This window comes from Gemmatimonadota bacterium, assembly GCA_026705765.1.
Classification (GTDB): domain Bacteria; phylum Latescibacterota; class UBA2968; order UBA2968; family UBA2968; genus VXRD01.
In genome coordinates this window covers 1-57,671 of sequence record JAPPAB010000086.1, presented here as the reverse complement: position 1 = coordinate 57,671, position 57,671 = coordinate 1, and the positions used below count along the sequence as shown (strand labels likewise).

The window sequence follows — 57,671 nt, the reverse complement described above, 5'->3', positions numbered from 1 at the left end:
GTCGGGTTCGAGCAGGTCGCACGCGCCTTTTTCCATGAGTTCCCGAAATAGCTTTGCGCCATAAAATATCTCGCCTGTACAGATCGGTGTTTCTGTTTGCATGCAAATTTTTGCCAGAGCATCTACGTTACCCCATTCCCATCGGATCGGGTCTTCCAACCACAATAAGTCGAGGTGTTCCACATCTTTGCATATCCGCAAACCATCAATCGCGTTAAATGATCCGTGCAGGTCTATCGATAAATCGATATACGGTCCGATTGCATCGCGCAATGCTTCAATCGTGGTTACAATATGTTCGTGTTGCCGTCGTCCGACAGACCGGTCGTACACATCCATTTTCCAGGGGTTGGGGACGTCCAGATCGAATTTTAAGGCTGTAAATCCTTCGGCTACTCGTTCTTTTGCCCGCGCCACATAGCTCGATGTTTCATATACGGGGTCTAATTCACCCGATGCTCGCACTTCATCCCAGCGTCGATTATAGTCTTCTGGTGTCCAGTACGCGCCCGAATGGCAGTCGCAATACATCCGCACCTTGTCGCGCAGTTTTCCGCCGAGGAGGTCGCACATCGGTACGCCCAATGCTTTGCCTTTAATATCCCAGAGTGCGATTTCCACACCGGCACCAGCGCCCTGCATGCGCCACAGATGATCGTGATGCAATTGGTTTACATTGGTCGGGTCTTTTCCGATGAGCGTATTCTTCAGTTGATCAACCGATTGTCCTCCACGCCATTCACCCAATCCCTCAATGCCCTCATCGGTGATAATTTTCAATAACGACCAGTGGCGACATGCAGCCCCCAGAGAGAGTGTTTTTTGTATATCTACGATTTTCATGTTACCTCCTGTATCAGTATCCCCAAATCCGCTTTTTCGGTCGTTCCATCTCTATGAGCCGTTTGATCAATAGATGCCGATGTTCAATCAGCGCGTTTGTGTGGTTGGGATCTTGCGACACATCGCGGTATTCGCCCCATTCGGCGTTCAGGTCATAGAGAAATTCCCGTCCATCGTCATGTGCGATATAGCGATAGTTCTCAGACCGTATCATTTTCCAGCCCGTGGCTTCCATCAATGCGACGGGTTTGTCCGGATCTTTTCCCCCGCTGAATACGGGATATAGCGATTGACCCTGTAAATGGGGTGGGAGGGGTACACCGCAGGCTTCGAGCAGGGTGGGGAGTACATCGACACCTTCGACGATGCTCGATACGCGACGTCCGCTTTCTTTTCCTGGGATACGCATCAGCAGGGGGACGCGGCTGACACAATCGTGTCCCGGATAGTTTTTGCCATAGCGCAAATGTTCGCCCAGCCATTCGCCGTGGTCGGATGTGAAGACTACAATTGTTTCATTTGCAATGCCCAATTCATCCAGCGCGTCTAACAGGCGGCCCACATGGTGATCTACTTCGCTGACCATGCCGTAATATCCCTGTCGCGCGAGGCGAAGTTCGCGATCGCCGTAGTGGTTTTCATTGCGTTTTGCATCGATTTCTGGCGGGAAGGATGGCAGGGTCATTTGATCGGGGTCGTACAGGTCCAGAAAACGCTGCGGTGCAACCCAGGGTGAATGCGGGGAGTAAATTCCCGCGATGCACAAAAATGGACGGCTTTCACTTGCGCGTTCCGACATATATTGTATTGACTGGCTCGCCACCCAAGCCGTGTGTGTGTATTCATCTTTTCCGCGAAAGGGGATGGGGTGTTTGGGGAATCGCTCATCGGGGTGATGTACGTCGTCTTTTTCGCCCATTATCTGATACCAGCGCTCTGCCAATGGCGGCAATCCCAGGCTCAAATGGTCGAGTTGGTTCGGCGCTTCCATGCGTACCCAGGCGCGATAAGCGTCTTCGTAACAGCCAGGTTCATCGCTGATCTCCAGATGGTCAAATCCATAATTGGGATGTATTTCTCGGTGATCCCGGTTGGCGTGTGGCAAAAAGTGCAATTTGCCGATATTTGCCGAGTGATATCCCGAATTGTGCAGCAATTTGGGCAATGTTACAAAGTCTTCGGGTACGGGTACACCCATGTGTGTAATGCCGAGCGTGGAGGGATATTGTCCGGTCAAAAAGCTCACCCGACTGGGCATGCACACGGGGTTCTGGACAAAGTAGTGGTCGAAGTTTATACCCTCGTTTGCCAGGTGATCCAGATTCGGTGTCTGGATATCGGTGTTTCCATTCACGCCCATGGCATCCCACCGCTGCTGATCGGTGTAAATCAATAAGATATTCGGTCGCTTCATGCTGTTCCTTTCTTTTATGGGATAAGGTTGTCCATAATACCCAAATTTGCCGCCAAAATCCACTGCCTTTTCCCTTGACACATCGCCCTTTTGATGCGACTTTGACGGACCTCTGGCCCGTATATAAACTGTGGAGTTGAGCATGAAAAAAATGACGTATTTTATCATTGTGGTCACTTTTTTAACGGGATCTGTTTGGGCGTCAGATACGGTTGACCTGGTGGTGCTGCATATCAATGATACACACGGGAAATTGTCTCCCTACAATTTGGGAGGGCACAATATTGGGGGAATAGGCCGTTTGTCAACGCTGGTAAAGCAGGTTCGCGCAGAAAATCCCGAGCGCGTTTTGCTTTTGCACGCGGGTGATATTTTTTCGCGTGGAGAGCCTGTGGTGATTTATACGGGAGGGTATGTGAATCTGTTGGCTTTTGAAAAAATGGGCTTTGATGCTATTACACCGGGCAATGGAGAGTTTTATTTTGGGATTGAAAATCTGAAGCGACAGACCTCGCGCGTATCCACGCCTTTTGTTCACGCGAATGTGACGTATAAACATCACGATGGACCGATTTTTCCTCCGTATCTGATCAAAGAAGTTCAAGGTGTGAAAGTGGGCATTTTGGGGCTTGGCCTCATTCGCCCCTGGCATCAGTCGTCTCAAATGCTGAGGTTGCATGACGCAGTAGAGACGGCGAAGCAATACATGCCAGAATTGCGTCCAAAGGTCGATTTTTTGATTGCATTGACGCATATTGGCGTTAAAAACGACAGTTTGTTAGCGGCGGCTGTGCCGGAATTGGATTTAATTGTGGGTGGCGATACTCACACGCGGTTAAATACGCCTTCGCGTATCGCACGGGCAAATGGGAATGGGAGCGTAGCTATTGTGCAAGCGCGGCATTATTACCAGTTTTTAGGGCGGGTAGATGTGCAATTGCAAAAGGCGGCGCGTGGATATCGGGTGATGAGGTTGAATGGAAAATTGTTGCCTCTTAAGGAGGTAATTGCGCGCGATGCAGAGATTGAAGCACTCATTGATGAATACACGAAGCCCTTAGATGAAGTGATTTGTCGAACAGAACGCGACTTGCCCAATGCGCGAGATGAACGGTCGGCTCTGGGCGATCTGGTGGGACAGGCAGTGTTAGAACAAACCCGCGCCGATGTTGCGATTCTGGAACGCAATGGAGATACGCACGGTGTTGCCGCGGGCGATATTTCTCTGAATGATATTTATCGGTTGCGACAATACAGACCGCCCGTAATGCTCACACGTCTTTCGCGGGATCAGATTCTGGCGGTTCTCGAGGCGCGGATGTATCTGACAGCGGGCTGTTCGTTTGAGCGCGGGGATAAAACCATTTCAAATCTGAAGATAGGGGCAAAGCCCGATTCTGCGGGTACCTATCTCGTCGCGATGGAAAGACAGGTTGCATTTCGCCATTTTCTCCGCGATGCCGCATCCGACTCTGTTGTATTCGATTTTACAGGTCAGCGCGTGGATACGGCATTGGAGCGATATTTGCGCGATGTGAAGATAATTCGTTGAGACTTTTGTTGGCCTCCTATTCACTGATTTCAGGAGATTGCAATGCATTATAAAACACCGATTACCGATGTTCAGATTGAAGCCAATTTCGAGCATGCCGCCGAACAGTACGCCGCTTTTGGCGTGGATATTGAACGGGCTGTGGATAGGGCACTCGAAGTGCCGATCTCTCTCCATTGCTGGCAGGGTGACGATGTGGCGGGTTTTGAAGTCAAAGATGAAGCTGTTGAAGGCGGCGGCATTATGGCTACGGGCAATTATCCCGGTCGCGCGCGCAATGGGGATGAGCTTCGTCGAGACCTGAAAAAAGTGGTTGATCTGTTGCCCGGACCACACAGGGCGAATATCCACGCCTCTTATAGTGATACGGGTGGCAAAGTCGTTGATCGCGACGCTCTGGAGCCGGAGCACTTTGCGAGCTGGATCAATTGGGCAAAGGCATACGATATCGGTATTGATTTTAATCCCACCTATTTTGCACATCCCAAGGCGAATGATGGCTTTACCTTGAGCCATCCCGATAAAGGTATTCGCGATTTTTGGATTCAACACGCTATTGCGAGCCGTCGGATCTCTGAAGCTATTGGGAAAGCGCTGGGGGATGAGGTTGTCAACAATCACTGGATCCCCGATGGCGCCAAAGACCATCCCGCTGACCGGTGGACGCCCCGCGAGCGTCTGGTGGAAGCACTGGATACTGTCTTTGACGATGGTCTGGGTATAGGTCCCGAATGCGTTGATGCGGTTGAAGGCAAGCTCTTTGGCCTCGGAATGGAGGATTATACGGTTGGGTCCAATGATTTTTACGCCAATTACGCGTTGACCCGGGGCGTACTCCTCTGTCTCGATATGGGACATTTTCATCCGACTGAGTCGATTGCCGACAAGCTCTCGGCGCATTTTGCTTTCCACGACAAGTTGCTCATCCACACGAGCCGTCCCATTCGCTGGGACTCGGATCACGTCGTTCTCTTTAGCGATGATGTGCGCCATGTTTTTCTGGAACTCGCCCGCCACAATGCGATTGACCGCATGTATCTCGCGCTCGATTTTTTCGATGCGAGCATCAATCGCACAGCAGCTTATGTTATTGGTACGCGTGCCACGCGCAAAGCCCTCCTCTATGGTCTCGTTGATCCGACCGACTGCCTGCGCCAACTCGAAGCCGAAGGTAAGCTCGCGCAAAAACTCGCGCTGATGGAAGATATGAAGACGATGCCATTTTCCGCTGTGTGGGATATGTGCTGTCTCAAAGCCAATGTGCCTATCGGTGCTTCCTGGCTCGATGAGATAGAGGCTTATGAGCGCGATGTGTTGTCGCAACGCGACTGAGAGAGTCCAAATACAAAAACGCCCGTCAGAAGAATCTGGCGGGCGTTTTGTTATGTGCGGATGAATCCGTCGCTCAAACCGTCAATGTCACGAAATCCTTTTTTACGATCTCTTTTTCGTGTGTATAGGACTGTGTCTCGAGAAGTTCTCGCGTTTCGGGCGAGACCCGCGCCAGTACTGAATCGGGAAATTCGTGGATTTGTCGGTGATATTGCGGGCGGTATCTGAGAATGAAGAAACGGCGATCCCTATCTTTGGGTTGCCAGGCCATTGCCCCGTGTGTCATCAATTCTGTGGTTATGACAATATCGCCGGCTCGGGCTGTGATATTCGCCACGCCGAGAGGTACATCTTTTTCGATCCATCCGTCGTTGAACACATCGGGGGGGCGCTTAAAATCGCTTTTGTGCGATCCCGGCACGAGCAGCAATCCGCCATCTCCGGGCAAGACATCCGTCAGATAGATAAATACCACCAGGTCGTCGCAATAAATTTTCCCATCGTCACAGCTATATCGACAGCTATATCGTCCAAAACTCTCGCGCGAACAATGCAAGCGATGAACGGGATCTTTAGCCGTATTGATCCGCACTTCACCGCTGTTTAGCCGCGGACGTCGTCCAGATACTTCCAGCACAATGGGCCAGAACGAATGGTGAAAGACCAGCGCTTCCAGTACTTTGTCAAAAGCAAAGACGTATTTGAATTGTGTGCGATTTTTGTCAAATAATGAGGTTGAACGCCCAAATCCTTCGGGCAGTTCATCGTCTGAGGCATTTACGTACCGATTTATAGCTTGTTGTGCGGCCTTTAGTTCTGTTCGTGTAAGTGCTTGTTCCAGATGCAGATATCCCATCATATCGAATAAATAGCGCTGTGCATCTGTCATCATAATGACCTCCTGCCTTTTGTCATCCATAGGCTCCATGATCTAAAAATCCGACCAGGCGTTTGAGTCTGGGGTTTGCATTGCGATAGATATGCTCGGGCATGGTGTAGTTCATAAAGGGATAGTATTTGTGGCCGATGAGCCGCCTGCCATAGGTGATTTGCGTGATGTAGCGGCTGCGATTGCTCTGATTTGGTCCCCCTCTGTGCCAGACCTGATTATTGAACATGATGACGCTACCGGCTTTGCCGAGGTTGTAATGCACTTTGTCCTGCCATTTTTCCCATGCAACCTGGCGAGGGCTTTCTCCAATGAGATGTGATCCCGGGATGACTTCTGTGCCGCCATGTTCGATTTTTGTGACATCGGTGAGATAATAATTGCAGGTGAATACGAGTACGGGAAGGTGGATGTTTGTCGGGGGCTTGCCATCGGTGACAACATAATGCGGGGCGTCGTCCTGATGCCAGGTGGTGAGGCCGCCGCCGGGGGGCGTGATGAAGGAGTTGTTGTGTATAACGTGACAATTTGCTTCAACGAGGGCTTCGGCAAAGCTGACGATGGGTTCGAGGTCAAACAGGTTGAGATTGGCCGGGCTGTGCTCAAACATGCGATGGCACAGGCGGTGGCTGGATTTGCTGCTTTGTGGGTTGAGCTTGCCATTGGGGTCTTTGTCTCGGCTGGTAAAATGCGCGAGAGACCAGTCGAGATCCGCTTTGAGCTGTGCGATGTGTTCTTCTTTCAAGACATTTTCGAGAAATAGAAATCCGTCTCTGTTAAATTGTTCTACCCATTGGGAAATTTGATCTGCATCGAGTGGATAATTGGACTCAAAGCGCTGGTTTTGTGGTTTCATAATGGCCTCCTGCGGTCAAGTCTCCCAATCACCAGGATTGGCGACCCATCCCGTATTTTGATTTGGGCGTCGCGAGACACTGTTTCGACTTCCCCCGTGCATAGATGATAGATGCGAACAGGGCTGGTGTCGAGTGAAAATTCAAGGGTGTCGAGACCGACAATAGCTCGGGCAGGTAGTACGAGTGCGAGTCTGCGATGGGTGTTGTTGAGATACAGGATGCGGTTGTTGTCCTGTATTTTTTCGCGGGGATCTGTAAAGGTGGTGTCGTGAACGGGACTGTTGAGGAGCGTGTTGAGACAACGCAGGGCGTGAAAGGGCGTACGGGGATTGCAGAGGGTGTCGAGCAATCCATGAGTGACATCCATTGTGCGGTCGAAATCGGTTAGCGAATCGATGAATAGGCGCGCATCTGGTAGGCGGACAATGGCAAATGTGGCTTCGGCAATTCGGCGGGCATTGGTGCTGTCGTTCTGCGCGTCTAATTCGAGTGAGATGTCGATGTGATCGATATTCGAGTATTTGCATTCGCTAAGGGATTGGATATAGGTCCAGGGCGATTCGGTGGGTGGCACGCGACAGAGGACGCGCTGAAGGTGAATATTGGTGTTTTGGAGGCTTTCGAGTTCGTCGAGGTGATAACCCATTCGGGTTCGCAGGTGTTGTTTGCCGTGTACGCGCTCGTTGGGGATGATCGGGCAAATCGAGAGTTCTGCGAGTTCTGCACATCGGTTGAGTGTTTCGCAAACTTCATCGGGTAGTTGCGCGGGATTAGATATTTGAATTTCCCAATTCTGTATGAGATCGAGGTTGGCTTTGATGTGTTCGGGCAATGAGGCGATGCGCGGTTCGAGGAATGTAGCAATGGGCGTTATTCCTTCGGATCGGAGCATTTCGAGGCGCGTGCGCTGGAAGGGGTCGCGCAGGTCGCGCCAGGGAAAGCGCGCGAATTTAGCACCGAGTTCTATGCAGGCCAGAAGATGCTGGTCATTGCGCACTTTTTGACGTATGACAGAGGGATAGGCGATTGGGACTTCCGCAATGGGCGTGATGGGGTGGCGGAGAGTGAGTCCCACAGGAGAAGATAGATTGGCGGATGTGCAGGTGACGAGGTGGTCGAGAGCAGGGCGTTTTATTTCGCCGTTTGTGCGGATGAAGTGGATGTCGGTGTGATCGGCGCGTATGCGGAGGAGATAAAATCCCAGCTTGCCCGTGTCGTCTCGCCCCTGTTCGGGTGGGGGAGGGCTGGCGTAGAGATGGCCGAATCCCGGGCGCGTAAAAGACGTAGAAGGGGTGATGAGATAGCGCGATTTGCCGATTTTGTCGTAAAAGGGATAGTGTACGTGTGCTGCGAAGAGGCGTTCGATCCCGTATTTTTGAATCAATGCGAGGAGGCGGTCTCGATCTGGCGGGCTGATATTGTCGTAGTGTCCCAATCCCGGCTCATTTTTATCCCAAAGATAGAGGGGGAGGTGAAAAAAGAGGAAGAGCCGCTGATTTTTGTGTTTTTCAAGATCGGATTCAAACCATTCCCACTGGTCGTCTGCTTCAGAGAGTTTTGAGTTGAGGATCTGGGAGTTGATTACGATAAAATGACAATCGTCGCGGTCAAAACTGTACCAGGAGGGTCCAAAGAGATCGTGGAAGAACGCGAGCGATTCTGCGGTTGCCGCATGGGTGGGCATGGTGGGATCGGTTTTATCGCCGATGTCGTGATTGCCAGCGACATAGTGGGGAGAAGTATTGCAGGCGCGTATCTGATCGCGCGCTTCGAGCATCGCGCGTTTGAAGTCCGGCGTTTCGGGATATTCCTGGACGAGGTCGCCCATGTGGATGACAAAGTCAGCCCCAATATCTGATACCTGTTGCAGGGCTGTGCCAGCGCGCTGGGTTTGCACGCGGCGCGATTCAAATTCGAGAGGGCGGTCGCCAACGTCAATCATGTAATGCGTGTCGGCGATGACCACGCATTCAAATTGAGCGGGGGGGAGGTGGGTTTTGTCGAAGCTTATTCTTTTTCCGCTTTCCATTCGGCGATTTTTTCTTCGGCTTTGCGGCGCAGTTCGCGGCCCTTGTCTGGAGTGGGGTCTTTTATGAGGCCATAGACCTGGCGGCCTTCGTGATCTTCGGGTAAGTATTCGGTAATGGGCATGCCTTCGGGGGTGACAAAGAGCAGGCAGTGACAGTATTTGAAGATTTTCATTTCGTCACAGGCGCAGACCCATTCGCGGCTGCGTTCGAGTTCGGCCTTTTTGTCGGGATAAAAGTTGCAGGGGCAAAGCGGACGGCCCAGTTCATCGATGTTTTCTGCAAGACCGCAGATGACTGTGTCGGCGACTTCTCGGGTCGGATGCGGCGATGTCCCGGTTTTTTCCCAGTATTTTTCCGTGTATATCTGCATTCTTTTAAGGCTTTTTTCTGAGGGTTCAGACATGGCGTGTACCTCCAGTTTTGGGATCTTGTGTTTGGACTACAAGTGGCTGTTGAGATAATCCATAGATTTTCGAAGTTCTGCTCTCGCATCGCCCGGGGGGATGCTGCATTCAAAGCCGCAGTAGTGCTCGTAGCCGATGTCGGACAGTGCTTTGAGCGGGGGACCAAAATCCGTGTGACCATAGCCCGGCAAGATACGATTGCTATCGGCGAGATGCACATTGGCGATGTGTTTGCCCCCTGCGCGGATGGCTTCGGCGAGGTCGGCTTCTTCGATGCTCATGTGGAAGAGATCGGCCATGGTGGCAATAGCTGGGCTGCCCACAGCTTCGCAGATTTCAACGCCCTGGGCAACTGTGCAGGGCCACCACTGTTCGTAGCGGTTCAGGGGTTCTATGATCAGAAGACTGTCGCACGCTTCGGCATGTGGTGCGATGTCTTGTTTTAGAATTTCGATGAGGAGATCTTTTTCAAGTGCAGATGTGCTGTACAGGGGAGAAAGATCGGGAATGCGTTCGCCACCGCCCATTTTGATGCCGATAAGCGGTGGAAAAATCACGCCTACGCCGCCGACTTCAGCACACAGGGTGAGGGCGTCGTTAATGGATTTTACGGCTGTGCGGCGTTCCTGGGAACGCGCGTCGAGCAGGCGATTGCCGCCTCGGGCAGAACAAATATTGGGCACGATGCCCGTTGCGTCTGTGGCTGCTTTGATCTCATCTGCAAAATCTGCGGTGCTGCTATCGGTGATTTCAATGCCGGAAAAGCCGAGTTCTTTGAGGGCCTGGAATTTCTCCATCAGGGTGTTGCCAGGCGCGATGGGCTCGCGAAGAGAATATTTGATGGTCATAATCAGTTCCGTGGAAATTTATGGTAACACATATAGACAATATACCGCCTTGTGAACAAAAGGCAAGTTCAGGACGGCTACGCTCTCGCGGTTTCCCAACCTTTTTTTAGTACTTTCTCGAGTTCGCTCACTGTTTCGGCATAGCGAATGTCTTCCGCGGCATTGACGTTTTCTGCAGCATCTTCTCGATGATCGTAAAGCTCGCGTGCCTTTACCTCTCCTGTATCCCTCGATTGCCACTCTGTGTAGCGGAAGTCGTTGGTCTTGATGGTGTAGCCCATCACGCCCGTGCGTGGATACTGGCTGAAGGCCGCCTGTTTCCAGGTCCTGTCGGGATCTTCCATCAAGGGGACAAAGCTCTGACCCTCGAGATGATCGGGTAGCGGCAGGTCGCACAGGTCGCACAGCGACGGGTACATATCGACAAATTCCGTAAGACCAGATGCCTTTGCACCCGACTTGCCGCGTTCTGGGGAGCGGACGATCATTGGGGCATGGGTATCGATGTCGAAGTTCGTGTGTTTGCACCAACTGCCGTGTTCGCCGAGTTTCCAGCCGTGGTCTCCCCACAGGATGACAACTGTGTTGTCTTTGAGGCCCAGGCGTTCGACTTCGTCGAGCACGCGACCGACCTGCGCGTCCATATACGAGACACATGCGCAGTAGCCGTGGACCAGTGTGCGCGCCAGGTCCTCGGGTATCGGTCCCTCCTTGGGCATTCCGAAGTAGCCGCGAAGTTCTCCGAATTCGGTCAGAGAGTACTCGGTGACGTTTTCCGGTGCGCTGGTATTCAGGGCGAGTGGCAATGCTTCCCGATCGTAAACGTCCCAGTGATGCTTGGGAGCGTTGAAGGGCAGATGGGGTTTGTGAAAGCCCACGGCGAGGAAGAAGGGTTGATCGCGCAATTCGTTGAGTGTTTTGATGGCGTGATCGGCATCCTTGCCGTCGTGATAGGCGTTGTCTGGAACATCTGCGGCTTCGAAAGCGGGTCCCATACCCCGTCGCGTGGATCCCGTAGCAGCTATCTGTGCATCTGTTCGCTCGATTACTTCCATCGCTTCATCTGTCAGGTAGCCCCGTCCCTTCCAATCTCCCGTTGAGACGTGTGGTTCTGCTGACCATCCTTGCAGATCGTCGCTTCGATGGTGATAAATTTTCCCGATGGATCGCGTCTCGTAGCCGTACTGCTTGAAGTGCTGTGGTAGCGAGAGGACATCGGGCATCACGGACCGCAAAGGGGTTTGTAGATCGTAAATTGTCGTCGTGTCCGGGCGGCAGCCACTCAGAACACTCGCCCGAGAAGGCGCGCACACGGCTTGCTGGCAGTAAGCCCGCTCAAAGAGGACGCCCTCTGCGGCCAATTGATCGATGTTCGGCGACTGTACGAAATCCTGACCATAACAACCGAGTTGAGGACGGAGATCATCTACGGCGATGAATAATACGTTCATTTTGGTCACAGTTCCTCCCACAGGCATTGGGTTTTTCGTTTTGATTGAGGAGACGCAGAGCAATATAAGGGGCTGAATATAAAAATCAAGCCACACAACAGATCAAATGTTGACAAGACGAGTCTTGTGGTGTCATATTACGGGCAGGTGGTTAGGCCAAACAAGGAGGGTATTATGGCGCAGGATACTGTACGAGAGGTCGCGACGAGCACGATTCCCCATAGGGTCCTGGGCAAGACCGGAGAGCGGGTGCCCATTCTGGGGTATGGATCTGCCCCCGGTGGGATGGGGCTTTCAGACGAGGACGCCATTGCGCTTTGCCATAAGGCGATTGACCTGGGGGTGACGTATATTGATACGGCGCCTGGATATGGTCGGGCGCATGTTCAACTGGGGCAGGTGATGGCGGAGCGACGAGATGAGGTGTTTTTGGTGACCAAGACAGCGGCAGATGAAGCGGAACAAGCTCTGAAGATATTGGAGAATGGGCTGAAAGATTTGCAGACGGATCACGTGGATCTGGTTTATGTGCATTCGATGGGCAATAGAGATGTAGATCGGGTGCTGGCTCCCGATGGTGTGCTGGCAGGGCTGCGGGAAGTCCAGCGGCGGGGTTGGACGCGATTTGTAGGGATTACTGCGCACAATGCACCCTGGAGGACTGCCAGGGTGTTGCGGGAGGCGGATATAGATGTGGTGATGCTCGCCGTAAATCTCGCGGATCGCTATACTTATAATTTTGAGAATGAGGTGTTACCTCTGGCGTATGAGCGGGATGTGGGCGTGGCGGCGATGAAGGTTTACGGCGGGGCGCAGGGTATGACGTATCAAACGCCCAGGACTTCGGCTCTGGCCGCGCATGGGCCACACGATCACGAGGCAGCATTGCGTTACGCGCTGGGATTGCCCGGCGTTTGCACTGCTGTGATCGGCATGTTTTCGGAGGCTGAGCTCGTGCAGAATCTGGCGTGGGCGCGGCGATTTACGCCGCTGAATGCTGCGGATGGTATTGCTCTTGAAGCCCTTGGTCGAGAGATTGCGGCGGAATGGGGACCGCATTACGGTGCAGTGGAGTAGTGTGTAAAATGGCTGAAATCAAAAGGAAACTTTTCCCATCATCTGAGTTGGCCGAGGATAGCCTGCGCTGGACTGTCGTGGCGCTTTTCTCGGCCACATTGGTTTTTGCCTGTGTTGCCGCAACGTTTTTGGAGTTCAAATCTCGTTCTGCACATATGGCGATGGCGAACCTGCCTCTGGCGGTGTTGTTGCCCTTTGTGGCCTGGCTTCTGGTGAATGCTTTTTTGAAGCGGTTCGTGCCTCGTCTGTCTATGACTTCTGCAGAGTTGAGGCTGGCGTTGAGCATGCTCTGGGTGGGCGGGTCGTTTGCGGGGTATAACTGGATTACGCAGTGGGTAGGCGCGATGGCGGCACCGAGATATTATGCGTCGCCCGAGAATCGGTGGCAGGAGTTGATTTTTGACTATTTACCCTGGTGGATGTTTCCCTCGAATTTCCCAGGGGTGACAGAGGGTTTTTTTCTGGGGCTGGAGGAAGGTGCGACAGTGCCCTGGGGTGCGTGGATAGCGCCGATTTTTTGGGCGATGTCCGCCGGGGTGGCGATGACGGCTATTGGGCTGGGTTTGACGGCGGTGTTTCAGAAGCAGTGGGTTCGGCACGAACGGCTGACGTATCCCCTGGCGCAGGTTCCGCTCAATTTGACGGAAGGGTTCGACGGCAAGCGCGGCTGGCCTCCGTTTATGCGGAACTGGCTGTTCTGGGTGGGGTTTGTCGTGGCGGCTCTCCCATTGTTGTGGAATCTGATCGAATACTGGACGCCGGGTTTTCCCAGACTGGCGATTTTTGACCCTTATTACGGTCCAAGGGGTCCAAGGGGCGCTGCCTTGTCGCGTTATTTGCAGCCGTTCTCTTATCGGCTTTTGCCCCCTGTGCTGGGGTTCACATTTTTGTGCGATCTGAATATCCTGTTTAGCATCTGGTCTTTGTGGCTGACCGGGCAGGCGGGACTTTACGGGATGTCCAGGGTTGGGTTTTCCGTGGGTTTAGCCGGGCAAGAGGCTAAACCCACTGCAATTTTGGGCCTGTTTACTCATGGTGTGAGCATGGGGCTGGCGATCTGGGCAATTTGGGTTGCTCGCGGTCATCTGCGAAAGGTTTTCAGACAGGTGTTACGCCCGCCTGCAGGTGGGGAGGCAGAAACGACTATTTTGTCTCCCCGCTTAGCTGTGTGTGGGATTTTGGGGGGCGGTATTTATATGGTTTTCTGGCTGTACAGCGCAGGTTATAGCGCGGGGATTGGCCTGGCCTGGCTGTTGTTGTTCTGGGCGAGTATTTTGGTGGTGATGAAGTTTTTGGCGGCGAGTGGGTTTGCCTATCTGTTTCCGAGTTTCGGGACATCGATTCTGGATATGACAGTGGGAGCCAGCCAGATGCAGGAATCTACGCTGGTAGGACTTCGGCTGGTGAATTGGCGTTTGCTGGCAGGTTGGCGTTTGCCGGCAGCATTGCCCCATGTGGAACGCCTGGTGAGGCCTGCAAAGCGGGTTGGGTGGGTGGTGATTGGGAGCTTGATGCTGGGGATGCTATCGGCAATTATTTACACAGTTGCCATCTGCTATGAATCGGGGGGGAGCACTTTCCGCACATGGTCTCTGGTGGGCGCGCCAGTGGGGATGTACGAGGGGATTGCCAAGGCGGTGGCAGAAACGAATCCGACTGTGACCGATCCGGGAAAAATTGGCGTGTGGGTTCTGGGTGGCGTGGCTGCGGGGGTTATTCAGGTGATGCAGAGTCGGTTTTCCTGGTGGCCGTTTCACCCGCTGGGTGTGATGCTGATGTCGAGCGGTTATGTTCGGCTCTATGTGCTGGATATTTTTCTGGTGTGGCTGAGCAAATTGCTGGTTCTCAGTTTCGGGGGTATTTCACTTTACCGAAGGGTTAAGCCGTGTTGTTATGGGTTGATTGTGGGGTATGTGTTCGCTGTGGGATGTTCTTTTTTGATTGATTTGATCTGGTTTCCCGAAGGCGGGCATTATATACACGGGTATTAGGGTGTCACTCCCGAGAGAGGTGTGGCAAATAGCCTTGTTGCTGGAGGATTTGAATCAGGGATTCGGGGTTTGTCGCATTGTTGAGGGTTGCAATAGTCGGAGAAATGCGGTCGTCCAATGCCTGGGCAATGCGGGGCTGAGCGTAGAGTTCGTCGAGCAATTCTCGCGTGGCGGTTTTGACTCGTCCGATGGCGGGGAGGATTTCGATTTCACCGTATTTGTCGTCACATTCGGCAATTAAAGTATCGACCATGTCGGGCAGGCCGCTCTTGCTGTGCTGTGTCAAAAATGAGCGTATCTCGTCTCCTGACAAACCGCGTGCGAATGCGCGGCGAATCGAGTCACTGGAGAGATGGAAACACGCCATTACATCCTGTGTTTTGAGGTCTCCGAGGACGCACAGTCTGAGATAGTGCGCGCAGGGAAGATCCGGCGGGGATAGAACTTCAAAATTGGGCTGTACAACAAATTTTGCCTCTGGATTTTGCAGGGGTATGTGTTCGGTCAGTGCATCGTCATGCGTGTCGTGCAACAGGGCATAGCCCGCAGGGGTGATCTGAAAGACCGCCTCTTTGCTTTGCTGCAATGGTGTGGAAAAATCGGGGAAGTTGCCCACGCGGACGACGCCCATATAGGTGAGCGCACCCGTGATGGTGCGGCGCAGCAATTCATCGGCGGTGGTTCCGGTATGGGATGGGTCTTTGGCAAAATGTCGAAAAGGCTCTGAAAGGCGCGTCAGAAATTGATAATACGATGGATACTTCATCCATGTGGCGGCGGGGCAATGCCGAAGGCTTCGCACGATTTCACTGCGGATATTCCTGAGTACTTGCATTCGGGCACTGGTGGCTTTGGTGCGATCGGAAGACCACTCATTCCACCGCTCGCTGCGAAACCAGAATTCAAAGCACGCCTTGCGGATGTCGATGATTTGCCCTACCCGGGTGCCGGCATCTGAGGCGGTATGCCAGGCTGTATTATGGGGTTTTACCAGTCCCGTTGTTTCGGCAAAGAGCGTGAGAAATTCAATATAGCCCGGATCGTCCTGGATATGGCAGTATTTGCTCGCGTCGCGCAAATCAGTTTTAGATATGCCGCCGTGTTTGAGTCTGCGGGGCAAGCGTTGTGCAACAATACCGAGCAATGTGGTCAGATCCCGGATGAGAAAGGCGGTATTCTCGCGTATCGCAGCGGGAGCGGTGTCGGAGGTTTCAAGGAGAGCTTCGAGGTTGCTTTCGAGTTGCCCACCCTGGGATCGGGCGATTTTGGACAGGGTAGCGCAAAGGTCTGAAGCGAGACATATCGCGGCATTTAGGGCGTGAAGATCGCGGTTTGGCGCGTAAAAGATCGGCATTTTCCAGAGCATGTCCTCCAATTCACGGACTGCGGATTCTCCCAATTTATCGGCGACTTCGCTGCGCGTAATCGCGTTGGCGGGGAGAAATAAATCGAGAATAGCGCGGCGGTCTTCGCTGAGTGTGTTGAGGTAGGCATGCAGTGTTTTTATATCGATCAGGGCATCTCTTATGGCGTTGGACACGATGGGTTTGCGCGTGTCTGAAAGGCTCAGACCAATCTGATCTGCAAAGGCTCGGAGCAAACCCACAGAGACGGGTTTCATAATGGCGAGCAACCTGCCCTGATCTGCGTCGGGAATGGGGATGGATTTGAGTAGCGATTCGGGAATGCCGATTAGAACACACGAATCGTCCAGGGTGTGCGCGTCTCGGAATACGAGACCGATCAGGTCACTGAGTTGTGCATGGAGGCGGGGAAGAAATCCGTTGGCAAATTTTTCAACGGCTTCGGCTTCTAAAAGCTCGCCCCCTTCGGCGGCGAGGGTCTGTACCATCGCGCGCTGTTCAGGCGATAGGGAACTGAGGCGTTTTGCTACGTTCTCAGGGTCGGGAAGTATGCGGCAGAGGGCGTCGGCGAGGATGGTTTTGTTGCTGCCACCGGGATCAATACCCACGTCGCGGGCAATTTGACACAGCGTTTCGAACGGATATTGCGTGAGCGCGGTGCGTAGTTTCATGGTGGGTACAGTAAAAATAAGACACTTGCAAACACAAGTGCCTAAAAAAAAGTGGAGCCGAGCGGGATCGAACCGCCGACCTTTTGACTGCCAGTCAAACGCTCTCCCAGTTGAGCTACGGCCCCACATCTATACGCGATTAAGGGTAACAAAATGGGGTGGGTCTGTCAAGCAAAAAGCCGATTCAGACTATGCGTTTTCTTCGCCGATGTATTTGCTAAAAAATTCCTCTTCGTTGAGGATTGCGATATTTAGCTGCTCGGCTTTTGCGAGTTTGGAGCCTGCCTTTTCCCCTGCGATGACGAGGGTGGTTTTGCCGCTGACGCTGGAGGTGGGTTTGCCGCCGAGGGCGCGGATGAGGTCCTGGGCTTGTTGGCGGCCCCAGCGGGTGAAGGTGCCGGTAACGACTACTGTTTTGCCGTCGAGGGGTTTGGGACCTGTGTCGGCAGGGGCTTCGGATTCGAGATTGATGCCTGCTGCGCGGAGTTTTTCGACGATGGCCCAGTTGCTGTCGATGTTGAGGTATGCGTGGATGCTTTCTGCTATGGCAGTACCTATTTCGTGTACGGCTTCGATTTCTTCGGGCGGTGTGTCGCGCAGGCGGTCAATGCTGTGGAAGTTGTCGGATAGTGCGCGCGCAACTGTGGCACCGATGTGGCGAATGCCCAGGGCGAAGAGTACGCGGTGAAAGGGTTGTTGTTTGCTCGCTTCGAGCGCGTTGAGGACGTTTTGAGCCGATTTTTCTGCCATGCGTTCGAGGTCGGCGAGTTCGTCTAATTTGAGGTTATAGAGATCGCCGACATCGCGGATGAGTTTGTTATCTACGAGTTGTTCGACGAGGGCAGTCCCCAGTCCCTCAATGTCCATTGCCGTGCGCGAGGCAAAGTGGCGGATATTGCCTTTGAGTTGCGCGGGACACTGAGGATTTTCACAGCGGGTGGCGACTTCGGTTTCGTCTTCAGTGAGAGGAGCCTTGCAGACAGGGCAGTTTTTTGGGAATTTGAACGCGACGGTGTCTTTTGCGCGTTTGGCAGTGACCACACGCACGACTTTGGGGATGACGTCGCCGCCTTTTTCGAGGATGACCGTATCGCCTTCCCGGATGTCTTTGCGTTCGAGTTCTTCGGCGTTGTGCAACGTGGCGCGGCTGACTGTGGTGCCCGCCAATTGCACGGGTTCGAGGTTTGCCACCGGGGTGATGACGCCTGTGCGCCCGACTTGAAGGGTAATGCGTTTGAGCACGGTTTCGGCCTGCTCGGCTGAATATTTGTAGGAGATTGCCCAGCGGGGGCTTTTGGATGTGGCACCGAGTTTGTTTTGCTGTGCAATGCTGTTGACTTTGATGACTATGCCGTCGATGTCATAGGGTAAATCCGGGCGTTTTTCCTGCCATTCTCGAGCCTGGGCGATGATGTCGTCAATATTGTCGCATAGGGCGCGGTTGGTGTTGACGGGCAGGCCCAGGCGTTCGAGGTAGGAGAGGTTTTCGCCATGGGTTGGTAGCTGTATGGCGGGCGAGCGAAAGGAGTACGCGAAAAAGCTCAGGCTGCGCTCGGCGACCTGTTGTGCGTCTTGTAATTTGAGGGAGCCAGATGTTGCGTTGCGTGGATTGGCGAAGGGGTTTTCCTCGTTTTTTTCGCGCTGGACGTTGATCGCGTCAAATGTGTTGTGATCGAGATAGACTTCGCCGCGGATTTCGCAGTAGGGTACGGGGTTACTGAATAACCCCTCCCCGATAGAATCATTCGAGGACATGCTTTCGGCACAGGTTTTGAGGCGGATGGGTATGGATTTAATGGTTTTTACATTGGGTGTTATGTCTTCGCCCTGTGTGCCATTGCCGCGGGTGACGCCGCGGATGAGCAGGCCGTTTTCGTAGATCAAGCTCAGGGCAACACCGTCGATTTTGAGTTCGGCAACATATTGTAGTTCTTCATCGGGCAATTCGCGGCGGATGCGGTCTTCAAAGTCTCTGAGTTCGTCTTCTGAATAGGTGTTGTCCAAACTGAGCATGGGAATGTCGTGTTGTACGGTTGGAAATTCTCGGGTGAGGTCAGAGGTTACGCGCTGTGTGGGGGAATCGGGCTGGATCAGATCGGGATGTCGCGCTTCCAGATCGCTCAGTTTGCGCATGAGTATGTCGTAATCCCGGTCGGAAATCGCGGGATCATTGAGTACGGCGTATCGGTAATTGTGTTCGTTGAGTTGTTCAACGAGTTGTGCAATGCGGTTGGTGGGGTTCATAAAAAAGGAACTCAGGTAAGGGTTGGCCAGGTCCGAAGCGATGGATTATCCCTATCTTTTCCTCAGCGGGCGGGGTTATCCAATTCAATGCTGCGTTTAGTATAGCCAATTTTGTCCGCATATTCAAGGTTGGCGCGGTGTTTACTCGCCAATAATCTTCGCCAGCAACCTCACGTTAGTTTTTAAGTAAAAAGAAAAGCGGCGAGTCCCAGTAGCATTCCCGCTTTGAGCAGTTTGTTCAGGTATCCGAGTGTGTCTTTTTGCCAGAGGCGGATGAGGACAAAGATGAGTAAAAGATTGAGGAGGATAATCAGGCTGAGATAAATCGAACCGTAAATGCCCAGGAGCGCGGGCAATGGGGTCGCGATGATGAGGATTGCAAAGATGCCGGTGATCAGAATACGCGCGATATTTTCGCCCCAGGAGATGGGTACGGTGCCGCCGGATAACTGGCGGTCGCCCGCGCTGTCTTCGAGGTCTTTGAGAAGTTCGCGCCCCAGGTGAAACAGAAAGGCAAAGCCCACAATGAGATAGGGGGCAGATATGACCTGGACGGCTGCGCCGCCATAGAGGAATGCCAGACCGCCGAGCGCACTTACCGTGAGATTGCCGATGAGCGGTACGCGTTTGAGATAGGTATTGTAAAGGATCAGGCTTGCGATGGCAATGAGGGCAATGGCGAGGGCAGCCGTTGGCAAAGGGAGGGCGAGGAGAATGCCCGCGAGGAGGAAAATTCCCATTTCTATGCGGGCGGTGCTGGGGGATAAACGGCCCGAGGGGAGTGGGCGGTGTGGTTTGTTTATGCGGTCTTCGGTGATGCCACACAGGTCGTTGAGCGCGTTGCCTCCCGCTGTGATGAGGGCGGCGGATAGCGCGGCAAAAAGCAGGGGTTCGGTGATTCTGTGAATCCCCAGCCAGCCGCCGAGGAGTACTGAGGCAAAGGTTATGAGACAATTGATCGGGCGGGGCAGTTCAATCGCGGCGTAAAATCTGGTCTTGCGGAAGGCCATGTTTTTCACGCTTCATCAAAGACATCGTCTGCGTCTCGAATGGTGTAGCGATAGCCCTGTTCGGTGAGGAAAGTCTGGCGGTTTCGGGCAAATTCTTGTTCGCGGGTATCGCGCGTGACGAGGGTGTAAAAATGAGCCAGGCTACCGTCGGATTTGGGACGCAGAATGCGCCCGAGGCGCTGGGCTTCTTCCTGGCGCGATCCATAAGTGCCAGAAATCTGAATGGCGACGCTGGCGTCGGGCAGATCGACGGCAAAATTGGCGACTTTGGATACGACGAGGATCTTGATTTTGCCCTTTCGAAATGCTTCGTAGAGGTGGTCGCGGTCTTCGGTAGGGGTTTTGCCCATGATTAACGGGGCGTCGAGTTCTCGTGCAATATATTCGACCTGGCGGATGTATTGCCCAATGACGAGGATCTGGTCGCCCTCGTGTTTTTTGAGCAGGTGCTTGACCATGTGGATTTTGTCGGCATTTTCCGATGCAATGCGGAATTTTGCGCGTCTGTCTGCTATGGCATAGCTGAGCCGCTTGCCCTGAGGCAATGGCATGCGAATTTCACAGCATTCCGCGGTTGCTATCCAACCACTGGATTCGAGTTCTCGCCAGGGCACATCGTATCGCTTGGGTCCGATGAGCGAAAAGACATCGGTTTCGAGGCCATCTTCGCGCACGAGGGTGGCTGTGAGGCCCAGACGACGCCGGGATTGCAATTCGGCGGTAAAGCGAAATACAGGCGCGGGAAGCAGGTGAACTTCGTCGTAGATAATGAGGCCCCAATTGCCCTGATTGAAAATGCCGAAGTGGGGGAAGTCTTCCTCCCTGCTCTTGCGATAGGTCAGGATATTGTACGTGGCAATAGTAACGGGCCGAATCTCTTTGCGCTCGCCAGAATATTCGCCTATCTGGTCGTCGGTGAGGCTCGTTTTGTCGATGAGTTCTGCTTTCCACTGGCGAGACGCCGTGATATTGGTGGTCAGGATCAGAGTTTCGCACTGGAGGGTATTCATCGCGGCCATGCCCACAATGGTTTTGCCCGCGCCGCAGGGCAAGACTACTGTGCCGCTTCCGCCATCGGGACCGCCGCCCGCGTGGAATATATCGACGGCCTCGCGCTGATAATCGCGCAGCGCAAAGGGATTGCCCGATAGCGCAGTCTGGCGATGTTGAAATTTGAGCGTTCTACCTCTGAGATATCCCGCGCGATCTTTGACCGGGAATCCGATGCGCGTGAGAGCCTGTTTGAGGTGCCCTCGATAGAGAGGCAAAATGCTGATGCGATGGGCGTTGAGCCGCTTTTCAATATAGGGCTGTACGGTTTTGTGGCGACAGATTTCAAGGATGATTAGCGGGTCTTCGGAAGACAGGATGAGCGCGTCGCCTTCTTTGTCGAGATAGACTTTGCCATAGCGACTCATTGCCTCTCGGATTTCAACGCCCACATTCTGGGGAATGTCGTATTTGCCGTAGGTTTCGAGGGTGGCGATGATTTCTTCGGTAGTGACGCCGGCTGCGGCTGCATTCCAGAGCGAGAGGGGGTTGACGCGGTACGTGTGTATGTGCTCGGGGCTTTTTTCCAGTTCGGCAAAGCGCACGAGCCGATCTCGCGCCGCTTCGTATCTGGGCGAGTTGACTTCGACGAGAACCGTGAGGTCGCTCTGGATGATGAGGGGATTTTCGGGGTTATAGTTCATTTGTCTTGAAAAAACGCGTGGTGAATGGTGAAAGATTTGGCGACGAGATCCACTCTTCTCAAAATGGGGGCCTTTTTTTTGTTGGGTGAGTAAAGGCCTATGTCGATGAAAAATAGTCGGTTGAGATCGACATCGACAAAAGCATAGCTTTTGAAGGGGCCGCCTTTCCACTCGGCTTCATTTTCCCAAAGGCCCTGAAGTACTACGGCGAGTTTGCCCGCAAATTCGACCTGTCCAACGGCAACTTCGCCGTGGACGATGCGGTCGCCACCAAACCATCGTCCCATGATGTCGTCGCGCTTTTGAATAACCCAGTCTTCGGTGAGTTGATCGGGGTGTACATCGTCTTCCCAATAGACGGAAAGCCAGCGGTTGGGGTTGTCCCGGGCAAGCACGACAAAGTTGGGATAGGTTTCGAGGATGCGATAGCCAAAGGGCACGCGAACATTCCAGCCATAGGTCTCGGCGAGTTCCTGGGTGACGTCTTTGCGTTCGCCAAAGCTGTAAACATTTTCTCGCACGCTGTGATCAACGGCCTCTTCCAGGGTGCTGTACAGGCGATCGGATTCCATAAAGAGGTTTTCAATGGTGGTGTCTATATCTTTTCCCGATACGATATAGAGGGTTTGATCTTTCGCCCACACGTCTTTTTTCCATGTCACACCCGCGCGACCATCCAAAATGGTTTGTTGCACTTCGGGGCTGAGTATTTCTTTGACGAATTGCGCTGTGGGATGACTGGCATTGAGGGGCGCGATAACCATAAGGCTTTTGCGCTGTTCGTGTTTGTGTGCCTTGAGGAAATTGACATCGCCCCATGCTATTTCATAAATGCGCTCGGCTTGAGGTGTATAGATAACGGTTTCAAAAATTTCGCGGAGGGGATCTTCCAGCTTCTGCCAGTCGGTAGAGTCGGCCAGTACGATGAGTTTGCGGGCGGGACCGAGGGATTCGGGCAAGTGGTCGCCACATCCGACGCACAGGAGCAGGAAAAATGGAAGAAGGCGCATAAAACGGTACCCGGGAGAAAAGGGGAACGAGAAAAGATAAAGATAACAGGATTTGGAGACAGAAACAATGTTCAATTTTTACGAAATATAATGTCGGGGAAGACGCGCGCCGAGAAGGGAAACGACTTCGTGTGAAATATAATTTCCCCATTGGGCGAGGTCGTTTACGGTAATTTTGCGGTCGCCCTGTTGCCCGAGCAGGACGACTTCTTCACCGACGGCAACAGGCGGTATATCGGTGACATCGATCATGATGACGTCCATGCAGATCGCGCTGACAACCGGGCATGGTTTTCCGCAGATGAGGACCTGAGATTTATTGGACATCTGACGGTTGTACCCATCGGCATACCCGAGGGGGGCGAGGGCGATGCGAGAGGGGCGCGTAATTGTGTATGTGCCGCCGTAACTGAGGGTTTGGCCGGCAGAAAAGTTTCGCACCTGTGTGATCTGCGCTTTGATGGATAGCGCGGGAGAAAGCGAGAGGGCACCTGCACCTTGCGTGGGGGGGATGCCATAGGTGAGCAATCCCACGCGCACGAGGTCAAAATGCGATTCGGGCATGTGAACGGTCATGACGCTGTTGGCAGCGTGGCGCCAGGAAACAGAAATATCTGTGAGTTTGGACAGGCAGGAGGTAAATGTCTTGATCTGGTGGCGCGCTTTGTCCATGTCTTCTGCGCGTTCCCATGCCACATGTGTTGCGATACCTTCGAGTAATAAGTGGGGATTCTGGTCGATTTTTTTTGCAAAGACGAATACCTCGTCGGATAATAAACCAAGGCGCCCCATGCCGGTATCGACTTTGAGATGTATGCGGGCGCGCGTATTGTGGCGTTTGGCTGCGGCTTCCAGCGGTGGTATCGCGTCGGGATGGCCGATGGTTTGAGACAGATTGTGGGCAACGATGCTGTCGGCCTGTTCGGGCATGGTGGGTGCGAGTACGACAACGGGTGCTGTGATGCCCGCGCTGCGAAGGGCAACGCCTTCCTGCAGCAGGGCAACGCCGAGTGCAGATGCGCCGCCTTTGATGGCTGCTCTGGAGGCGGGTATGAGGCCATGGCCGTAGGCATTGGCTTTGACAATGGCCATGACCTGCGTTGTTGGCGATACGAATTGACGGACTGCGGAAATATTGTCCGCAATGGCCGATAGATTTATTTCCAGCCATGCGGGTCGGTCGGGTTGGGGCATTTAGTAGAGTACCTCAAAGCGCGATCCCAGATCGGGATATTTGTTGACTTCGATGCGCACGGGAAATGCCTGTTTGAGCGATTCGACGTGGGTAATGATCAGTATTTTTTCAAAATCGCCACTGATGGCCTGGATGGCTTCCACGAGGTGATCGAGTCCCTCGGCATCCTGGGTGCCAAAGCCCTCGTCGATGACCAGGGTGCGCAGGCGCGTGCCTGTGCGGCGAGATAGGAGCTTGGACAGGGCAATGCGAATAGAAAAGTCGATGCGAAAAGCTTCTCCGCCCGAATAGAGTTCGTAGCTGCGTTCGCCGAGTTCATCGCTAATTTTAATGTCGAGGGTTTCGCGCGTCCCCCCGGTTTTGAGGTCGCGCAGAGATTCCAGGGCAATTTGAGTGCGGTTGTCTGTCAGGCGCGTGAGAATGCGATTGGCTTCTTCTTCAATTTCTGGAATGGCCTGTTCGATGATGAGTGCCTGAATCCCGTCTTTGCCAAATGCAGTGGTCAGTTCGCGGTAGATGCGAATCTCGCGCTCGCAGGATTTGATTTTTTCCTCTACGGCGTTTTGTTCTGCGCCGAGTGCATCGCAGTGTTCAATTTGGGATTGCAGGGCGGCATTTTGCTGGAGCAGGTCGTCGCGCTGGGTGCGCATCTGTGCAATATTGTTTTCCAGAGCATTGGCTTCTTCAAGGGTTGATTCGGCGCTGTTGATGGCTTCGGTGATTTCTGTCAGGCGTTGTCGCGCTTGCCCGTCGCGCTCTGTGAGTTCTGCGAGGCGATTTTTTGCGGTGTTGGCCTGTGTTTGTGCATTTTCAAGGTCGCGTTCGGCTACTTGAAGGCGTTCGTATTGCGCTGGCGCATCTTGCAGGTCGGCGAGTTGCCGGGAGATGTGCTGGTGGTGTTCGGCATTGTAACCCAGGGAGCGGATGCGCTGGTGTACCTGCTCGCGTTCTGCCTGTTCGCTGGGTGCGTATTTGGCCTTGTTCAGCCATTGTTGTGCGAGGTCGCGTTTTTCTCGAAATGTGGGCAATTCCTCGAGGACTTTTTCACGCTGTTCTGCGGCGAGTCGGAGTTGGGCATTTTTTGCTTCGACAGAGTCGAGTGTTTTGAGTTTTTCGCGCAGGGTGCGGTGTTCTGCCGGGTTATAGGTGAGGCTTTCAAGTGTACTGCGGGCCTCGGATAGGGCGCGCGCGTCCGGACTATTCTGGGTTTGTTCGCGCAATTGGGTTTCCAGGGTTTTGATTTCGGCCGACAATGTCTCGCGGGTTTGCACGGCATTTTCGGCTTCTTTTAGTGCGGCTTCGGCCTCGGCGAGGCGTTGGGTGATGTCTTCGCGCTGTGCGAGCAGGTTTTTAATTTTTTGATAGTGATGTCTGTGCTGTTCGCGTTCTGCTTCGGCTTTTTGAATATCCGATTCCAATTGTGTGATCTGCGTCCGTTGTTCTCTCAACTGCTTTGCGAGTTTTGCCGATACTTCTTCGCGGTGGGCCTGGTCGAGTTCGCTGCCGCACAGAGGACATGAAGCATCCTGAACATTTTGCAAAGTTTGCTGTTGTTGGGCGATGTCTTCGCGGTCCTGGCACAGGCTGTCGAGGCGTTCGCTGTTGTTTTCAATCTGAATTTTGAGGGCACTGCCTCTGTTGCGAATCTCTTCGCGTTCTGCTTCAAGAGATTGGTTTTCTTCAGCTTGTGTGCGGAGGGATTGCCGCGTTTCTCCTCGCGTTTCAATTTCGGCCACCAGCGCATCGGTTTGTTGTCTGTGGTGTGTATAGGTGTTGATCTCTACTTTTATATTCTCAATCGCACGGTCTATTTGTCGCTCGAGGTCCCGGATATTGCGCTCAACGCGCTCCCGGTTTTCGCGTATCTCTTCCCATTCGCGGTCCTGTTGTCTGGCTTTGTGCAATGCCTCGAGTTGTGCTTGAATGGTCTCGCGATCGGAGAGGAGTGCTTCTGTTTCTCGCAATGCGCGCTCTGCATCCCCAATGCGTATTTGCCATTCGCCAAGGCGGCGTTCTACTTCGTGGCGCTGGTCGGCAATTTTTTGATCGAGTTCTCCTGCGCGTTTTTCAAGTGGCCTCAATGTGTGTAGTTTTGTTTGCAGGTCTGCGTCTTCTTTTTGACATGCCCGATATTTTTTGGCGGCATTTGCGATTTCGGCGCGTCTGCCGAGGATTTCGCGGTAGGCTGCTATGTCTTGTTGCGCTTTTTCACTGACGGTTTGTTGTTCCTTCATGTCCGATTCGATGCGCGATATTTCTTTTTGCAGCGCCTCGCGCTCAGCTTCATGGCGTTCGCGTTGGGTGCGTATTTTTCGCAGTTCTTCGCGGCGATTTTCCGCGCTTTCCAATTCGCTATTACAAGCATGGAGTTGTGCATTGACGCTATCGCGCTGTGCTACAAAGTCGCCGCGTTTTTCAATGGTCTGCGCGATATCATCTTTTTTTGCGCGAGCAGTTGCAAGTTCTATATCCTCCTCGCGTGCGTGTTCTCGCGCCAGGGAAGACAGGTCATCGTAATGCGATAGGCCGAGAATATCTGAGAGGAGGGCTTTTCGCTGGCTCGCTTTGCAGCGCGTAAATTCGTCTGCGCGGCCCTGAAGGAGAAAGGCCGAGTTGATAAAGGTCTCATAAGTCATTCGCAACAGGGTGTCAATACTGGCCTGTGTTTGGCGCACAGCACTTTCTTCCGAGAGGGTTTTGTATGCGTTTGTTTCCGGGGAGTAAATTTGAAATTCGAGGCGGGTGGTCGCGCTTTTGCCGGTTTTGCGAAAGCTGCGGCTGATGCGATAGCGATCATTTTCGAGAAAAAATTCAAAATCGACCCGCATTTCAGTGGCGCCAATCCGCAGCAGGCCGTCGTTGGGACGGCGTTCACTGCCAGATTTGCGGGCCTCTCCCCACAGTGCCCAGGTGATGGCATCGAGCAAGGCGGATTTGCCGTGTCCATTGCGACCGGATATGCAGGCGACGTGAAAGCCCGAAAAATCGAGTGGGGGCACGTTTTCGCCGTAGCTGAGAAAGTTCTGCAGGGAAAGGCTTATGGGAATCATTCGCCACCTCTGAGTTCTGCTTCGAGTTGCGCGCCGTAATTTTGAAGGTCTTTTTCGATGTCTTTGAGGTCGGGGTGATTGTGCAAATATGCGTGGAGCGCGTCTTTTATGCCCATGTCTTCTGAAATATTGGCTCTGCGCAGGTGTTTTTGTGCCCTGGGTTTGGGCGCAATGCTGGCGATCATGAACGCTTCTTTGAGCGCGTTTTTGATGGCTTTGAGGTCAACGGTATCTGTGCGATCGCCGGGCAAATCGTAGATGACGCGCACAATGGCATCGGTCAAGGTGTGTTTGTCGATGGCTTTGAGTATGGCTGTTGTAAGGTCCTGGTCTGGGGCGATGTCAACCGATATCGTGGAAAAGGGACGGGCTGGCGTGCTTACAAATTTGTAAGATGTCGTCCGCCCTGTATTTCGAGTCTCTATTGTGACCAGGACGACGCCTTTGGTTTCCCGTTCTTCGCCAAAATCTATGCGTTCAATGCTGCCAGAATATACGACAGGGGGTTGGGCATTGAGATTGAGATCCTGAAATTTGTGGATATGACCCAGGGCGACGTAGTCAAAGGCGGGATTGGCGAGTGTGCTGGTGAGAAAAACGGGATCGCGTCCAATTATTGCGGTTTGTTCAGAGCCGGACAAGGTGGCGTCGGCAGCAGCGAGATGGCCTACGAGAACGGCGGGGATATCGGGATTGACCTTTGCGGCCAGACGCTCAATCAGGAGGGCACCCAGGTCTTGAAGTTTTTCGACGACTTCTTCTTGCGACAGGTTGTGATAGGGGCCCTGGGTCAACAGGCGGCTGCGGTGTAGCCAGGGCAAGCAGGCAACTTGAATGGGTCCAGATTTTGTGTCAATGGGGATGAGGCGGTCTTCAGTGGCAATGTGGACGCCTTTAGTGCCCAGTGTACCAAAGATGTCAACGGATGAGGCTTTGCCATAAGAGACGGGGCTATCGTGGTTGCCGGTGATCATGACGATGGGGATTTCGCGGGCACTGAGCATGTGAATGAGGGATGCAAATTCGCGCTGGTGCGTGGGCGTGGGATCGCACGAGCGATAGGCGTCTCCGGCGAAGATGACGAGATCGACATCTTCTCTCATAGCTTCTTCAAACGCAAATCGAAGGCTTTTGATAAAGTCTTGTAAGCGCGTGTGAAGGCCTGTACCCGAATCGAGACGGCCGTAGTTTTCAACGCCAATATGGGTATCGGCAACGTGTAGAAATTTGATGGACATAGCAAGAGAAGTTGTTATGGGGAGGGAGAGGATAGGAGAAATTTAAGGAAGAAACGAGAACGTGGAAAGAGCAAAGTTGCACACAGCACAGGTTTATGGGCTTACCTCTGGCGAGAGTTTTACTTTAATCTGCAGGTTTGTGACGTCTGTGAAGTGAATCGCCAGTTTTCTGCGGCCCTTGTTATCGGCCTGTTCGGGAGTGGGGGAGGTGGGCAAAGGAGTTGCGGCGAGGACTGTGAATACGGCGTCGGATGGCGATAAAATTTCCGCTTTGAGATGTTTGCCTCTGCGCGTTAGAAGGGCGGTTTGACCGTCGAGTTTGATACTGGCTCTCGCGTGCATGAACCACCAGAGTTCAGAAGGGGATTTGGCTTCGATGTCGTCGGTGATTACGACGTGATTTCGGTCTATTATCTCAAAGGTGCGCTGCGCGTGTGTCACATTATCGGCATAAACATCGGTGAGGTCGAGAACAGCAGTCGCATGATTGGGCGCAGCGTTAAAGGTCGTGATGGGGCATTCGGCTTTGGGATTCTGGTCCGGACCATTGCCGGGGTTGAAGACGAGGGTGTTGTGGCCTTCGGCGCGGATGCGATAAAATTCCCACCGTTGGCGTTTGTTGCGATGTCTTTGATAGGTTTCGCGTTCTGTGCCCGAGTCGATAGCCCATCGCTCGCCAAGTGCTTCGAGGATGAACGTGCCCTGATCGAGGTGCCGGTGCATGCCAAGGTTGTAATTACCGCCGGCCTGAATGCCAAGGACGAGGGCATGGGGATCGGTCCAGGAAGAACGCAGGGTGGCGACATCGGCTTTGCGAAAGTGTTTGTCGAGGGGGAGGGTGCTCGGGTCGAAGTCTTTTGCGCGGTCGTCGAACCACAGCAAATCGAGCACTGTTCCCCTGCCGTATTGTCTGAGCGTATCGTAGCGAAACCAACTGTAGTGTTGTATGTCGTAGTGCTTGCCCATCCAGAAGTGCATGGGAGAACTCACCCGCCGCAACCCGCAATCGGCAAAGTCAAAGCTGTAGCGATCTGCTCCCGAAATATAAATTTGATAATCTCCGCTCTCTTTGAACCCGGGTATAGCCGTGAGATCGAAATCCGTGCCGAGTGCGCTGAACAGGCTGGACAAAAAGAGCACATTGTAACGCGCACCATAATCCCAATAGGTCACGCCTTCGATACCCGCGCCATCCGGGGCGTAAAAATTCATCGATAGGGGAATGCCTTTGATGCCTTCGTGGAGAATTTCGCTGGCGAGTTCTGGTTCTTTATCGGCTATGACGAGCGCGCCCATGCCAAGCCCACCGTTGCAGACCTGGTTCCAGTTGTTGTGACTGCGCGTCCACCAGGCGTTTTCGCGATAGCCTTTTAAGCCGGGTTTGAGCCCCTTTTCAACGATGGCGTTGCGAAGGATGTGACGCTGGTCTTCTGTCCAATGGTCGTATAACCAGTCGTATCCAACGGCAAAGGCATAGGTCATTTCTGCGGTGTCGAGAAAGTGATTGGGGTTCCAGTCTTTGAATTGCGCCGCGGCTTCGAGTTCGGCCCAGGCGCGATCTAAGTAGGGTTTTCCGCCTTCCATGAGATAGATAAAGGCGAGGTGCCTTACGCGCTCTTTGACGCGACGGCTGGTGGAGAGCAGGCGCCTTCCGTCCGGGATGCTGTATTTCGATGGTTTTTGCGCGAGTATTTCCCGGGTTTCTCGCTTGACCCGGCGGTAGATTTTGGCGGCGATCGTATCTCGATCGATTTGCTCTTTGATGCGCGAGAGGATGTTTGCATCTATCATCAGACGCGGGTGGCCGGATTTCAGGGTCGTTAGGATCCGGTCTCGATTTGGGGGTGTGAATGCTTCTGTGTGTGTTTGGATACTCAACATGAGAATGATTATTATCGCGATTGATTTCATGATGTCCTTTTAACGACAACGAGTTCGCCCAGCCTCACCGAGCGAACCCGTTTGTGTATGGCCTGAGATATTACAGGCATTTAGCTGTCTGTATTTACCTTAACGCCTTTTTTTGTCAAGGCGGGAATATGCGTCTTCATCGATGCCTCGTTCAGAGCGTTGCGCCTGATATTCAGTGTTGCCAGGTTAGCCAGTCCAGCGGCCGGTGCGAGATCTGCAACTTTGTTGTTGGCGATGTTCAGGGTTTTCAACTCAGCCATCCCCGATACTGCCGAAATATCCGAGACTTTGTTACCAGAGAGATTCAGCGTTCTCAATTTGGTCAAGCCCGACAATGCCGAAATATCCATGACGTTGCGGTTCGCATTGAGATTCAGCGATCTCAGGTTGGTTAATTTAGCAAGTGCCGAGACGTCGGAGACATTATTGCGAGTAAGGTTTAGTGTTCTCAGTTTTTTCAAGCCGGCAAGTGCCGAGATGTCGGAGACAGCGTTGCTGTTGACGACCTTATTCTCCACGCGCGTAGCACCGAGGTTCAGTACTGTCAAATTTTTCGCGTGCTCGAGTCCGCTCAAATCGCTGATGTTTGCATTCTGGGCGACAAGGCGTCGCAATTTTGCCATGTCAGCCGTGGTGATCACCGCATCGCTGGCCATGTTCAGGGAATCCGCAACAACCGCACGCAGATTGGCGTCGGCGATCATGGCTGGTTTTGGCTCCATCTTTTTAGCATTTTGCTCGCTCTTCAGGTGATGGCCCGCGTCGCTCGCGCTATAGCTGCATGCAATGAAAAGTGCGAGGATCAGGGGGAGATGTCGATACTTCATGGTTTTTCCTCCAGATGGGGGTGAATGAGGCACGTGAAGTGCCTGTACTGAATTGCTGAGATACTGAGCACTTGTGACGTAACAACTTACGAGAGATTTCCTCCTTTCTGGCGTGGATGCGTGTTTCTCTGTGCTCTAATCGGGAAATAATAACATGGAAGTGTTTGATTATCCACTAAAAAATAAGGGGTAGGAGAAGAGAGAATAACTAACGCTTGAGGTCGAGTTGTGCCGACCAGGAGGAGGTGCGGTGATGGCTGTAGCGCGTTGACAGACGGAAATGCGTGGTTGCCCAGGTGAGGCGTAGGCCGCGATTTGTGCCGTCTCCCGAGAGGGTGAGCAGGCGTATGCCACCCCAGACATCGGGTTCGACGTCGTAGATACGCGCGTTGTAGGATGAGATTTTGTGGTGGGTGGCCCATAGTGCGAGGGAGAAGCCCGTAGATTTGCCGAGTTGAAGACGAAGCCCGGCGGCGTTTCCCGATGTACCGGCGTGAGCGCGCTGGAGCCAGGCGGTCATGGTGCGGGTGGGGCGTTTGTAGATGAGCGCGAGGCGAAGGCTTTGGCGGGGTACGCGATTTGTCGCATTTCTGGCATCGGCGGTCAGGCGCGTAGAAAACCCCCTGCTGAAGCGGTAGTTAAAATTGAGTCGCAGGCGAGCACCGCGTTCTGGCAGTGCGCTTTTCTCTGGCCTGAGCTGACCGTGACGGTCGAGGGCGATATCGATGCGTTTGCGTTTTGATATGCGCCAGGTCAGGCCAAAGAATGCGCCCCATTCGTTGTTCGGGGGAGAGCTATAGGCGGCATAAGGTGCGCCGTGCAAGCTGTGGAAATCTGCGCCATAGCGTCTGCCAATGAGATGGAGACGCAGGGTAGGTGTGCCAGCGACGAGGCCGGTTATGAGAGCTCTATGAGCTATTTCGCCAAATAGGGCGATGTGGTCGGTGCGGTAGAGGGCGTTGAGGCTGAATAACAAGCCTGCCTGAGCAGTGCGCGGTACAACGGATTCGCTGGCTATGTCAGATGCTACTGGATTGAAGGCCGTGTTGAGGATTGTCAATCCTACGCGTTTTTCTGAGGAGCCAATGGCTATGTTTGCGCCTGTGAGGCGTTCGCGAAGCGCGTTTTTGCGCGCTTGTGAGGTTTCGGTGTGGTGAAGGCCGCTGGTGTAGATGCGCGTGTTGGCGCCAAAGGTCGCATCCCATGTCATTCGCCCATACATCAGGCTCCAGAACAAATGGGTGTGTGAGCCGCTCAGGTAAATGCCGCGCAGGGCACCGTGTTCTATACTGGTGCGGTTGCCTGACCGCGTGGCATTGCGGGTGCGTGCATAGCTCAAGCCGGTTGCACTACGTGTGCGGCGTGAAAAGAGCAATCCCTGTCCCCATTCAGGACGCACGTCTCCCAGGATGATGTTGACGTGGGAAAAAGGCAGGGCAATATAGCCAGTGGCGTGATCGGTAAGGGTTGGTTCTTCAGGGTCGCGCTCTGTAAGAAAAAAGGCAGAGAGACGTGTGGGCGAAGTGATTTCGAGGCGCTGGTAGAGGCGCATGTCGCCAAAGCTATTGGCGCGTTTGGAAGGACGCGAGACGCGGGATGTGTATTGCAAACGCCATGGGCGCAGGGGTGCGATGGACAGATAGGGCGCGATGAGGTCAATGTGCTCTGCCGATAAGCCCTGCACCTGGGCGAGTTCCGCAAGGGTGCGATAGGGGCGATGGGCGATGATTTGTCGGGTGAGTTCTGGGGTGAGACCGGGCAGAATGAGCAGGTCTTTGGCACTTACACGGTTGAGCTCAAGACGCATGCCTTCGAGGTCGCGCAATAAGTCGTTATAGGCTTCGGCTTCGCTTTCGGTGTAGATGGCGGGCGGTTGCGCGAATAGGAGTGCGGGAAGGCACAGGGTGAACACAATGTGCCATGCGAGCGTGCGGATGTGAAAGATGTGTTCTGGCATTGGGGCCATTTGCGATGTAAAGGTCTGAATTTACAGTAAGTTGTTGTATTACTGCAATAGACCTTAAGCAAACGGTATGCCAGTCTCACTTCTTATACGGTTCTATTCTGCGATTTCGGATGGTGAGCATATACATCCAGGCATTTTCCCGATGGCCTTTGCCAAAGGATATTTGGCCGGTTGCACCGGGTATATCTGTGAGGCTCTCAAGGCGATCTCGCAGGCGGTCTCGGGTGGTGCCGCCCGCGTTTATACCGTGCAGGATGGATAGCATGGCGTCGTATCCGAGGGCAGCAACGATATTCTGTTCCTTGCCAAAGCGCGAGCGGTACGCGTTGACAAAATTTTGGACGGATTCGAGATGGCTCTGGTCGTAGTATTTTGCGACAAAAATAGCGCCATCGACGTAATTCCCGCCATCGCGAGCCACTTCATCGTGGTTCCAGCCATCGCTGCCGAGTACCTGGGAAGAGACGAGGGCGGAATGAAATTGGGGGGCGATGAGTAAGATGTCTTCAGCACCACCGGCAATGAGGATGCCGTCCAGGGCTTCGACGACTTCGAGTTGCACGGTGTCCGGGTCAACTACAACGGGTGGGGGAGGGGCAACGCGTATGTTGCCGAGGATTAAAGAGTCAATTTCCGAAGCGAGATCGTCGGGCGCTTGAAGTGCCAGTCCCGCGATGCGTATGCGTTCAAATTGGCGGCGATAATCCGTGGTGCCCGGTTCGTACCATTCTTGAATGAGCACTTCGGCACCGAGGTCTTCGGCTTTGATGGCAAATTCGCGGGCGATGCTCTGACCATAATCATCTCGGGACGCGAGTGAGGCCAGCGTTCGCAAACCCTGTTTATTCACGGCGTGTTGTGCAATGTGTCTGCCCTGTGCGCCTGGCGTTGCATTGACCTGGAAAATATAGGGACTGAGGGATGCAATGCCGTCGTCTGAGGCTGTTGGGGCCACCAGGGGCACTTTTTGGGCACTTAGCATAGTTGCGATAGGCGTGGTTACCGCGCTTGTGAGTGCGCCGATGATGGCGAGTACATCGCGTTCTTCAACAAGGCGCTTTGCTGCGCGTGCTGCGCGAATGGGATCGCCTTCGGAGTCTTCAAATATGAGTTCGACCTGGTCGTTAGATGCGAGGGGATTGCGGTCTCTCGCGAGTGTGATGCCGTTGCGAAGGTCTTCGCCGCTTGGGGTGCCCAATGGGGCGATGACGCCAATTTTATAGCGCGCATTTTGGGGTTCTGGAGTGGGTTGGGACGGTGTGCGTTGGGTCATGAGGATTTGCCGCGCAAGCGCGGCGAATTGCCCATTTGGATGGTGCTCGAGAAAGAGGGTCAGGTATTTGTTGCCCTTTTCTGGAGCGCTGAGTTTGACGTGCCAGTGCGCTTTGCCAAAGGCAATGGCTTCGTCGATGATGGCGCGATTAAAGTCGGTTTTCAAATTTTCGACTTCACTATCTGGCAGTTTTTCGCTGCCAGATAATTGGCCCAGGCGGTCGGCTGCACGCGCTTTGAGGTGTATGTCGGCGCTGCTGGTGAGCACACGCGCATATTGTGTGACGGCGTTGTAAATATGGTGCTGGTGAAAATAACAGTCGCCAATGATTAGATCGGTTTCAGAGATGTATCGGCTGCTCGGGTAGTGGTGTTGAAGCTCAATGGCCGCGGTCAGAGCCAGATCGTACGCTTTCAATTTGTAATGCGATTTTGCCAGCATGAATCTCGCGGCAGAGGTGCGCTGGTTGGGGGGGTATTTTTCGACGAGTTCTATAAACCCATCCCGGGCGTCTGATAATTTGTCTTGAATATAATGGGCAATTGCGCGCTGGAAGAGGGTTTCCGCTTTATGGCTGTACATCTCACCCGATATCTGGGTAGAGAAGAGGATGAGAAACAGGAGTGTGGATAATGTTTTCATTGAACAAAATTGATAAAATCTTCTGGGTGCAGTTTTTGAAGTCTCTGCTGAAGGAGTCCGGGGGGATGGTTTTTGGACAATTCGATACTTTTTTTTATGACTTTTTCGTCAATGTAGATTGGCGCGTCAAATTTGAGTGCCATCAAGATCGCGTCGCTGGGGCGTGCGTCGAGTTCCAGAGGGGTTACGGGGGAAATGAGATGCAACTGCGCGCGATAGATGTGGTCTATAATGTCTGTGATGAGCGCGTGTTGAACGCTGGCTTGCAGGTTTTTAATAACCGTTTTGATCAAGTCGTGTGCAAATGGACGCGGCGGTTTGAAATTTTCGCCTGCGATATGAAGAGCAAGCGAGAACATTTCGCCCATTTGAATCCATATTGGCACGCAGTGGTCGCCGTCTTTTTGTTTGAGCATAACAACCGGCTCTTCAAATTGGCGGTCGATAAATATGCCTTCGATTTGGGCTTCATAGACCATGGACGCGACCTCTGTCAGTTTTTAAAAATATATGGGAGGGCAATGGTAGGGTCAAGCGATCAGTTCTTATATTTAGCCCAAAACGAGTGATACGGCAAGCCAGCCGCCTACGGGAATGATATTGGAGATGAGTTTGGGGTGGTTGGCAACGCGGCGGTTGTAGTCCTGTATGCCGCGGCGGCCATCCCCTTCGGATAGTGCGCGGTGTGCATGTCCGTGGCCATTGGCATTGTCGGCGATGATGAGGCCGCCCGGGCGCGTGTTTTCAAGGGAAAAGTCGAGGTATTTGGGATAGCTTTCTTTGTCTGCGTCGATGAAGATGAGGTCAAATGGTCCGTCTTGCACTGCGTCTTCCATGAGTTTTGTCCCGTCGCCAAGGCGTACGTCTGTTCGGTTTGATAACCCGGCTTTTTCGTAGTTGCGCCGCGTGACATCGGCGTGTTTGGGTTCAATTTCGAGGGTGATGAATTGCCCGTCTTCGGGCAGTGCACGGGTGAGCCAGATCCCCGAATAACCCGCGAGCGCGCCAAATTCGAGGATTTTTTTTGCGCCGATTGTTTTGGCGAGCAAATACAGGGTTTGTCCGGCTTCGGGGCTGACTGAGATTCGGGGAATACCCTGTTCGGCAGCATCGGGCATGATGTTTTTGAGCAAGTCGTCTTCGCGGGCGAAGACTTCCCGTTTGTATGTGTCGAGATCGGGATAGGATTGTTGCATTGGGTTATCCTTTCATTGCACGCTTTTAGAATGTAATTCTTCTGCCTTCTTTTGCCGATTGATACGCGCCGAGGATCATTTCAACGGAGACGCGACCCTCTTCGGGGGAGACGCGCTCATCGCTCAGGCCACGGATATAGTTGATGAATGGACGGGGTATGGCGGCGATGCGCTCGCCCTGCCCCTTGGGTATGTCCATTTTGAATTCGGTCCAGCGATCATCACCTCGGCGGATGTATTTGAGTGGTACGGCGTCTTCTGATCGCGGCGCAGAAGTGGAAGGCGCGTCGCCGTAGTCCTGGATGAGGGTTCCTTCGTCGCCGTAAATTTCAGTGGTGTTGACGCCTGCGGCAGTGGTGGAGCCGTTGAATAATATGCCCATTATGCCGGTTTTAAAACGGAAGATGGAGACGCCGTTATCGTCGGGCGCTGTATCTGTCACGATGTTGTCGATTTCGGCCATTACTGAGACGGGGCGTCCAAAGATCCAGTAGAACCAGTCTGCGGCATGGGTGGCGTCGTCGAAGTACATTCCGATATTGGCTATGGGATCGAGGTGCCATCTGGACGCGCCAGTGACAAAGTGGGGGTTGAGCAGTACGGGGATGCAATGTCTTCGGCGGACAACCGCGATATTACCAACTGTGCCTTTGTCAACGAGTTCCTTAATTTTGCGGTTGACGGGGTCCTGCCGCATCTGAAAGGCCATGCTGAATTTGACACCCGAGTTATTTACGGCTTCGGTGATGCGGTCGCAATCTTCAAGGGTAGTGGCCATGGGTTTTTGTAGCAGGATGTTTTTACCCGCTTGAGCGGCCACTATCGCGTATTCTGCGTGGCGATTGGTCTCTATGCCGATCATAACGGTGTCGATGTTTGGGTCGCTGAGTACGGCATCTGCGGATGTGCGAAATTTCATGCCGAATTTTTCAGCATTTTCGCGTCCGCGATCTGTGTTGTCGTCCCATGTGGCGATGAGTTCGACATCGTCAAAATGCTGCATTTGGCCGCAATATGTGTTGATGTGTCCGTGTGCGTGGCTGATGACGCCAATGTGAACCTTGTCCATAAATGTCCCTCATTTTACGTAAACAACGGTTTCGGTGTCGAGCGACTCAATGGCTGCGGCAATGACTTTTTGCGCGGCGAGTCCTTCTTCGCCCGAGCCGTCGATGTCTTCGGGTGCAACCCCGTCGCTGACCTGTCGGAGAAATGTGCCGATGCGGTCGCGGAAGGTGTCGATAAAGTCGCCAAATCCTCCAAAGGCCGGGTCAGTGTACACGGTTTTTTCGAGGTTGCCCGCCGGATAGAGGGTGAGTTCGTGCCACATGTCTTCGAGGACGAAGCGGCCACCTGTGCCGGCGACTTCGCAGCGTTCCATGGGGTGCCCGCGCGCGATGTCATAACTGCCCGTGAGTGAGCCGACCACGCCATTTTCAAAACGCATGTTGAACTGCGCAGTGGACCATATTTGGCGCCCGGGTGCTTTGGTGGCGAAACAGTGGACCGCTTCGATATCGCCGCAGAAATAGCGCATGACGTCGATGGTGTGTGGGTGGAGTGCTTTGAGGTGATAATACGGCGAGCTTTCCGCCGGGTTCATGATCCACATCGCCATATTGATAAAGAGCAGATGGCCCAGGCGCCCTTCATCGACCCATTTTTTTGCAAGGCGAGCAGCAGGGGTAAAGCGGTGGTTGAGGTCAATGCCATAGCAGACGCCCATTTCTTTTGCTTTGGCGACCATTTCTTCGCCGTGGGAAATATTATTTGAGATGGGTTTTTCGCCCAGGACGTGACAGCCAGCTTCGATGGCTTGTATGGTGGGCGCGTAGTGATCGCTGCTGTATTCATATCCGCCCGTGGCTACGCTTACCACATCGGGTTTGAGTTCTTCAAGCATTTTCGGAACATTGTAAAAAGCGGTGACGCCGAGGCGTTGTGCGGCCGCATTGGCGCGGGTTTCGTCGATGTCGCATACGCCCACGAGATCGGATAGTGGGTTTTCTATATAAATATCAGCGTGCCGGTTGCCAATTGGTCCCAGCCCGATGACACATACACGTAGCATAAAGGAACTCCATATTTGGATTGGTGCTCAATCGTCCAGTGTTTGACGGCGACGGGAGAGTTTTACTTTTTATTTAAGCATAAATTATTTTTCGTCAAGATGTTTGCGAGGCGGGGTACAACTTTGGCAGGTGTACTATTTTTGGTTTGCAATAAGGTATTTTTCCTTGCCAAGTGTGTTTGAATCCGCTAAATTACGGCGTCCATATTTTTGAAATTCGGCGGAGTTTATTATTTTTACAAAATGCTATGAAGCGCGAAAGAATACATTATAACACGGTGCGCGAAATTTGTTTTTCGCCAGAAGATATCGCTCGCCTTTCCGATAATTTACAGGAAAACGGCGCGCCGTGTCATATTCGCCATTTAATGCCCGGCGAGGCAGATCCCGTGCGTTTGGCTCAGGTCAAAGACATCATCGAGACGGTGCTGACGGGGCGCAAGTACGAGGTTTTGTTGCTGCGCTCACAGGGCAAGACTTTTACAGAGATCGCGCTGCTTTTAGAGATCTCAAAAAGTGCGGTGCAAAGTCACTACCGTATCGCCATACGGCGAGTACAACGCGCTCTGGGTATCGTGCCCAGGCAAAAGGTCAAACCCCCATCACCATCGACGTATTCCATGGTCTAACTTTCCTCTCTCTGTTTTGTCAATCAGGTTCCGCTTTGTGCGCGACCTGTTTTTTTTTGCCCAGGCCTCCAGTCCCTCGCCTTTTTCTTGTCTTTGTTTCATTCATGTGTATCTTTGGTGGTCATTTAAGTTGTCAATCGCACTTTTTCATTTTTGAAAGGAGCTTTCCATGGCTGTATTTCTTCATACGCGCATTCGCGTGAGCGATTTGGACAAGTCGATCCAGTATTATTGCGATCACTTTGGTTTTGTACTAAAAAGCCGTTCGGATAAGTCACCAGCGGGCAATCAGATCTGCCATCTGGAATTGCCGGGCAACGAGCATACGTTGGAATTGACGTATTCCGATGATTACGAGTTGAATGTGCCCGAAGATTTGATGCATTTCGCTATCGGGGTGCCCGATTTGATCGCTTTTTGCGATGAGCTGGAGAAAAAGGGACTCGAGATCTGGCCCGGCGATTGGCGAGAGACATTCCCCACAGGGCGCAAAATGGCGTTTGTCGATGATCCCGATGGGTATGAAATTGAGTTGTTGGAGAGGTAAAATACGAGGGATTGCCTGACTGAAATAAGGCGGTCCCTCAAGTTATTTTAGGCTCGGTAGGAGAGAATGGTATGGTAACGGTTACTTTTGAACTACCAGAAGATGTGCTTTCTTCTGTGCGGAAAGGTCCCGATCATTTCACCCGGGAATTGCGTCTGGCTGCCGCTGTGAAATGGTACGAGATGGGGGAGGTTTCTCAAAGCCGAGCGGCTGAGATTGCTGGACTATCCCGCAGTGAGTTCATAGAGGCATTGGGCCGGTTTGAGGTTTCAGTATTCCAATACAACGTGACCGAAATTGCGGAGGAACAGATCAAATTAGAAGACGGGAGTTTGTCATGACCAGACAGTTGACTGCAATTATAGAACGCGAAGGTGATGGCTACGTCGCCCTCTGTTCTGAGTTAGATATCGCGAGTCAGGGAACAACTGTGGCTGAATCTCGAGAAAATTTGAAGGAGGCATTAGAATTGTTTTTTGAGACGGCTTCAAACACCGAAATTCAGCATCGGTTGCACGATGGAGCGGAACATTAGAGTAAATTAAATTGCAAGGGGAATGAGCTGTGCAGCACCGTCATTTAAACCATCAAAATTTCACACTCGCCGCGATAGACGATGTGATTCGTCGTGGTCGGTGGGACGATTGGGCTGAGTTGCGTCGTGCGGCTCTTGAAGACCGCGCCCTGCTCGACAAGATCGAACGCGTTTGCGCCCATTGTGTTTCTGATCCATATGCCCAACGTCATCACTTTTGGATGAATTATGTCAAAAAACATCGCGGTACTTCCTGAATGTTTATTCGATTATATCTGCGAACAGAATAACTCAGTTCAAGAGTGATGTTACCCAATTTAACCGTGCGTTCGGCACAAACCTCTGATAAAAAAGCCCTTAAAGAACTGATAGAACTGATTGGGCCACAATGTATTATAGAGCTATCAATTAGACGCGTTTCCATAGATGTGGAGCAGGCACTTGTGGCTGTGCAGGGCGATTGTGTGATTGGGTTTGTGGCGTGGTTGCAGGATGAGATGCAGGCTGTGATTGTGGGGCTTGGGGTGCGTGTCACGCATCGGGGTTTTGGCGTGGCAACGCGGTTGGTCAATGCACTGATAGAGCATTTGCGAGAGGTGGGGGTGCGGTTGTTGGAGGTGGTTGTACCGTGCGATAGGGTTGGTGCGATAGGGGTGTTTGAATCGGTGGGGTTCAGGCGGTTGGGATGCAGTGCTGCAGACTGCGTTATATTTGAGTCTCGCTTGTGGGGACGCAGAAATCGGGCAGATGGATTTGCGTGATGACGAATAGACGAATAGACGAATAGACGAACCCCACCCAACCGCCCAAAATCACTACGAGCTTCGATTCGTTGATTCGCAGATTCTTTACAGGAGGTGAGAGATGCGCGGTTGCATCTTTTGCCTCCTGTTATTAGTTTGGTGATGTTGGGCAGGTGATTGAGAAAGGTGGATTATGGCCGAAGTTCAAGTCTCAAATGCAACAGATGCGGCAACGCGCGAGGGCATCACGCTCAGGGCTGTTCTTTTTGGGTTGGTGATGGTGTTGTGGATTGCGTTTTGGAATACGCATGCCGAGTATATCGCCCACACATCGCGTATGAATATCAGCCATTTTCCGATGGTATTGTTGTGTACATACATACTGGTGGTGTTGCTGAATCAGCTGGTGCGCTGGATAAAGCCCCGATATGCACTGTGTCAGACCGAGTTGCTGGTGGTGCTGGCAATGGGGCTTTTGGGCGCGGCTATTCCCGCGTATGGTTTGACGAGTTTTTTCCTGGGCATGATTTCGGTGCCGCATTATCTGGCGACGCCCGAAAATCAATGGTCGGAGTTTGTCCATCCGCATTTGCCCGATTGGCTGGTGCCGAGCAACGAAGGCTATGCCATGCAATGGCTTTACGAGGGCCTGCCTGCGGGGCAGTCCATTCCCTGGGATGTGTGGGTTGTGCCGTTGTTCTGGTGGTTGAGTGTTGTTGCGGCCATTGTTCTGGCGTCTATCGCGCTTTCGAGTATGTTGCGAAAACAGTGGTCTGAGCACGAGCGCGTGGCCTATCCCGTGCTCGGTCCGCCAGTAGAACTGGCTTCAGCGGCTGACGCGCCAAAGCGGGAAGGTATTTTGTACAATCGGTTGTTCTGGATCGGATGCGGCCTGATTTTTTTTGTGAAGGCGTGGAATATTATGTCGTATTTCAATCCCGGTATTCCCATTATCTGGTTGGGACAGCAGTGGTTTTATTTTGCCCGATTTTATCCCCCACAGCATACAGGGGTGAATTTTTTTACGATTGGCTTTGCGTATTTTGCCAATGTGGATGTGTTGTTTTCCATTCTGGTCTTTCATCTTTTGTATCTCAATGAGATTGCTTTTTTTCGCAGGATTGGTTTCACATTGTCGGCTAAGACAGGTCCCGGCGATGCGGTGGCTGGCCTGCAAAGTGCCGGCGCGTTTATCGCTCTGGTTTTCTGGACTTTCTGGACGGCGCGGTTGCATTTGAAAGAAGTGTTTCGCAAGGCCTGGTGGGGCGATGATACCGTGGATGATTCGGATGAGTTGATGTCGCATCGCATGGCGGTTATTTCGCTTGTTATCAGCGTGTTGTTCATGTTGTTGTGGTTGCACACGATGGGTTTGGAATGGAAGTTTGCGTGTCTGTTAACCCTGGGTTTGTTCATCGCTTATGTTGGGCTTGCTCGCATTATTGCCGAGACTGGCGTGGTGTATATGAGCATGCCGATCAACGAGGCCGGGTTCACAGATTTGTTTTTTCATCCGGCAGATTATTCGGCTGGAGCGCGTACTTCAATCACATTATTCTCTTCTCTGCGCTGCCAGAGCAAGGCGATGTTTATGGTGCCTCTGGTTCACATTGCAAAGTTGGGCGAGTTGATCCAGCAGCAAAAGGGGCGTTTGTTGATGGTCGTGCTTGTGACGCTTATCGTCGGGATTGGATGGACGGTGATTCTGACGATTTTTTTGAGTTATACATACGGTGCGTATAATTTTAACGATCTTCCATTTACGCGGTATCCGCCGCGCGTGTACGACGCTCTGGTCAAAGCGTTAAAAGAAGTGCCTGAATACAAACCCGAACGCTATTTGTTTTTAGGTGCTGGGGCGCTCATTTTTAGTGTTATGAGTTTTTTGAGGTATCGCTTTACGTGGTGGCCCCTGCACCCTATGGGGATGATTGTGCCGGTGGGACACGCGATGCATTCGACGATGTCTATTTTGATTGCGTGGAGTGCCAAAGCGATTATTCTTCGCATTGGCGGGGCTTCGCTTTATCGGCGCAGCAGGCCCTTTTTTGTCGGGATGCTGGTGGGCTATGGGCTTGCGGTGTTCACGTCCTATGTGGTGGATCAAATCTGGTTTCCCGAGCGCGGACATCACATGCATTCGTGGTAGGGGATATGAGCAATCAGTCTTTGGCAACACGAGCGGTGCGCGGTGCGTTTTGGACAGGCGGCGGGTTGGGCGTGCATCTCATCGTGACACTGATTTTTTTTCGGATTCTGAATCTGGAAGACATGGGATATTTCATCTGGGCACAGCGCGTTCTGGTTTTGTTTCAGATGGTGGGTGTATTGGGTCTAAACGACGCCCTGATAAAATACCAAGATGCCTCGCGGATCCATTTTTCTTCTGCTTTTTGGGCCTGTCTTTTTTTGGGGATTGCGCTTTTTGGCGGGTTTATAGCAAGTGAGTGGCTTCTCATTATCTGGTGGGGGAGAACGCCGAATATTGCGGCGTTTTTTGATATTGCAAAACCCATGGCTTTGATCATTCCCCTTGCCTCTGTTTCGGGCATTGTGAAAGCAATTCTGGCTCGAGATTTGCGTTTTCAATCCATAGCAATAAGTGAAATGATCGCCGCGTTGATTGCCGCAATTGTCGGCATTGGTCTTCTCTTTGGTGGTTGGGGTATAAAAAGTGCGGTTTGGAATGCAATAACGAGGGAGGTCGCATTGTTGGGCGGTTTGTGGATTGCCGCTGCCTGGATGCCGTCGCTATCGTTTAGTTGGGCAAAGCTGAAGGCACTTTTGCCTTTTGGATTCAATGTTTCTGGCGCAAATCTGATCAATAATATCAACAATAATCTGGACAAGGTCTATTTTGTCCCTGTTTTGCTGGGGCCAGTTGCTGCTGGTCTGTACGCTTTTGCCTATCAATACACAATGGTTCCATTGAATCGGGCGAGTGTTGTGCTGACGCGGGTGATTTTTCCGGCTTTTTCCGTGGTGCAGCGCAATAATCAGACCTTGCGACGGGGATATACGCGCACGATTACTGCGATTGCCCTTTTGTCCTGGCCCGCGCTAATAGGTGGTTTTATTTATGGACGGGAAATTTTGTTGCTGGTGAAAGGCGAGGAGATGTTGCCTGCTCTTAATCCACTCAGGCTGTTGATTTTAGCGGGTATGCTTAAAGCTGTGGGGACAGTTGTGGGATCGGTTTTTCTCGCCAAGGGAAAGGCAAGCTGGGCGTTTCGGTGGACGCTTGTAAATTTGATTGTTTTTGTGCCCGCGCTTTATTGGGGGGTGCGCTATGGTATTGATGGGATCGCCGCCGTGCTTTCAGTGGCTGCCGTGTTATTTCTCGTGGTTACGCAAATACTGGTCAACCGTTTGATTGATTTGCGAATGGTCGATTATTTCAAGTCGTTTGCCGGGCCATTTCTGACGACGCTATGGGTCGCAGTTGCACTGGTCGCGGTTCGTTTATTGACAAATTTGGGGCACGTTGAGGCTCTGTTGTTGGGTGTGGGGGGCGGGGGCATTGCTTATGCTTTTGCTGTTCGTTTGTTCGCCTGGGCATTTGTGATGCGGTTCTGGCGTGATTTAAGGGGGCAATAGATTGTGATTGTGTTGTCCGCCTGTTTATGGCATAATGCAAGCGTCTGGGTGGAAAACTAAAGGAGGCACATTTTGAAAACCTACCGCGTGGGTATTATTGGATTGGGACGAATGGGCAGCACGATTGACGATGAAGGGCATGCTGTCAAACCGTATTCTGTTGCGGCCTGTTGTGGGGTGATAGATCAACTCGAACTCGTCGCCGGCTCCGATTTGCAGGCAGATAAGCGGGCGGATTTTACCGAGCGATGGGGTGTGAAGGCTGTTTACGAAGATTACATGGAGATGGTGGCACGAGAGTCGCTCGATCTGGTGGCGGTGTGTACAACGGCTTCGGGTTTGTTTAAGCCCGCCAATGAGGCACCCGACGCGAATTTCAGAGGCGATTCGCATGCGGATTTAACCGTGAGCCTTGCCAATGCTGGGGTGCCGATGTTGTATGTGGAGAAGGCGATGGCGAGTTCGGTGGCGCGAGCAGATGAGATTTTAGATGCGGTGGTAGCAAATGGTACTGTGTTCAATACGGGTGTTTTGAGACGATTTAACGTGAGTTATCACGCCGTGCGCCGCGCAATTGCCGCGGGTGAGATTGGCGAACCCAGAGCGGCTATTCACTACGCGGCCTCATCTTTGATGCACGGGCATATCCACTCTATAGATACGCTCTCTTTTTTGTTGGGCGATCCAAAGATTGAAGCGGTGCGCGGTGAATTATTGCCGCGAGATTTTGCGATTGAGAACAATCACATTGCTTTTGATCCGAGCGCGACTTTTCAACTGCGATTTGAAAATGGCATAGAAGCCTGTTCGGTACCCGCTGGCGGATGGGAGTTTGAGGTGATGGGGACAAAGGGGTGCATCCGGTCGATTAACAATGGGGATGGCATAAAGCTCAGAAAAGTCGGTAGCCTGGTGGGCAAACGCCAGGGATGGGATGATGCAGAGGTCGCGCCCGTTGAACCAAAAAGCCATGTGGTGTCGTGTCTGGAGGATCTGATAGAAGCTTATGAACAAGGGCGTCCAACGCTGGGACATGTGGAGGTTGCCCATCATATCACAGAGGCATGTATTGCTGTGGCGGAAAGCCATCGTCGGGGGAGTTCGTGGGTTAATCTACCTTTGGAAGAACGGGATTTGTACATTTTTCACGTTTAAGTCATCATTGGGAGCGGACCATGAAAACATATCGCGCAGCACTGATTGGATGCAGTCGGATGGGTGCATTTATTGACAATGAGGTGGATCACACGCGGGCGTATTCCCATGCGGCGGGATACGAGGCATGTGATCGAACAGATCTGGTCGCGTGTTCGGATCTGCGCGAAGATGTGATGGCGCAGGCGGGCGAGCGATATGGGGTGCCAAAATCGCGACAGTACACGGATTATCGGGAACTTATCAATACGGAAGAGCCAGATATTGTGAGCGTGGCGACGCAGCCAGAGCAGCGCGCAGAGATTGTGGTATATGCTGCCGAGCATGGGGCAAAGGCGATTTATGCGGAAAAAGCGATGGCGGCTTCTATGGCGGATGCCGATGCGATGGTCGATGCGTGTGAGCGCAATGGTGTGTTTTTCAATCTGGGTACCAATCGGCGATGGGATAGAGGGTATGACAGCATGAAGGAAGTGATTGATAGCGGGCGCATTGGGCGGTTGCGGTCGCTGATCATTCACCAGACGAGTTCTCTTTTCAATGGTGCAAGTCACAGTTTTGATCTGTTGATGCGCCTCAATAGCGACCATCCCGCGTTGTGGGTGCAGGGACATCTATCGCAGGGTGCAGACGAGATTGAGGGGAATATTTTGAAGGCAGATCCTGCGGGGCACGGGATTATCCAGTTTGAAAATGACGTGACGGCTTATGCCCTCAATTCCGGACGTGGTCTGGAGGTTGAAGCTGTGGGCGATGCAGGGGTTGTGACGGCTTTGCAAAATGGCGCGGGGTGGCAGGTGCGCGAGGTGGTCGGACATGATCACAGGGGACGGAATGTGCTGGGATATGGAGATTTTCCAGAGGTGGAGCCGACGAGTTCGACGGTGCATTTGATTGAAGACCTGGCACATGCGCTGGATACGGGCGAGCCGACGCGGTGCGGTGTGCGGTTGGCACATGCCAATCAAGAATTGATTTTTGCTTTTGTCGAATCGCACCAGCGAGGGGGTAAACGGGTGCATCTGCCGTTAAAAAATTGTCCCTATCGCATGGATCGCGGTTTTGCACCCAGGCAACCGAAGTTTGAACGGGAATGAAGGAGGTTATTGTGGAATATCGCGAGTTTGGACAGACGGGATTGAAGGTTTCGGCAATCGGTTTTGGATGCTGGGAATTGGGCGGAGGATATGGGTCTATTGATGACACTGAGGTCGTTGCCGCGGTCAATCGGGCGATTGATCTGGGGATCAATTGTTTTGATACGGCGCAGGGATATGGCAGTGGCGCGTCTGAACGGTTACTTGCGCGCGCGCTGGGTCCCAGGCGCCAAGATGTGATTCTGGTTACAAAGTTCGGCATTGGATACGAGCAGGGCAGAGATAGCAGCAAAGAAATGGTCCACCGGGCGATTGAGCAGAGTTTGGAGATGCTGAATACGGATTATGTCGATGTGTATCTCGTGCATTGGCCCGACCGCGATACGCCTTTTGAAGAGACTATGGGCGCTCTGGAGGAAATTGTCCAGGCGGGAAAGACGCGGTTTGTGGGGCTGTCGAATTTTACGCCTCCAGAGATCGCGCGGTGTATGGATGCGCGGCGCGTGGATGTGTTGCAATACGGGTGTAATTTGTTTGATCGCCGCCATGTCAAATGGACATTTCCCTACGCCGAAGCAAATAATGTGGGTATAATGACGTACGGTTCTCTGGCTTATGGTTTGCTCGCTGGCGCGTTTACAGAAGATACGGTTTTTGAAGATAATGATTGGCGGAGAAGAGGCGGTAGCAATACGACTTTGCGCCTGTTTGAGCCGGGTATTTTTCAGCGCAATGTCAGGGCGGTGAATGAGTTGAAGGAGATCGCCGCGGGGCTGGGCAAAAATCTACCGCATATGGCGCTGAATTGGGTGTTGTCTCACCCGGCTGTGAGTACGGCACTGGTGGGTGCGCGAAGGCCAGAAGAGGTAGAAGACAATATGGGTGCTCTGGGGTGGACATTGGATGAGGATACAAAGCGGGCAATTGATCGGGTTTTTGCTACATACGAGATTGATACGGCGCCCAATAAGTGGGGCGAATTTGATCGCAATTGGATGGATATTGATCCGGCAGAATGGTCAGAATGAGAGGATATGATGGATAGCGTGCGCGTTGGTGTGATTGGATGTGGTGGTAGGGGAAGAGGACACATCCGGTCTTTGAATGAATTTGAAGATGTGCATCTCGCAGCGGTTTGCGATCCGGTTGCGGAGATCCGCGAGTCCGTGTGTGAAGAGTACGGGATCGAAGGGCAATACGGCGATGTTTCCGCGTTGCTCGAAGGCGAGGCTCTGGATGCGGTTTTTGTGGCGCCGCCTGCACACTTAAATGCCACGCTTGCATTGCCGTGTCTGGAGGCGGGGGTCAATACTTTTTTGGAGAAACCTCCAGGCTTGAGCCTGGAAGAGACCGAGGCGCTAAAAGCTGCATCGGACGAAACGGGCGCGAAGGCCATGGTGGGATGGAATCGGCGATTTCATCCGATTATTGTCGAGGCGCGAAATCTGGTGCTGGACCGCGGGCCTGTGACGCAATTGGTGGGGGAGTTCCACAAGAGTATCACGGATTTGGGAAATTCGGGCAAGTTTGCCGAGGTGCTGATGGATTGTATGCTTTTTGAGACGCCGATTCACGCCATTGATACGGTCCGCTTTTTGGCAGGTGCAGATGTTTCTGAGGTTCATAGTGTGGTGCAGCGGTCCATGTCCGGTTATCGGGATGTACACGCGGCTCTCGTCGTGTTTGAAAATGGCGTTGTCGCACAGCTTATTCATAATTATACGACCAATGCCAGGCTGGAGCGTTATGAGATTCACGGGCACGAGATTTCGGCTTATCTGGAGGGCGTGTCGCGCGGAGAGGTTTTTTGCGATGGCGAGAAAAGGGCGTTGAGTGGGGATGGATCGGGGACAGACGAACAGAACCGATTTTTTATCGATTGTGTGAAAGAAGATCGTCCTGTCGCACTTCCCGCGGCAAATTTAGATGAGGCGATTAAGACGATGGAATTGGCAGAGGCGATTATGGCCGGGACGCGATAGTATCGGATTCTTTCTGTTGACAATATTTCTTTAATCCCGTAATTTTCAGATAACAGAAACGAGGTGTGGCTCAGTCCGGTAGAGCACCTGCTTTGGGAGCAGGGGGCCGGGGGTTCAAATCCCTCCACCTCGACCAATAATAAGGGGTTGCGGCAATTTGTCGTAACCCTTTTATTTTAAAAATTATATACAACAGTAGTTGATACTGTTCGACCACGTAAAGTGTTTTATACTCACTGACCGTTTGTTGTATTCCCATTTTGATCTTCTAAGGCAGCGCGTATGGCTTCTATGTCAATATCCGGATGCATTTTTTTAACGATAGCAATGGTTTCCTCATGTCCTTTTCTCTGCCCATCCTGGAAGCGTTTTTCAAGATATCTTTCAGTCTCAGCACGGATTTTTTGAACTGGGACGATCATGAGATTTACCCCCTCTATAATGAAGAATGCTAAAGTGATAGCAGAGAGACCTATGGATCCTATAATACTGATTACCGTAATAATTGCATCGTAATCAGGTTCAGTAATTTTGCTCCAATTGTACCAAAGGACCAGTGATAGAGAAGAGACAAAGAACAGTACTGCTAAAGCTATCAGCCATGTTCTTTCTGTGTCTCCAGTGCTCCAAATCGACACCCTTTCTTCTTCTGTTTTCTCCGCCATTCTGTTGTGCCTTTTTACTTCCCTAATATAAGTATAGAGAAAATAGATTTCTAATGCAATTTCGGCCTGGGTATGGTTTCAATGTCTGCCATAAGAGATGCCTCAGGTCTGATGGTTGATCGTACTTTGGACAGACGCAACAGTCAGAACTCAAGCAAATATCAGGCCAACAATGCAATTATCACAGAATTGAGCGATAAAAGAGGCTCAAACGAAGTTCAGGCACCTCATTATGCCTTTGATATGCTGTATTGTGCAGTTGTTCACAACTTGAATTTGAGGATTACCTGTTGGGGCAGAGGTAGAGGAGTGCAGGCGTTGGCGGAAAAAGTGTATATTTTGAGCGATGGATGAGCGGTGTGGTGAAAGAATTGTTCCCTGGATTGCGGCTTAAACCCTGCCGCGATGATGTCTCTGTTGATGCAGAGAAAAACAAAAGGCCGTAAGTGCTGTTCATTGACAGCAAAAACTTACGACCTTAAAAAAATTGGTTGCCCCTCAGGGATTCGAACCCCGATACCTGGAACCAAAATCCAGTGTCTTGCCATTAGACGAAGGGGCAATACTATGTCGAGGGCTAAATATAAATTTTTAGCCGATTACTGGCAACTTTCTTTTTATTTTTTTCCTCTCACTCTCGCCCATGTGTCGCGCAGAGTAATCGTTCGATTTAATACGAGCTTTTCATCTGATGAGTCTGGATCGACACAGAAATAGCCCAGGCGTTCGAATTGGACCACGCTGCCAACTTCTGCCCCTTTCAGGCTTGGCTCGACATAACAGGTGGGACGTATTTCGAGTGAGTCGGGGTTTAAGTTGTCTGTGAAGTCCTGTCCCTCTTCAGTTCGGATGGGGTTTTCCGTCATGAACAGTCGATCAAATAATCGCACTTCGGTCTCCAGTGCGTGTTTGGCAGATACCCAGTGCAATGTCGAGCGCACCCGGCGTTTATCGGGTGTTGTGCCGCCGCGGCTTTCTGGGTCCCAGGTGCAGCGGAGTTCGACCACATTGCCGTCGTCATCTTTTATTGCTTCCTGGCAGGTGATATAACACGCCGCGCGCAGTCGTACCTCTCGTCCGGGCGCAAGGCGGTAAAATTTGCGCGGGGGATCTTCCATAAAATCTTCCCGCTCGATGTACAATTCCCGGGAAAAGGGCACGGGGCGTGTGCCGGCATCGGGGTCTTCGGGATTGATCATCGCTTCAAATGTCTCTTCTTCGTCTTCGGGATAGTTTTCAATGACCACTTTTAAGGGGTCAATCACGCCCATTACCCGGGGGGCGACTTTGTTCAGGTGTTCGCGAATATAGAATTCAAACAAATCTATTTCTGCGGTTGTATCCCGCCGGTTCATTCCCACGCGCCAGATAAAATTCTTAATGGCTTGAGGCGGTATCCCGCGCCGTCTCATGCCCGAAAGCGTGGGCATGCGCGGGTCATTCCACCCGTTTACGAGACCGCGTTCGACCAGTTGGGTCAACATGCGCTTGCTGGTCAATGTGTAGGTGATATTCAACCGCGCAAATTCGATTTGCTGCGATGGGAATATCTCTAATTGCTGGATGTACCAATCGTACAGGGGGCGGTGTTCTGCAAATTCGATGCTGCACAGCGAGTGCGTGACTTGCTCTATGGCGTCGGATTGCCCGTGTGCCCAATCGTACATCGGATAAATACACCATTTGTCGCCTGTGCGATGGTGCGATGTGTGTTTGATCCGATACATGACGGGATCGCGCATGTTCATATTTGGCGATGCCATGTCGGCTTTTGCGCGCAATGTACACGCGCCATCAGGGTAGTCTCCATTTTTCATTCGCTCAAACAGATCGAGATTTTCCGACGCGGTGCGATTGCGATAGGGGCTGTTTTTCCCCGGCTCTGTTACTGTCCCGCGGTAATCGCGTATCTCCTGTGGACTCAAGTCGCAGACATAGGCTTTTCCCTGCATAATGAGTTCCACTGCATAATCGTAGAGTTGATCAAAATAGTCAGAGGCAAAGTGCAATCCGTCGCCCCAATCAAAGCCCATCCATTTCAAATCTTCCTGGATAGACTCGACGTATTCGGTGTCTTCCCTGTCCGGGTTGGTGTCGTCAAACCGGAGATTGCACTGGCCGTCAAATTCCTCGGCGAGACCAAAGTCCAGACAAAAAGCCTTGGCATGACCGATGTGCAGATAGCCATTTGGCTCTGGGGGAAAGCGGGTTACGATTTTTTTGTGTTTGCCATTTTTTACGTCTTCGCGAACAATTTCACGGATAAAATCCGTTGGTGCGTCTTCAGTTGTTGCCATTTTAAGACCTTTTGGGTTGTTAGTTATTAGTCTTCACACTTCATACTTTTTACTTCACACTTTACACGTTCTACTACCTGATCCAGAGGCACATCTGTGCGGTCATTTTCATGTCGCAATTTCATCTCTATCTGTCCATTTGCCAGGCCGCGCGATCCCACGGTCAAGCGTATTGGTATGCCGATTAAATCCGCATCGTTGAATTTTACGCCTGCGCGTTCATCGCGGTCGTCGAGCAAGACATCCAGTCCTGCGCTCTTTAGTTGCCCGTACAATTTCTCAGCGGCTTCCAGTTCTCCTGCGGGTTTCCGACCCGTCAGGACTACGATTTGCACCTCAAAGGGCGCGACCGATATCGGCCAGATAATGCCGTGGTCATCGTGATGGGCTTCGATAATACACGCCAATAATCGGCCCACGCCAATGCCGTAACATCCCATGAAGAGGGGCTGCATTTTGCCGTTTTCATCCAGGACCTTCGCACCCATGCTGTCGCTGTACTTTGTGCCGAGCTTGAAGATATTGCCCACTTCAATGCCGCGCGTGCTGTCGAGCGGGGTTTCGCATACTGGACAGGGCATGCCTTTTTCTACGGCGATGAGGTCTGTGACGATGTCGGGATCAAAATCGCGTCCCACGTTGACATTTAAGTAGTGATATCCTTCCTCATTTGCGCCCGATACAAAATTTGTCCCTTTTGCGATGGCTTCATCTACGACTACGATTGCATTTTTCACGGCCATTGGCGACGCATATCCGGGGACTGCGCCAACTGCTGTGATTTCCTCATCGGTTGCTGGTCGCAATGCCTGCGCCTTTACCACATTGGCGAGTTTGGTTTCATTCAGTTCGCGATCGCCGCGCAATACGGCAAAAATGAATTTTTCTTCGCCGCTTATTGTGCCGATTAAAAATACGGCTTTGGCTGTTTCGCTCTGCGGTACGTTCAAAAACGACGCGACTTCTTCAATGGTTTTGCAATTGGGAGTCGCCACTTTTTGCAGGGGTTTTTCACTTTCCGTTTCAATGGCTTCCCGTTTATATGTCGCTACCTGTCGATTGGCCTGATAACCGCAGGCATCGCATAAGAGCAGGGTGTCTTCGCCGCCCGGGTTTAAGTATATAAATTCATGCGCTTCTGTTCCGCCCATCATTCCCGGGTCGCTTTCTACTGAGATGACGTGGTCGCCCAATCCCGCGCGCTCAAATATCCGCTGATATGCCTCGTGCATGCGCGGGTAATACGCATCTAAACTCGCCTGATCGATGTGAAAGCTATACCCGTCTTTCATCGTAAATTCGCGTACGCGAATCAATCCACCGCGGCTGCGCGGCTCGTCGCGGAATTTGGTCTGAAGCTGAAACGCGCTTAAGGGCAATTGTCGGTAACTCTGTACCATGTGACGCGCCAGGTCGGTTACGGCTTCTTCGTGCGTCATTGCCAAACACATGTCGCGGTCTGCGCGGTCTTTCATGCGCATCATTTCCTGGCCCACATCGTCCCACCGTCCACTCTCTCGCCAGATTTCTGCGGGTTGCACTACGGGCATCGAGATTTCAAAGCAATCTGCGCGTTCCATTTCTTCGCGCAAAATTTGTTCGATTTTCCGCTTCACGCGCAATCCCAGCGGCAAGAAGCTAAAGATTCCCGATGCCAGAGAGCGAATGAGTCCCGCGCGCAAAGCCAACTGGTGGCTGATGGCTTCTGCATCTGCGGGCACCTCGCGCAGCGTTTGTGTCAGTAATTGAGAATAACGCATTTCTATTCCTTTAGAAAAATCTCCGGAAAATATAAACAAAATACGAGGATCAGAGCCAAATATTGTGTTTTGTTTGAAATTGTGGACGATTTGGCATCATATAAAGTTTCACGATGGGCGTCCAAGTGCGATTAACAGATCTGGACGATTCGAACCGATGGCGTCAACCCCCAGATCGATAACACGCTGTATCTCTTCAACCGTGTCGGGGTTCCAGGCGCGGATCAGGAGACCGTGTGCATGGGCTTTCTGTACGAGCTGGGCGTCGATATTTGGATGGAGGATGTGTATCCCTACCGCTCCCATATCGACAGCCTGTTCACACGCATCAGATGGTGGATTAGACCACAATGCACCCAGTGGCAGACTCGGATTAAGCTGACGCGCTTCGCGTAGCCGCTCATGGACAAATGAGGTCAGAAGTACCTCGCTTTCTATATTATTTTGCTCAACCGTCCGGACGACTGGCTCGGCGGTGTCGGGTCCTTTCAGTTCAATCTGAAGAACCACTTTCCCGCGCACCAGGTCTATCACTTCCTGTAGTGTTGGAATGCGTTCTCCTTTGCCAGCGTCTAACTGCTTAACTTCCGCTAACGTCAAGTCGGCGACCGCGCCCTGTCCATCGGTCGTTCGATCCACGGTGGTATCGTGAATGACGACGAGGTGCTGATCGCGTGTGAGGTGTACGTCAAGCTCGATCTGATCGACGCCGAGATCTATTGCTTTTTGCATAGATAGTAACGTATTTTCAGGTTCAAGTTCTGCTGCTCCCCGGTGTCCTGTAAGAATCATTTGAGTCCTCTCTTTCATAAATTTATCCAATTTCGACGACTAATCCATCTTCGCCTACCACGACTTCGCCGCCGTATTTTTGGCGAATCTGGTCGCCCATGCGATGTACGGCTTGTAGATCACCCGTGATGTCTTCGATTACCAGATGTTTGATCATCACGCGCTTGACATTGGCTTCAGTTGCGATTTCTGCGATTTCTGGCGGTGTAATATGCCACGATCCCCAGGGTTGGGTCGCTAAAAATTCAGCGGTGCCCGAACATTCTATGGATAGCAAGTCGGCATTTTGGCAGAATGCCGGGAATTCCGCATCGGGATTCCCGTCGCCCGTAATTACGACGCGGTGATTTCTGGTATCGATGCGATAGACGAGCGTGGGGATGCCGCCGTGGTCTGTGAATGTTGCGGATAATTGAAAGTCGTCCGTGGATAAAAATTCGCCTTTTGCCCCAATCTCAGTAACTTCGGGATCGAGTACACTGTCGTCTTTTCCATGCCCAATTCGACTTTGAATATCCTGCTCAAAGGGTGGACGAATTACATGCGATACAAAGTGTTTTGTTCCGACAGGACCATAAATTTGAAGGGGCTTTTTGCGTACTTTCACCCATCCCACAAATACGAGATAGGGAACATCGACGATGTGATCAAAGTGCAGGTGGGTCAAGAATAGTCGATCTATATCTTCGCAATTCACACCTGCGCGCGCCAGGTTTGTACACGCTGACCGACCGCAGTCAAACATCCAGTTTTCATTGCCGATTTGCAATAATTGCGATGGTCCGCCGCGATTCGGGTTGTCCCGCACCGCACCACTGCCGAGCATGATATATCGCATGATTAAATCCTTCAGGACGGATCGTTGACGGGAAATTCGGGTTGCTGTCCGTTGATAACGCGTACGATGTCCGCTGCGACCATTGCCATTTTTTGTATTGATTCAGCCGAGTGTCCGGAATAATGGGGCGATAGGAGCACGTTGTCGAGTTCGCACAGGGGATTGTCTGGTGTTGCGGGTTCACTTTCAAAGACGTCGATGATTGCACCGCCAATTTGTTTGTTTTTCAGTGCGGTTACGAGTGCCTGTTCGTCGATAACCGGACCGCGGCTGCAATTGGCGATAATGGCGTGGGGTTGCATGCGGGCGAGTGTATCGGTATTGATGAGGTGATGCGTGCTGTCGAGGAGGGGGACGTTGAGGCTGATATAGTCCGAGGCAGAGAGGAGGTCGTCCAATTCTACGCGGCGCACATTCAGCCGGTTTTCTTCTTCTGCGGATGCGGGGAATTCGTCGGTGTAGATGACGTTCATTCTGAAGCCGAGGGAGCAAATTTCCGCAAGGCGACGGCCTATGCGACCAAAGCCGATAATGCCCAGGGTTTTGCCGATTAATTCGGGGGCGTGTACGCGGTCTCGGAGTGCCCAGTCGCCAGAGCGGGTCGCGGTATCGGCTTGACCAATTTGGCGCGGCAGGGCAATGAATGACATGGCGATATATTCGGCGACGGCTTCTACGGGGGCGCCGGGTGTGTTGACGACGTAGATACCGCGCTCGGTGGCGGCGTCAACGTCGATGTTATCGACGCCGATGCCGTGGCGACCTATGACTTTGAGGCGCGGTGCCCGATCCATTACTGGTCCGTCAATGATGCCGCGTGCGCGTGCGAGAATGCCGTCTGCGTCTTTGACCGAGGCGATGATTTGATCGGGTTCAAATCCTTTTGCCCAGAGGATTTCGCAGTCGTTTTTGAGAAGGTGATCTTGTCCACAGGGGTGTACGGGTTCAAAGAGCAAGATGTTGAATTTTGCCACAGTGCGTCCTTTCTATTGTTGTTTTGCAAAAAATATAGTGTATAGCGTGAGTGTGATTTTGTCAAGACGCGAGAATTTTATTTTTTCTATTTCGCCTTGCTTCGTTTTTGGGTTTTGTATATATTTCCCTATCTATGAGGCGACCCCGTCGTTCAGTGGTTAGGACACCGGGTTTTCATCCCGGCAACGGGGGTTCGATTCCCCTCGGGGTCGCCATTAATATTGTGTGTATTATTCAAGGGTCGTGACTTCACGACCCTTATTTTATTTGTGGATGAATGAGATATAAAGACTATATTGGGAGATGGTCTGTTTGTTGATCTATATCCCGAATAAAGAAAGGAGTTCTTTTGACAATTACACCTCTTCTTTCACCAGAGGCTTTTGAAGGTATTGAAGGCATGGCCCACCTGTGTACGGGGGGTGAGTCCCCGTGGCTCAAAAGTCAAGCCGAGGTATATGCCGATTTTGCCAGATTTAAGGGTGGATCGCACAAGGGCCGCGATAAAATTTACGATAGGGGAGAACGCTGTCGCCAGCGCATGGGGCAGCTCTGGAATGTGCCGGCCAATCGCATTGCGTTTATGCCTTCTGCTGCCGAGGGCATGGGCTGGTTTTCGCGGGGGTTGGACTGGCAGCCCGGCGATAATGTCGTGACCAATAATCTCGAGTTTCCCTCTGTGGCGTATGCGTGGAAGCATCTGCGATCCAGGGGTGTTGAGGTTCGTCTGGTGCCGCATAAACAGTGGCGGGTGCGCGAAGCGGATCTCCTCGACGCTGTTGATTCCCGCACGCGCGTTCTCGCTGTCAGCCATGTGGGGTTTTACACGGGGCAGTGTTTGAATTTGGCGCAACTCTCTGAGGGCGCAGGGGAAAAAGGCGCGTTATTCGCCGTTGATGCCACGCATTCTTCGGGTGTTTTGCGCGTGCCAGCGCAGTTGACAGATCTCACGGTGAGCAGCAGTTACAAATGGCTTTTGGCAACGCACGGTACGGCGCCTTGTTATTTGAGCGAACGGGCGGAAGAGCAGGTCGCATCGACGTGTTTTGGCTGGCACAATCTCAAAGTGTGGCCCGAACAAACCGCCGAGCGCGATCCCGAGGTTGCCGAGCAACCGATGCCGGAAAAGCTCGAACCCGGAAATCCGGCTATGCAGGTGATTATGCACCTGGATCACGCGCTGGGTGTGATTTTAGATATTGGTCCTGAGAAGATTGAGAACCACGCGCGCGATTTGTCCGAACTGGTGTCCCGAGGGCTTGCGAAGTTGGGCTATGAGGTTATTTCGCCCGATAACCGGGAAGCGCGGTCGGGCAATACCTGCTTTGCGTGTGAGGATGGCCGCGAGATGGTCAATCGCCTCGAAGAGCGCAATGTTTTTTGCTGGGGCGAGTTTGGGCGGGTGCGCGTTTCCACGCATTTGTACAATGGTAGCGATGATGTGGCGCGATTGCTCGATGCGCTGAGTGAAGTGAAAAAATGATCCGCAGATGCCGCAGATGGTCGCAGATAAAAATGTAGGGTCGGGTTTCGAACCCGCCCGTTTTTAAGAAAGGATATTAACCATGATGAAATTGGGTTGTATGTCTCTGAGTTACAAAGATCAGTTCACTGCTGGCGAGATTGATATGGCAGGGTTTATCGACAAGGCTTATGATTTGCGTCTGGATGGAATTGATATTCACACGCGTGCGTTTGAGTCTGAAGACCCGGCGTATTTGCGGGATATTCGCATGCGCTGTCTCAGGCGCGGTCTGGTGATTTCGTATCTCGGTGTGAGCAATGATTTTGGCAGGCCCCAGGAAGAGTTGCAGGAGGTGATAGATAGTGTTAAGCACTGGGTCGATGTTGCAGAGTTTATGGGTGTGCCACTCGTGCGGATTTTTGCGGCGTGGAATCGCAATGACGAGCCTGAAGAGCAGGTGTGGGATCGCATGATGCCCTGTATGCAGGAGGTCGCGGAGTACGGACAACAAAAGGGCATTGTCCTGGGTTTGCACAATCACAAT

The 57,671-nt window shown here is 52.4% G+C and carries 48 protein-coding genes and 4 tRNA genes (1 of these 52 running past the window's edge); 20 read left to right on the top strand and 32 right to left on the bottom strand.

Features of this window, described 5'->3' with window-relative positions; genetic code table 11:
• Both OXH16_11180 and OXH16_11175 read right to left on the bottom strand, forming a co-directional pair.
• On the bottom strand, positions 1–843 hold the 5' portion of the coding sequence (locus OXH16_11180) for a mandelate racemase/muconate lactonizing enzyme family protein (GenBank protein MCY3681951.1). The gene continues 318 nt to the left of window position 1, outside the view; only the first 843 of its 1,161 coding nucleotides appear in the window; it begins with the start codon at positions 841–843; its stop codon lies off the left edge, out of view.
• A gap of 13 nt (positions 844–856) precedes the next feature.
• Complete coding sequence (locus OXH16_11175) at positions 857–2,257, bottom strand: sulfatase-like hydrolase/transferase (protein ID MCY3681950.1); 1,401 nt, start codon at positions 2,255–2,257, stop codon at positions 857–859.
• A 142-nt stretch (positions 2,258–2,399) separates the two neighbouring features.
• On the opposite strand from OXH16_11175, the gene OXH16_11170 reads away from it, so the two are divergent.
• The gene (locus OXH16_11170; GenBank protein MCY3681949.1) at positions 2,400–3,809 is read left to right on the top strand and encodes a bifunctional UDP-sugar hydrolase/5'-nucleotidase; all 1,410 of its coding nucleotides are present in this window, start codon (positions 2,400–2,402) and stop codon (positions 3,807–3,809) included.
• A 42-nt stretch (positions 3,810–3,851) separates the two neighbouring features.
• Positions 3,852–5,141: an L-rhamnose isomerase gene (locus OXH16_11165; protein ID MCY3681948.1), complete on the top strand. Its 1,290-nt coding sequence runs from the start codon at positions 3,852–3,854 to the stop codon at positions 5,139–5,141.
• Positions 5,142–5,214: 73 nt separating this feature from the next.
• Here OXH16_11165 and OXH16_11160 read toward each other — a convergent pair whose 3' ends face one another.
• The 6 genes from OXH16_11160 to OXH16_11135 all read right to left on the bottom strand — a co-directional run bounded on the left by OXH16_11160 (position 5,215) and on the right by OXH16_11135 (position 11,620).
• Positions 5,215–6,033 carry a phytanoyl-CoA dioxygenase family protein gene (locus OXH16_11160; GenBank protein MCY3681947.1) on the bottom strand — a complete coding sequence of 273 codons (819 nt, stop codon included), beginning with the start codon at positions 6,031–6,033 and terminating at the stop codon, positions 5,215–5,217.
• Between the two features lie 19 nt (positions 6,034–6,052).
• A complete protein-coding gene (locus OXH16_11155; protein MCY3681946.1) occupies positions 6,053–6,886 on the bottom strand; it encodes a phytanoyl-CoA dioxygenase family protein in 834 nt (277 codons plus the stop codon).
• Positions 6,883–8,916, bottom strand: coding sequence for a metallophosphoesterase (locus OXH16_11150; protein ID MCY3681945.1), 2,034 nt, complete (start codon positions 8,914–8,916; stop codon positions 6,883–6,885). The genes OXH16_11155 and OXH16_11150 overlap by 4 nt, the downstream gene beginning before the upstream one ends.
• Positions 8,895–9,320, bottom strand: a complete 426-nt coding sequence (locus OXH16_11145) for a ferredoxin:thioredoxin reductase (protein ID MCY3681944.1) — start codon at positions 9,318–9,320, stop codon at positions 8,895–8,897. Before OXH16_11145 ends, OXH16_11150 begins: the two co-directional genes overlap by 22 nt.
• Before the next feature lie 36 nt (positions 9,321–9,356).
• The gene (locus OXH16_11140) at positions 9,357–10,169 is read right to left on the bottom strand and encodes a sugar phosphate isomerase/epimerase (protein MCY3681943.1); all 813 of its coding nucleotides are present in this window, start codon (positions 10,167–10,169) and stop codon (positions 9,357–9,359) included.
• A 77-nt stretch (positions 10,170–10,246) separates the two neighbouring features.
• A complete protein-coding gene (locus OXH16_11135; protein MCY3681942.1) occupies positions 10,247–11,620 on the bottom strand; it encodes a sulfatase in 1,374 nt (457 codons plus the stop codon).
• 174 nt (positions 11,621–11,794) lie between these two features.
• Here OXH16_11135 and OXH16_11130 point away from each other — a divergent pair, with 174 nt between their 5' ends.
• Both OXH16_11130 and OXH16_11125 read left to right on the top strand, forming a co-directional pair.
• Complete coding sequence (locus OXH16_11130; GenBank protein ID MCY3681941.1) at positions 11,795–12,697, top strand: aldo/keto reductase; 903 nt, start codon at positions 11,795–11,797, stop codon at positions 12,695–12,697.
• Between the two features lie 8 nt (positions 12,698–12,705).
• Positions 12,706–14,688: a hypothetical protein gene (locus OXH16_11125; protein MCY3681940.1), complete on the top strand. Its 1,983-nt coding sequence runs from the start codon at positions 12,706–12,708 to the stop codon at positions 14,686–14,688.
• A gap of 4 nt (positions 14,689–14,692) precedes the next feature.
• Here OXH16_11125 and OXH16_11120 read toward each other — a convergent pair whose 3' ends face one another.
• From OXH16_11120 to OXH16_11040, 17 genes are all read right to left on the bottom strand, one after another.
• A complete protein-coding gene (locus OXH16_11120; GenBank protein MCY3681939.1) occupies positions 14,693–16,723 on the bottom strand; it encodes a helicase-associated domain-containing protein in 2,031 nt (676 codons plus the stop codon).
• 52 nt (positions 16,724–16,775) lie between these two features.
• A tRNA-Ala gene (locus tag OXH16_11115) sits at positions 16,776–16,848 on the bottom strand.
• Between the two features lie 64 nt (positions 16,849–16,912).
• A complete protein-coding gene (ligA, locus tag OXH16_11110) occupies positions 16,913–18,967 on the bottom strand; it encodes an NAD-dependent DNA ligase LigA (protein ID MCY3681938.1) in 2,055 nt (684 codons plus the stop codon).
• 182 nt (positions 18,968–19,149) lie between these two features.
• A complete protein-coding gene (locus OXH16_11105) occupies positions 19,150–19,977 on the bottom strand; it encodes a geranylgeranylglycerol-phosphate geranylgeranyltransferase (GenBank protein MCY3681937.1) in 828 nt (275 codons plus the stop codon).
• A 5-nt stretch (positions 19,978–19,982) separates the two neighbouring features.
• Positions 19,983–21,671, bottom strand: coding sequence for a DEAD/DEAH box helicase (locus tag OXH16_11100; GenBank protein MCY3681936.1), 1,689 nt, complete (start codon positions 21,669–21,671; stop codon positions 19,983–19,985).
• Positions 21,668–22,681 (bottom strand): DUF4837 family protein, encoded by a 1,014-nt coding sequence (locus OXH16_11095; GenBank protein MCY3681935.1) that lies wholly within the window; start codon positions 22,679–22,681, stop codon positions 21,668–21,670. Before OXH16_11095 ends, OXH16_11100 begins: the two co-directional genes overlap by 4 nt.
• Positions 22,682–22,759: 78 nt before the next feature.
• The gene (gene alr, locus OXH16_11090; GenBank protein ID MCY3681934.1) at positions 22,760–23,875 is read right to left on the bottom strand and encodes an alanine racemase; all 1,116 of its coding nucleotides are present in this window, start codon (positions 23,873–23,875) and stop codon (positions 22,760–22,762) included.
• Positions 23,876–26,926 carry an SMC family ATPase gene (locus OXH16_11085; GenBank protein ID MCY3681933.1) on the bottom strand — a complete coding sequence of 1,017 codons (3,051 nt, stop codon included), beginning with the start codon at positions 26,924–26,926 and terminating at the stop codon, positions 23,876–23,878. It lies immediately after the preceding gene.
• The gene (locus OXH16_11080) at positions 26,923–28,164 is read right to left on the bottom strand and encodes an exonuclease SbcCD subunit D (protein ID MCY3681932.1); all 1,242 of its coding nucleotides are present in this window, start codon (positions 28,162–28,164) and stop codon (positions 26,923–26,925) included. Before OXH16_11080 ends, OXH16_11085 begins: the two co-directional genes overlap by 4 nt.
• A 93-nt stretch (positions 28,165–28,257) precedes the next feature.
• Entirely contained in the window at positions 28,258–30,075 is a 1,818-nt protein-coding gene (locus OXH16_11075) for a heparinase II/III family protein (GenBank protein ID MCY3681931.1), read from the bottom strand.
• 80 nt (positions 30,076–30,155) lie between these two features.
• Positions 30,156–30,902 carry a leucine-rich repeat domain-containing protein gene (locus OXH16_11070; protein ID MCY3681930.1) on the bottom strand — a complete coding sequence of 249 codons (747 nt, stop codon included), beginning with the start codon at positions 30,900–30,902 and terminating at the stop codon, positions 30,156–30,158.
• Between the two features lie 208 nt (positions 30,903–31,110).
• Entirely contained in the window at positions 31,111–32,859 is a 1,749-nt protein-coding gene (locus OXH16_11065) for a helix-hairpin-helix domain-containing protein (protein ID MCY3681929.1), read from the bottom strand.
• A gap of 85 nt (positions 32,860–32,944) precedes the next feature.
• Positions 32,945–34,783, bottom strand: a complete 1,839-nt coding sequence (locus tag OXH16_11060) for an ABC transporter substrate-binding protein (protein MCY3681928.1) — start codon at positions 34,781–34,783, stop codon at positions 32,945–32,947.
• Entirely contained in the window at positions 34,780–35,262 is a 483-nt protein-coding gene (locus tag OXH16_11055; protein ID MCY3681927.1) for a bifunctional nuclease family protein, read from the bottom strand. The genes OXH16_11060 and OXH16_11055 overlap by 4 nt, the downstream gene beginning before the upstream one ends.
• Before the next feature lie 72 nt (positions 35,263–35,334).
• Positions 35,335–35,979 carry an O-methyltransferase gene (locus OXH16_11050; GenBank protein ID MCY3681926.1) on the bottom strand — a complete coding sequence of 215 codons (645 nt, stop codon included), beginning with the start codon at positions 35,977–35,979 and terminating at the stop codon, positions 35,335–35,337.
• 25 nt (positions 35,980–36,004) lie between these two features.
• Positions 36,005–37,048, bottom strand: a complete 1,044-nt coding sequence (locus OXH16_11045) for a Gfo/Idh/MocA family oxidoreductase (GenBank protein MCY3681925.1) — start codon at positions 37,046–37,048, stop codon at positions 36,005–36,007.
• Between the two features lie 9 nt (positions 37,049–37,057).
• A complete protein-coding gene (locus tag OXH16_11040; protein MCY3681924.1) occupies positions 37,058–38,050 on the bottom strand; it encodes a Gfo/Idh/MocA family oxidoreductase in 993 nt (330 codons plus the stop codon).
• Positions 38,051–38,298: 248 nt separating this feature from the next.
• On the opposite strand from OXH16_11040, the gene OXH16_11035 reads away from it, so the two are divergent.
• From OXH16_11035 to OXH16_10975, 13 genes are all read left to right on the top strand, one after another.
• Positions 38,299–38,679 (top strand): hypothetical protein, encoded by a 381-nt coding sequence (locus tag OXH16_11035; protein MCY3681923.1) that lies wholly within the window; start codon positions 38,299–38,301, stop codon positions 38,677–38,679.
• A 169-nt stretch (positions 38,680–38,848) separates the two neighbouring features.
• Positions 38,849–39,226 (top strand): VOC family protein, encoded by a 378-nt coding sequence (locus tag OXH16_11030; GenBank protein MCY3681922.1) that lies wholly within the window; start codon positions 38,849–38,851, stop codon positions 39,224–39,226.
• 71 nt (positions 39,227–39,297) lie between these two features.
• Entirely contained in the window at positions 39,298–39,567 is a 270-nt protein-coding gene (locus OXH16_11025) for a UPF0175 family protein (protein MCY3681921.1), read from the top strand.
• Positions 39,564–39,761: a type II toxin-antitoxin system HicB family antitoxin gene (locus OXH16_11020; protein ID MCY3681920.1), complete on the top strand. Its 198-nt coding sequence runs from the start codon at positions 39,564–39,566 to the stop codon at positions 39,759–39,761. The genes OXH16_11025 and OXH16_11020 overlap by 4 nt, the downstream gene beginning before the upstream one ends.
• A gap of 29 nt (positions 39,762–39,790) precedes the next feature.
• On the top strand, positions 39,791–40,018 hold the full coding sequence (locus tag OXH16_11015; protein MCY3681919.1) for a hypothetical protein: 228 nt from the start codon (positions 39,791–39,793) through the stop codon (positions 40,016–40,018).
• 48 nt (positions 40,019–40,066) lie between these two features.
• Positions 40,067–40,522 (top strand): GNAT family N-acetyltransferase, encoded by a 456-nt coding sequence (locus OXH16_11010; GenBank protein MCY3681918.1) that lies wholly within the window; start codon positions 40,067–40,069, stop codon positions 40,520–40,522.
• A 175-nt stretch (positions 40,523–40,697) separates the two neighbouring features.
• On the top strand, positions 40,698–42,653 hold the full coding sequence (locus tag OXH16_11005; GenBank protein ID MCY3681917.1) for a hypothetical protein: 1,956 nt from the start codon (positions 40,698–40,700) through the stop codon (positions 42,651–42,653).
• Positions 42,654–42,658: 5 nt separating this feature from the next.
• Positions 42,659–44,101 (top strand): oligosaccharide flippase family protein, encoded by a 1,443-nt coding sequence (locus OXH16_11000; protein ID MCY3681916.1) that lies wholly within the window; start codon positions 42,659–42,661, stop codon positions 44,099–44,101.
• Positions 44,102–44,173: 72 nt separating this feature from the next.
• Positions 44,174–45,256: a Gfo/Idh/MocA family oxidoreductase gene (locus OXH16_10995; GenBank protein ID MCY3681915.1), complete on the top strand. Its 1,083-nt coding sequence runs from the start codon at positions 44,174–44,176 to the stop codon at positions 45,254–45,256.
• 20 nt (positions 45,257–45,276) lie between these two features.
• Entirely contained in the window at positions 45,277–46,353 is a 1,077-nt protein-coding gene (locus OXH16_10990) for a Gfo/Idh/MocA family oxidoreductase (GenBank protein MCY3681914.1), read from the top strand.
• 11 nt (positions 46,354–46,364) lie between these two features.
• Positions 46,365–47,381 (top strand): aldo/keto reductase, encoded by a 1,017-nt coding sequence (locus OXH16_10985; protein MCY3681913.1) that lies wholly within the window; start codon positions 46,365–46,367, stop codon positions 47,379–47,381.
• A 6-nt stretch (positions 47,382–47,387) separates the two neighbouring features.
• The gene (locus OXH16_10980; GenBank protein MCY3681912.1) at positions 47,388–48,335 is read left to right on the top strand and encodes a Gfo/Idh/MocA family oxidoreductase; all 948 of its coding nucleotides are present in this window, start codon (positions 47,388–47,390) and stop codon (positions 48,333–48,335) included.
• 59 nt (positions 48,336–48,394) lie between these two features.
• A tRNA-Pro gene (locus OXH16_10975) sits at positions 48,395–48,471 on the top strand.
• 97 nt (positions 48,472–48,568) lie between these two features.
• On the opposite strand, the gene OXH16_10970 is transcribed toward OXH16_10975, so the two are convergent.
• The 7 genes from OXH16_10970 to OXH16_10940 form a co-directional block, all read right to left on the bottom strand.
• The gene (locus tag OXH16_10970; protein MCY3681911.1) at positions 48,569–49,000 is read right to left on the bottom strand and encodes a hypothetical protein; all 432 of its coding nucleotides are present in this window, start codon (positions 48,998–49,000) and stop codon (positions 48,569–48,571) included.
• A 488-nt stretch (positions 49,001–49,488) separates the two neighbouring features.
• Positions 49,489–49,562, bottom strand: a tRNA-Gln gene (locus OXH16_10965).
• 55 nt (positions 49,563–49,617) lie between these two features.
• A complete protein-coding gene (locus OXH16_10960; GenBank protein ID MCY3681910.1) occupies positions 49,618–51,297 on the bottom strand; it encodes a glutamine--tRNA ligase/YqeY domain fusion protein in 1,680 nt (559 codons plus the stop codon).
• 26 nt (positions 51,298–51,323) lie between these two features.
• Positions 51,324–53,057, bottom strand: a complete 1,734-nt coding sequence (locus OXH16_10955; protein ID MCY3681909.1) for a proline--tRNA ligase — start codon at positions 53,055–53,057, stop codon at positions 51,324–51,326.
• A gap of 108 nt (positions 53,058–53,165) precedes the next feature.
• Positions 53,166–53,867 (bottom strand): glycerophosphodiester phosphodiesterase family protein, encoded by a 702-nt coding sequence (locus OXH16_10950; GenBank protein MCY3681908.1) that lies wholly within the window; start codon positions 53,865–53,867, stop codon positions 53,166–53,168.
• A 4-nt stretch (positions 53,868–53,871) separates the two neighbouring features.
• On the bottom strand, positions 53,872–54,687 hold the full coding sequence (locus OXH16_10945; GenBank protein ID MCY3681907.1) for an MBL fold metallo-hydrolase: 816 nt from the start codon (positions 54,685–54,687) through the stop codon (positions 53,872–53,874).
• A gap of 11 nt (positions 54,688–54,698) precedes the next feature.
• Entirely contained in the window at positions 54,699–55,661 is a 963-nt protein-coding gene (locus OXH16_10940) for a hydroxyacid dehydrogenase (GenBank protein ID MCY3681906.1), read from the bottom strand.
• A 141-nt stretch (positions 55,662–55,802) separates the two neighbouring features.
• Here OXH16_10940 and OXH16_10935 point away from each other — a divergent pair.
• From OXH16_10935 to OXH16_10925, 3 genes are all read left to right on the top strand, one after another.
• Positions 55,803–55,877: transfer RNA gene (locus OXH16_10935), tRNA-Glu, on the top strand.
• Positions 55,878–56,011: 134 nt separating this feature from the next.
• Complete coding sequence (locus OXH16_10930; GenBank protein MCY3681905.1) at positions 56,012–57,145, top strand: aminotransferase class V-fold PLP-dependent enzyme; 1,134 nt, start codon at positions 56,012–56,014, stop codon at positions 57,143–57,145.
• Positions 57,146–57,227: 82 nt separating this feature from the next.
• A partial coding sequence (locus OXH16_10925; protein ID MCY3681904.1) for a TIM barrel protein occupies positions 57,228–57,671 on the top strand: 444 nt, incomplete at its 3' end.

Coding starts and splice junctions, on each gene's coding strand:
- OXH16_11075 (MCY3681931.1), bottom strand. CDS start 30,075: ATGAAATCAATCGCGATAATAATCATTCTCATGTTGAGTATCCAAACA.
- OXH16_11155 (MCY3681946.1), bottom strand. CDS start 6,886: ATGAAACCACAAAACCAGCGCTTTGAGTCCAATTATCCACTCGATGCA.
- OXH16_11045 (MCY3681925.1), bottom strand. CDS start 37,048: ATGGACAAGGTTCACATTGGCGTCATCAGCCACGCACACGGACACATC.
- OXH16_11035 (MCY3681923.1), top strand. CDS start 38,299: ATGAAGCGCGAAAGAATACATTATAACACGGTGCGCGAAATTTGTTTT.
- OXH16_10945 (MCY3681907.1), bottom strand. CDS start 54,687: ATGCGATATATCATGCTCGGCAGTGGTGCGGTGCGGGACAACCCGAAT.
- OXH16_11120 (MCY3681939.1), bottom strand. CDS start 16,723: ATGAAACTACGCACCGCGCTCACGCAATATCCGTTCGAAACGCTGTGT.
- OXH16_11160 (MCY3681947.1), bottom strand. CDS start 6,033: ATGATGACAGATGCACAGCGCTATTTATTCGATATGATGGGATATCTG.
- OXH16_11150 (MCY3681945.1), bottom strand. CDS start 8,916: ATGGAAAGCGGAAAAAGAATAAGCTTCGACAAAACCCACCTCCCCCCC.
- OXH16_11080 (MCY3681932.1), bottom strand. CDS start 28,164: ATGTCCATCAAATTTCTACACGTTGCCGATACCCATATTGGCGTTGAA.
- OXH16_11010 (MCY3681918.1), top strand. CDS start 40,067: ATGTTACCCAATTTAACCGTGCGTTCGGCACAAACCTCTGATAAAAAA.
- OXH16_11130 (MCY3681941.1), top strand. CDS start 11,795: ATGGCGCAGGATACTGTACGAGAGGTCGCGACGAGCACGATTCCCCAT.
- OXH16_11030 (MCY3681922.1), top strand. CDS start 38,849: ATGGCTGTATTTCTTCATACGCGCATTCGCGTGAGCGATTTGGACAAG.
- OXH16_10990 (MCY3681914.1), top strand. CDS start 45,277: ATGAAAACATATCGCGCAGCACTGATTGGATGCAGTCGGATGGGTGCA.
- OXH16_11055 (MCY3681927.1), bottom strand. CDS start 35,262: ATGGTCTATGAAGCCCAAATCGAAGGCATATTTATCGACCGCCAATTT.
- OXH16_11170 (MCY3681949.1), top strand. CDS start 2,400: ATGAAAAAAATGACGTATTTTATCATTGTGGTCACTTTTTTAACGGGA.
- OXH16_11125 (MCY3681940.1), top strand. CDS start 12,706: ATGGCTGAAATCAAAAGGAAACTTTTCCCATCATCTGAGTTGGCCGAG.
- OXH16_11070 (MCY3681930.1), bottom strand. CDS start 30,902: ATGAAGTATCGACATCTCCCCCTGATCCTCGCACTTTTCATTGCATGC.
- OXH16_11095 (MCY3681935.1), bottom strand. CDS start 22,681: ATGCGCCTTCTTCCATTTTTCCTGCTCCTGTGCGTCGGATGTGGCGAC.
- OXH16_11145 (MCY3681944.1), bottom strand. CDS start 9,320: ATGTCTGAACCCTCAGAAAAAAGCCTTAAAAGAATGCAGATATACACG.
- OXH16_11085 (MCY3681933.1), bottom strand. CDS start 26,926: ATGATTCCCATAAGCCTTTCCCTGCAGAACTTTCTCAGCTACGGCGAA.
- OXH16_11135 (MCY3681942.1), bottom strand. CDS start 11,620: ATGAACGTATTATTCATCGCCGTAGATGATCTCCGTCCTCAACTCGGT.
- OXH16_11165 (MCY3681948.1), top strand. CDS start 3,852: ATGCATTATAAAACACCGATTACCGATGTTCAGATTGAAGCCAATTTC.
- OXH16_10960 (MCY3681910.1), bottom strand. CDS start 51,297: ATGGCAACAACTGAAGACGCACCAACGGATTTTATCCGTGAAATTGTT.
- alr (MCY3681934.1), bottom strand. CDS start 23,875: ATGCCCCAACCCGACCGACCCGCATGGCTGGAAATAAATCTATCGGCC.
- OXH16_10980 (MCY3681912.1), top strand. CDS start 47,388: ATGATGGATAGCGTGCGCGTTGGTGTGATTGGATGTGGTGGTAGGGGA.
- ligA (MCY3681938.1), bottom strand. CDS start 18,967: ATGAACCCCACCAACCGCATTGCACAACTCGTTGAACAACTCAACGAA.
- OXH16_10950 (MCY3681908.1), bottom strand. CDS start 53,867: ATGAAAGAGAGGACTCAAATGATTCTTACAGGACACCGGGGAGCAGCA.
- OXH16_11105 (MCY3681937.1), bottom strand. CDS start 19,977: ATGGCCTTCCGCAAGACCAGATTTTACGCCGCGATTGAACTGCCCCGC.
- OXH16_11005 (MCY3681917.1), top strand. CDS start 40,698: ATGGCCGAAGTTCAAGTCTCAAATGCAACAGATGCGGCAACGCGCGAG.
- OXH16_11060 (MCY3681928.1), bottom strand. CDS start 34,783: ATGAAAACATTATCCACACTCCTGTTTCTCATCCTCTTCTCTACCCAG.
- OXH16_11140 (MCY3681943.1), bottom strand. CDS start 10,169: ATGACCATCAAATATTCTCTTCGCGAGCCCATCGCGCCTGGCAACACC.
- OXH16_11100 (MCY3681936.1), bottom strand. CDS start 21,671: ATGAACTATAACCCCGAAAATCCCCTCATCATCCAGAGCGACCTCACG.
- OXH16_11000 (MCY3681916.1), top strand. CDS start 42,659: ATGAGCAATCAGTCTTTGGCAACACGAGCGGTGCGCGGTGCGTTTTGG.
- OXH16_11025 (MCY3681921.1), top strand. CDS start 39,298: ATGGTAACGGTTACTTTTGAACTACCAGAAGATGTGCTTTCTTCTGTG.
- OXH16_11050 (MCY3681926.1), bottom strand. CDS start 35,979: ATGCAACAATCCTATCCCGATCTCGACACATACAAACGGGAAGTCTTC.
- OXH16_10955 (MCY3681909.1), bottom strand. CDS start 53,057: ATGCGTTATTCTCAATTACTGACACAAACGCTGCGCGAGGTGCCCGCA.
- OXH16_11065 (MCY3681929.1), bottom strand. CDS start 32,859: ATGCCAGAACACATCTTTCACATCCGCACGCTCGCATGGCACATTGTG.
- OXH16_11175 (MCY3681950.1), bottom strand. CDS start 2,257: ATGAAGCGACCGAATATCTTATTGATTTACACCGATCAGCAGCGGTGG.
- OXH16_11040 (MCY3681924.1), bottom strand. CDS start 38,050: ATGCTACGTGTATGTGTCATCGGGCTGGGACCAATTGGCAACCGGCAC.
- OXH16_11020 (MCY3681920.1), top strand. CDS start 39,564: ATGACCAGACAGTTGACTGCAATTATAGAACGCGAAGGTGATGGCTAC.
- OXH16_10970 (MCY3681911.1), bottom strand. CDS start 49,000: ATGGCGGAGAAAACAGAAGAAGAAAGGGTGTCGATTTGGAGCACTGGA.